Here is a 57,671-nt window from a genome sequence, read left to right on the forward strand (position 1 = left end):
CGGACCGCCGGCACGCGGCTGGTCTTCACGACCCGAGGCGCCGTAGCGGTCGCCCCGGGCGAGCGGATCACCGATCTGGGCCAGGCCGCTGTCTGGGGCCTGGTCCGCTCGGCTCAGTCGGAGCACCCTGGTCGGTTCGTGCTGCTCGACCTGGACGCCGACCCGGACAGCCAACAGCTCGACGTCGCGCTCGCCTCGGACGAGCCACAGGTCGCGATTCGTCGGCAACGGACGTACGTGCCGCGGCTGGCACCTGTTGCCCTGCCCGAGGACGAACCGAGGTTCGGGCCGTCGGGATCGGTCCTGATCACGGGAGCACACGGGGGTCTGGGGCCGCTCGTCGCGCGTCACCTGGTGACAACGCACGGGGTTCGAAGCCTCCTGTTGGTCAGTCGTCGTGGCCCCGAGGCGGACGGTGCGGGCGACCTCGCCGAGGAGCTGACGGCGCTCGGCGCGCGGGTGACGCTGGCCGCCTGTGACGTGGCGGACCGCGACGCGTTGGCGCGACTGTTGGCGGAGCACCCGGTGACAGCCGTCGTACATGCGGCCGGCGCCGTCGACGACGCCGTGGTCTCGTCACTGACGCCGGATCAGGTCGAGACGGTTTTCCGGCCCAAGGTCGCCGGCGCGGCGAACCTGCACGCCCTCACCCGCGACGTCGGGTTGTCGGCCTTCGTCCTGTTCTCCTCGGCTGCGACGACATTCGGCGGACCCGGCCAGGGCAGCTACGCGGCGGCGAACGCCTACCTGGACGCACTGGCACTTCAACGCCGCGCCGATGGCCTGCCCGCCACGTCACTGGCCTGGGGAGTCTGGGCCGAGCAGGGCGGCATGTTCGGTCGACTCGGGGACACCGACGTCAGGCGGATCGCCCGGACCGGGATCATCCCGTTCGCCGGTGACGAGGCGCTTGCCCTGTTCGACCGCGCCGTCCGTTCGGGCAGTGGCGCGCTCGTGCCCGTACGGCTGGACCTCACCACCCTGCGCGCAGAAGCGGTGTCCGGTGCCGTGCCACCACTGCTACGCGCCATGGTGAGAACGCCAAGCCGGCGGACGGTGGAAACCCGGACGTCGGGCGACATGCCGCTGCGACAGCGGCTGGCCCAGCTGCCGGAGACGGAGCGCCACGCCGCGCTGCTCGACCTGGTCCGTACGGAGGCCGCCGCCGTGCTTGGACACCGGTCCGTGGAGGCGATCGATCCAACCAGGCCCGTCCGGGACCTCGGTTTCGACTCCCTCACCGCCGTCGACCTCCGTAACCGCCTGGCGTTGGCCACCGGAATGCGGCTTCCGGCGACCCTGCTGTTCGACTACCCGACCGTAGCCGTCCTCACCGCCCACCTCTGGGAGAGGATGTGGGGTGGGACCGTCGTGGCCGCTCCGGTCGCGTTGTCCGACACGGCGGGTGAGGCCGTGGCGATCGTCGCCATGGCCTGCCGCCTGCCCGGCGGCGTGCACACGCCGGAGCAGTTCTGGGAGCTGCTGGTCTCCGAGCGGGACGCCTTGAGCACACTACCGACGGACCGCGGTTGGGACGTCACCGACGACGAGGAGATTCCCAGGGTCGGTGGCTTTCTCGACGACGCCGCCTACTTCGACCCCACCTTGTTCGGTATCTCGCCGCGTGAGGCGGTGGCGATGGATCCGCAGCAGCGGTTGCTGTTGGAGACGTCGTGGGAGGCGTTCGAGCGGGCCGGAATCGATCCGCTGTCCCTGGGGGGCAGCCGCACCGGCGTGTTCGCCGGGACGAGCGGACAGGACTACGCGGCCCTGCTGGCGAACGCGGGCGCGGATTCCGACGGCTTCCTCGTCACTGGAGTCGGCGGCAGCGTGCTGTCGGGTCGGGTGTCGTACGCGTTCGGTCTGGAGGGGCCGGCGGTGACGGTGGATACGGCGTGTTCGTCGTCGTTGGTGGCGTTGCATCTGGCGGCGCAGGCGTTGCGGCAGGGCGAATGCGACCTTGCTCTCGCCGGTGCCGTGACCGTCATGTCCACGCCAGGCGTGATCGCCGGATTCAGTGAGCAGCGTGGGTTGGCGGTGGATGGTCGGTGCAAGGCGTTCGCGGGTGCGGCGGACGGTACGGGTCTTTCCGAGGGTGTGGGTGTGCTTTTGCTGGAGCGTTTGTCGGATGCGGTGCGGGGTGGTCGTCGGGTGTTGGCGGTGGTGCGGGGTTCGGCGGTGAATCAGGATGGTGCGTCGAATGGTTTGACGGCGCCTAATGGTCCGTCGCAGCAGCGGGTGATTCGGCGGGCGTTGTTGTCGGCGGGTTTGTCGGTGTCGGATGTGGATGTGGTGGAGGCGCATGGTACGGGGACTCGGTTGGGGGATCCGATTGAGGCTCAGGCGTTGTTGGCGACGTATGGGCGGGGTCGTGTTGGTGGTCCGTTGTTGTTGGGTTCGGTGAAGTCGAATATTGGTCATACGCAGGCGGCTGCTGGTGTGGCTGGTGTGATGAAGATGGTGTTGGCGTTGGGGCGTGGGGTGGTGCCTTCGACGTTGCATGTGGATGTTCCGACGCCGGAGGTGGATTGGTCGTCGGGTGGGGTGGAGTTGGTGCGTGAGTTGTGTGATTGGCCGGTGGTGGATCGGCCGCGTCGGGCGGGTGTGTCGTCGTTCGGTATCAGCGGCACAAACGCCCATGTGATTCTCGAACAGGCACTCGAGACAGCACCCGAGACGGCGGAGGAGACGGACTCCGGGCCGGTCGCATGGACCCTGTCGGGCAAGAATCCGCAGGCGGTTCGTGACCAGGCCCGACGTCTGCGGGATTTTGTAGCGGACCGGACAGAACTGCGGCCGGCGGATGTGGCGATGTCGTTGGTAACCAGCCGACCGCTGTTCGCACACCGAGCGGTCGTCGTGGCGGAACACCGGCAGGAGTTCCTCGCCGGACTCGACGCGGTCACCGCAGGCGAACCGGGTCCGGCGGTGAGCCGGCAGCCCGCGCACGCCGACCGCAAACTCGCGCTGCTGTTCACCGGCCAGGGCGCGCAGCGGCCCGGAATGGGGCTCGGACTGTACGAGCGGCATCCGGTCTTCGCCGCGACGTTCGACGAAACCTGCGCGGAGCTCGATCGACACCTCGACGGCATCGCGTTCGGCCGCACCGTGCGAGAGGTGACGTTCGCGCGGCCGGGGACCGCCGACGCATCGCTGCTGGACGAAACCGTCTACACCCAGGCCGGGCTCTTCGCACTGGAGACGGCCACGTCCGCCCTGTTGCGATCGTGGGGTGTGGTGCCGGACTACCTGCTGGGCCACTCGATCGGTGAGATCACCGCCGCGTACGTCGGGGGTGTACTGACGCTCACCGACGCGTGCCAGTTGGTCGCCGCGCGCGGTCGACTGATGCAGGCGCTGCCCGCGGGCGGTGCGATGCTCGCGGTCCAGGCCACCGAGGACGAACTGCGCTCCCTGCTGGTCCCCGGCACCGACGTCGCGGCGGTCAACGGTCCGAGTTCGGTGGTGGTGTCCGGCGACGAGGACGCGGTACTGGGCATCGGCGCGCACTTCACCCGACTGGGCCGCAAGACCCGGCGGTTGACCGTGTCGCACGCCTTTCATTCGCCGCTGATGGAGCCCATGCTTGCCGATTTCGAGGCGGCACTCGACGGCATACGGTTCTCTGCCCCGCGCATCCCGGTCGTGTCGAACGTGACGGGCAGCGTGGGTGGAGACACCGAGTTCGGAACCGCCGACTACTGGGCCCGGCACATCCGCCGGCCGGTCCGCCTCGCGGACGGAATACGCCACCTTCGGGAAGCGGACGTGGAGACGTTCGTCGAGGTCGGGCCGGACGGCGTACTGGCCGTCATGGGGCCGGAGTGCCTCGCCGACACCGCCGGGGATTCAGTCTTCGTGCCCCTGATGCGGGCCGATCGGCCAGAGCAACAGCAGGCGCTGACCGCCGCGGCGGAGCTGCACGTACGCGGCCACCGGATCGACTGGCCGGCCCTCCTCTCGGATGCCGTCGGCGGCGCCCAGCGAGTGGACCTGCCGACCTACGCCTTTCAACGGCAACGATTCTGGCTCGACCGACGGTCCTGGATTCCCGGGGACGTGCAGTCCGTCGGCCTAGCCACCGTGCACCACCCGTTGCTCGGCGCGGCGCTCGATCGGCCCGACGACGACGGGATGCTGTTCACGACCCGGCTGTCGATCCGATCGCACCCCTGGCTCGCCGACCACGTCGTACAGGGGCGGGCCATCCTGCCGGGCACGGCATTCGTCGAAATGGCAGTACGCGCGGGCGACGAGGTCGGCTGCCCCCTGGTCGAAGAACTGACCCTGGAACTACCCGTGGTGATACCCGACCGGACCGGTGTCGACCTCCAGTTGGGAGTGGGCCCGGACGACGGGACGGGGCGACGTGCCGTCACGTTCCACTCCCGCCCGGGGGATGGCTCGGACCCGCAATGGACCCGGCACGCGACCGGCACGCTCAGCACCGACCGGCTCGACGGGGCCACACCCGTGGGATTCACGGTCTGGCCGCCCACGGACGCGGAACCGGTGGCCGTTGACGACGTGTACGAGCGCTGTCGCGATGCCGGCTTCGACTACGGGCCGACCTTCCGTGGGCTGGGCGCGGCGTGGCGGCGTGACGACGAGGTCTTCGCCGAGGTGACCCTGCCCGAGCCGGCGATCACCGACGCAGCACTGTTCGGACTCCACCCCGCGCTGCTCGACGCCGTGATGCACGCACTGGGCTACGGCATCTTCGATGCCGACTCCACCGCTGGCTGGCTGCCTTTCTGCTGGTCCGGCGTACGGCTGCACGCCACGGGAGCGACCAGTCTGCGGGCTCGCCTGGTCCCGGTCGGCGAGGACAGCGTGGCGCTACTCGTGACCGACCCGAGCGGAACCGTCGTGGCCTCCGTGGATTCTGTCGCGCTACGGCCAGCGGCCGTGAGTCCGAGAGACCAGCTCGTGCCCGACTCGCTCTTCGCGATGACCTGGGCGCCGGTCGAACCAGCGGAGGCCGGGCCACTCGGCGTACTCGTGGGTCCGGATTCGTACAGTCTGCGTTCGGCCGGTGTGGTGACGGCGGAAACGTACCCCGATCTGCCCTCGGTGGACCCGGCGGCGGGAACGGTGTGGGTGTGCCTTCCACCGGTGGGCGGAGACGAGCCGGCCATCGCGGCCACGGCGGCCCTGAAGTGGGTGCTGCCCCTGGCACAGGAGTTCCTGGCCGACGACCGACTGGCACCGTGCCGGATGGTGCTCGTCACGCAGAAGGCGGTCGCTGTCGGCGAGGAGTCGCCGGATCTGGCCACGGCGCCCGTTTGGGGCCTGCTCCGGTCCGCGCAGGCCGAACACCCCGGACGCTTCGTGCTGGTCGACCTGGACGACGTGGCGCCGGCCGGGTTGGCGGCCATCGTTGCCGGCGGCGAGCCGCAGCTCGCGGTGCGGGCCGGAAGGATGCTCAGCCCGAGGCTCGGGCGTGCCCCGGTGGCGGCCGGTGAAGCTCGTAGCCCGTTCGGGCACGACGGTCGGGTGCTCGTGACCGGCGCGACCGGCGGACTCGGGGCACTGGTGGCGCGGCATCTGGCGGGCGAGTGCGGGGTCACTGCCCTGGTTCTCGTCAGCCGGCGTGGGCCGGCGGCCGACGGCGCGGGCGAACTTGTCGAAGCGTTGACCGGACTCGGCGCCGAGGTGACCCTGATCGCCTGCGACGTGACCGACCGGTCGGCGCTGGCGCGGGTGCTCGACGCCCATCCGGTGACAGCGGTCGTGCATGCCGCCGGAGTGGTCGACGACGGGGTGTTCGAATCGTTGACGCCGGAACGCCTGGACACGGTGCTGGGGCCGAAGCTCGCGGCATGGCATCTGCACGAGTTGACCAGTGAGCGGGACATCTCGGCATTCGTCCTCTTCTCCTCGGCGGCGGGTGTCCTGGGCGGGGCGGGGCAGGCCAACTACGCCGCCGGCAACAGCTTCCTCGACGCCCTGGCGTCGTACCGACGGGCGCGGGATCTGCCAGCCCACTCGCTTGCCTGGGGCCTGTGGGGTGAGTCCCAGGGTATGGCGGGTCGGTTGGCCGAGGCCCAGGTCGAGCGAATCAGCAGGGGCGGTCTGGTGCCGATGTCCGCATCGGAGGGACTGGCGCTCTTCGACGCCGCCACGGGTAGGGCGCCCGGACTGCTGCTCCCGATGCGGGTGGACCTCGCCGCGCTGCGCGCACAGGCACAGGACGGAAAGGCCCCACCGGTACTGCGTGGTCTGATCCGGTCGGTGACATCCCGACCCCGCGCGGCCGTCGCTTCGGGTGGTGGCGGCGGGATCGCCGGGAGGCTGGCCGGGCTCACCGTACGTGAGCAGGACCAGGCCCTGCTGGAGCTGGTGCACACGCACGTGGCGGCCGTGCTCGGTTATACGGACGAAGACACCATCTCCCCGGACGGGGCGTTCGAGGATCTCGGCCTGAACTCCCTGACCGCGGTGGAGCTGCGCAACGCGCTGGCGACGGCGACCGGTCTCCGGTTGCCGGCGACGATGGTGTTCGACTATCCGACGCCGGTGGCGTTGGCCCGGCAGCTCCGGTCGGAACTGGTCGGTACCGACGCCGAGCCGGTCGTCGAGGCGGCGCCGGCGATCCGTCCGACGCTGGACGACCCGATCGTGATCGTCGGCATGACCGGTCGCTATCCAGGTGGCGTCAAGTCCCCTGAGGACCTGTGGGACCTGCTCGTACGCGGCGGTGACGGCGTCACCGACTTTCCGGCGGATCGGGGTTGGGATCTGGACGGGTTGTTCGACGAGGACCCGGACCGGCCGGGCAAGACCTACACGCGGTCGGGCGGCTTTGTCGAGGGTGTGGCGGATTTCGACGCGGAGTTCTTCGGTATCTCGCCGCGTGAGGCGGTGGCGATGGATCCGCAGCAGCGGTTGCTGTTGGAGACGTCGTGGGAAGCGTTGGAAAGCGCGGGAATCGACCCGTTGTCATTGCGAGGCAGTCAGACCGGGGTATATGCGGGCGTGATGTACCACGACTATTCCGGCCTGGTCGCGAACGCCAATGACGCCGAGGGTTATCTGGGTACGGGTAACGCGGGCAGCGTGGTGTCGGGTCGGGTGTCGTACGCGTTCGGTCTGGAGGGGCCGGCGGTGACGGTGGATACGGCGTGTTCGTCGTCGTTGGTGGCGTTGCATCTGGCGGCGCAGGCGTTGCGGCAGGGTGAGTGTGATCTGGCTTTGGTCGGTGGTGTGACGGTGATGGCTACGCCGATGACGTTCACGGGGTTCAGTCGGCAGCGTGGGTTGGCGGTGGATGGGCGGTGTAAGGCGTTCGCGGGTGCGGCGGATGGTACGGGGTGGGCTGAGGGTGTGGGTGTGTTGGTGGTGGAGCGTTTGTCGGATGCGGTGCGGGGTGGTCGTCGGGTGTTGGCGGTGGTGCGGGGTTCGGCGGTGAATCAGGATGGTGCGTCGAATGGTTTGACGGCGCCTAATGGTCCGTCGCAGCAGCGGGTGATTCGGCGGGCGTTGTTGTCGGCGGGTTTGTCGGTGTCGGATGTGGATGTGGTGGAGGCGCATGGTACGGGGACTCGGTTGGGGGATCCGATTGAGGCTCAGGCGTTGTTGGCGACGTATGGGCGGGGTCGTGTTGGTGGTCCGTTGTTGTTGGGTTCGGTGAAGTCGAATATTGGTCATACGCAGGCGGCTGCTGGTGTGGCTGGTGTGATGAAGATGGTGTTGGCGTTGGGGCGTGGGGTGGTGCCTTCGACGTTGCATGTGGATGTTCCGACGCCGGAGGTGGATTGGTCGTCGGGTGGGGTGGAGTTGGTTCGTGAGTTGTGTGATTGGCCGGTGGTGGATCGGCCGCGTCGGGCGGGGGTGTCGTCGTTTGGTGTGAGTGGGACGAATGCGCATGTGATTTTGGAGCAGGCTCCGGTGTTGGTTGGCGGGGTTGATTCGCCGGAGCCGGAGTCGAAGTCGGGTTCGGGTTTGGAGTCGGGTTCGGGTTCGGAGCTCGAGTCGGGTTCGGGTTTGGGTTGTGGGCCGGTGGGGTGGGTGGTGTCGGGGAAGTCGGTGGGGGCGTTGCGGGCGCAGGCGGGTCGGTTGCGGGATTTTGTGGTGGAGCGGCCGGGGTTGCGGCCGGTGGATGTGGCGGTGTCGTTGGTGTCGTCGCGGTCGGGTTTTGGTTGTCGGGCGGTGGTGGTGGGTTCGGGGCGGGATGAGTTGTTGGCGGGGTTGGATGCGGTGGTTTCGGGTGTGGGTGGTGTGGGTGTGGTGGGTGGTGGGGTGGCGGGTGTTGGGGGTTTGGTGGGGTTTGTTTTTTCTGGGCAGGGTGCGCAGCGGGTGGGTATGGGGCGGGTTTTGTATGAGCGTTTTCCGGTTTTTGCTGGTGTTTTTGATGAGGTGTGTGTGTTGTTGGATGGTTTTTTGGGTGGTGGTGGGTTTGGGTGTTCGGTGCGGGATGTTGTTTTTGGGTTGGGTGGTGGGGTGGGTGGTTTGTTGGATGAGACGGTTTTTTCGCAGGCGGGGTTGTTTGCGGTTGAGGTGGCGTTGTTTCGGTTGTTGGAGTCGTGGGGTGTGGTGCCGGACTTTTTGTTGGGGCATTCGGTGGGTGAGGTGGTGGCGGCTCATGTGGCGGGGGTTTTTTCGTTGTCGGATGCGTGTCGGTTGGTGGCGGCTCGTGGGTTGTTGATGCAGGGGTTGGTGGCGGGTGGGGCGATGGTGGCGGTGGGTTTGGGTGAGGGGGATGTGTTGTCGTTGGTGGCTGGGTGGGAGGGGCGGGTGGGGGTGGCGGCGGTTAATGGGCCGTTGTCGGTGGTGTTGTCGGGGGAGCGGGAGGCGTTGGGTGAGGTTGTGGATGTGTTGGTGGGGCGGGGTGTTCGGGTTCGGTGGTTGCGGGTTTCTCGGGCGTTTCATTCGCCTTTGATGGAGCCGATGTTGGCGGGTTTTGCTGAGGTGTTGGGTGGGTTGGAGTTTGGTGTTCCGGTGGTGCCGTTGGTGTCGAATGTGACGGGGCGGGTGGCGTCGGGGCAGGAGTTGGCGTCGGTGGATTATTGGGTGCGTCAGGTGCGGGGGACGGTGCGGTTTGCGGATGGTGTGGCGTGTTTGAGGGAGTGTGGTGTTGAGACGTTTTTGGAGTTGGGTCCGGATGCGGTGTTGTCGCCGATGGTGGAGGAGTGTGTTGGTGGTTCGGGTGTTCGGGTGGTGTCGGTGTTGCGGCGGGGTCGGGTTGATGATGTTCATGCGTTGATGGCGTTGGGTGAGTTGGATTTGGCGGGGCATCGTCCGGATTGGAAGGCGGTGTTCGCTGGTTCGGGTGGTCGTGTGGTCGATCTTCCGACGTATGCCTTCCAACGACGCCGATACTGGGCGGAACCGACAGTTGGCCGGACGGGCGGGATCTCGTCGAGCCATCCGCTGCTCGATACCGTGGTGGACCTGGCCGACGCGGACGAGGTGGTGCTGACCGGTCGGCTACCGCTCCCCACCCGCTCCTGGCTCGGCGATCACGTCATCCAGGGCTCCGTGTTGTTGCCGGGCACCGCGATGGTCGAGCTCGCGCTGCGTGCCGGTGCCGAGGTGGGGTGCGAAACGCTGGACGAGCTGACGCTGGAGACGCCGCTGGTGCTGGAGCGGCAGACACCGACCAGCGTCCAGATCCGGATCGGCCCCGCCGACGACTCTGGCCGGCGGCCGCTGCGGATCCACTCCCGGGCAGAGCGGGACGAGGGGAACGGAGCCTGGACGCCGCACGCCACGGGCACTGTCTCGCCCGGCGATCCCGAAGCCGTCCCGACGAACCTGGCGGACTGGCCGCCCGCGAATGCGGAACCGGTGGACGTCGAGGAACTCTACGAGCGGGCCGCGAACGCCGGATTCGACTACGGGCCGGCATTCCAGGGACTCCAGTCGGCCTGGCGACGAGGCGACGAGGTGTTCGTCGAGGTCTCCCTCCCCGATACGGCAACCGCTGGTGGAGGATTCGGTGTCCACCCCGCGCTGCTCGACGGCGTGGTGCAGGGTGTCGGACTCGGATCGTTCCTCGCCGACACGGCGCGCGGCTGGTTGCCGTTCGCCTGGTCCGGTGTGCGCCTCTGGGAGTCGGGGCCGTCGGCACTGAGGGCTCGCCTCGCCCCGGCCGGGCCGGACGCCGTGTCGCTGCTGGTCGCGGAGACAACCGGTACCCCGGTGATCTCGGTCGAGTCCCTGTTGCTCCGTCCCGCGCCGGCCGGACTGGTGCCCGCGCGTCAGGACGAGTCCCTGTTCGAGGTGACCTGGGTCGACACGCCGCCGCACACCGCCGCGCCGATCGACTCGTGGGCGGTGGTCGACACCGCCGCCGACCTCGAGTTGTTGCTGACCGCGCAGGTGCCAGAGGTGGTGACGCTGAACTGCGCCGGGGTGACGGTTCCGACCGTGGCCACGGCACATGAGACAACCGCGCGGGTCCTCGAGTCGATCCAACTCTGGCTTGCCGACGAGCGGTGCGTGGAGTCGCAACTGGTGGTCGTCACCAGGGGAGCCGTCCACACCGCCGCCGGCCAGAGCGGTGTGGACCTCGGGTCGGCCCCGGTCTGGGGACTGGTCCGGTCCGTCCAGTCGGAGCATCCCGACCGGGTGATCCTGCTCGATCTGGATCCGGCAGCGGGCGGGCTCACCGCGGAACTGCTCGGTGCCGTACTGGCCGCGCGAGAGCCGCAGGTCGCCGTACGCCAGGGCGCGATACGCGTACCCCGACTCACCCGATTCACCCGCGACGACGAGCTGGTTGTTCCCGACACCGGGGCCTGGCGAATGGGAATCACCGATCAGGGTGTCCTCGACGGGGTGTCGTTGGTGGCGTGCCCGGATGTCATGGAGCCGCTCGGTCGGGGCCAGGTGCGGGTGGCGGTGCGTGCGGCGGGCCTGAACTTCCGCGACGTCCTGAACGTGCTGGGCGAGTACCCGGGCGATGCGGGCCTGCCCGGCCTCGAGGGTGCCGGCGTCGTCACCGAGACCGGCCCCGGGGTCACCGGTGTCGTACCGGGCGATCGGGTCCTGGGGCTGATGCCCGGCGCGTTCGGCCCGTACGCCGTCACGGACCACCGGATGGTGCGGCCGATGCCGCCGGGCTGGTCCTTCTCGACCGCCGCTTCGACGCCGGTGGTGTTCCTCACGGCGTGGTACGGACTGCGGGACCTCGGTGCGCTGCGGGCGGGGGAGTCGGTGCTGATCCACGCGGGCGCCGGTGGGGTCGGGATGGCTGCGGTGCAGATAGCCCGCGGACTCGGCGCCGAGGTGTTCGCGACGGCGAGCCCCGCGAAGTGGGATGCCCTACGGGACCTGGGCCTGGACGACGCCCACATCGCCTCCTCCCGGGACACCGAGTTCGAGGCGCGGTTCCGCGCGGCGACCGGGGACCGTGGGATCGACGTGGTGTTGAACTCCCTCGTCGGTCCCTTCGTCGACGCCTCGTTGCGGCTGCTCGCGCCGGGTGGTCGATTCGTCGAGATGGGCAAAGCGGACCTCCGGAATCCAGCCGAAACGGCGGACCGGTACGGCGTGTCCTACCGTGCGTTCGACCTGATGGACGCGGGCGCCGACCGGATCGGGTCGATGCTCATGGAGGTGCTGGCAGGGTTCACCGAAGGCGCCCTGACGCCACTGCCACTGTCGGTTTGGGACATTCGCCAGGTCGGCGAGGCGCTCCGCTTCGTCAGTCAGGCGCGCCATGTGGGCAAGGTGGTACTGACCGTACCCAGGAGCCGGGACGTGACCGGCACGGTGTTGATCACAGGCGGTACCGGCGCCCTCGGAGCGGCGGTCGCCCGGGACCTGGTGACGAACCACGGTGCCCGTCGACTCGTACTGGCGAGCCGGCGTGGTCTTGCCGCGGCCGGGGCGGTCGAGCTGCGCGACGAGTTGGTCGCCCTGGGAGCTGCGGTCCGAGTCGTCGCGTGCGACGTGTCCGATCGTGACGCGTTGGCGGAGACCCTCGCCGACATCACCGCCGAGCATGCCCTGAGCGCAGTGGTGCACACCGCCGGCGTGATCCGCGACGCGACCATCGAGTCGCTCTCCGGCGACCAGATGGACGCGGTACTCGCGCCGAAGCTCGACGCGGCCTGGCACCTGCACGACCTGACCCGGGAAATGGACCTTTCGTCGTTCGTGCTCTTCTCCTCGGCGTCCGGCGTGCTTGGCGCCTCCGGACAGGGCAACTACTCGGCCGCGAACACGTTCCTGGACGCGCTGGCCGCGCACCGTCGGACACACGGTCTGCCGGCGCTCTCGCTGGCCTGGGGGCTGTGGGAAGAGACCAGCGGCATCACCGGTGGGCTCGACCGGAACAACCAGGGACGCATCGCGCGGTCCGGCATCCAAGGGCTGGTGACGGCCGAGGCACTGGCACTACTCGAAGCCGTCGGCGACGCGGTCACTCCGCTCGTCGTCCCAATGAGGCTGGCCACCCCCACACCGTCCGGCGAGCCGCCCGCGATCCTGCGGGAACTGGTCCGGCCGCTGACCCGCCGGGTGCCGTCGAACCGGTCGAAAGGCGTCTCCCTGGCGCAGCGTCTGGCCGGGCGCAATCCCGACACCCAGCACCAGATCCTGCTCGAACTGACCCGGACGCAGGTCGCGGCCGTACTCGGTCACGACGACCCGGACTCGATCGAGCGAACCCGGGGCTTCACGGAACTCGGATTCGACTCCCTGACCGCAGTGGAGTTGCGCAACAGACTCAACGGCGCCACCGGGCTCCAACTGTCGACCACCCTGGTCTTCGACCATCCGACCCCGGTGGCGCTGGCCGCGTACCTGCGTACCCGGCTGGCTACCGAACAGCCAGCGGGCGCCGCGGCCGTGCTGGCCGGGCTTGACGAACTCGCAGCCGATCTCACCTCGCTGGCGCCGGACGATCCCGCGCGGGCCGAGGTGAGCGTCCGGCTGAGGGCGATCTGGTCCGCGTGGTCCGTCACGGACAACGAGAACGGCGGCCAGGTCGCGGAAAAGGATCTCGCGACCGCCTCCGACGACGAGCTGTTCCAACTCGTCGACCAGGCATTCGACCCGTCCTGACCGAACGATGCAGATCTGGGAGAGCTGGTACACATGGCGGACGAGCAACAGCTCCGGGAGTACCTCAAGCGGGCGATCGTGGACGCGCGTCAAGCCCGTCAGATGCTCCAAGAAGCGCAGGAGCGGGCCCGCGAGCCGATTGCGGTCATCGGCATGGCCTGCCGGCTCCCCGGGGGTGTCACCTCGCCGGAGGATCTGTGGGACCTGGTGCTCGGCGGCGGCGACGGCATCACGGAGTTCCCCACCGACCGGGGGTGGGACCTGACGGACCTGTTCGACGACGACCCGGACGCGCCGGGGAAGAGTTACACGCGCTTCGGTGGATTCGTCGACTCGGTGACAGAGTTCGACGCCGAGTTCTTCGGTATCTCGCCACGCGAGGCGGTGGCAATGGATCCGCAGCAACGACTGCTGCTGGAGACGTCGTGGGAGACGTTCGAGCGGGCCGGCATCGACCCGCTGTCGTTGCGGGGAAGCCAGACCGGCGTGTTCGTCGGAGCTGGCGGGCAGGGGTACGCCGACGGTTCCCACGAGGTGCCACAGGGAGCTGAGGGCTACCTGCTGACCGGCAACGCCAGCAGCGTCGTGTCCGGTCGGGTGTCGTACGTCCTCGGGCTCGAGGGACCGGCGGTGACCGTCGACACAGCGTGCTCCTCGTCGCTGGTGGCCCTGCACCTGGCGGTTCAGGCTCTCCGTCAGGGCGAGTGCTCGCTCGCGCTGGCGGGTGGAGTCAGCCTGCTCTCGAATCCGGGCATGTTCGTCGGGTTCAGTCGCCAACGGGGATTGGCCGCCGACGGCCGGTGCAAGCCGTTCGCCGCGGCCGCCGACGGTACCGGTTGGTCCGAGGGCGTCGGGGTGCTCCTGGTGGAGCGGCTCTCCGACGCGTTGCGCAACAACCGGCGGGTGCTCGCGGTCGTCAGGGGTTCTGCCGTCAACCAGGACGGCGCCAGCAGCGGCCTCTCCACCCCGAACGGACCGTCGCAACAGCGGGTGATCCGGCAGGCGTTGACAAACGCCCAGCTGGCGTCCTCCGACGTCGACGTGGTGGAAGCGCACGGCACCGGGACGACGCTCGGCGACCCGATCGAGGCGCAAGCCCTGCTGGCTACCTACGGCCTGCACCGGCCCGCCGACCGTCCGCTGCTGCTCGGCTCGGTGAAGTCCAACATCGGGCACACCCAGGCCGCGGCGGGGGTGGCCGGCATCATCAAGATGGTGCTGGCCCTGCGCGCCGCCGTGGTGCCGAAGACCCTGCACGTGGACCTGCCCACCCCGCAGGTCGACTGGACCGCAGGCGCGGTACGGCTGGCCACCGAGACGGTCGACTGGCCGGGTACCGAGCGGCGACGGCGTGCCGCTGTCTCGTCCTTCGGAATCAGTGGAACCAACGCGCACGTCATCCTCGAACAAGCGCCACCGGGGGAGCCGACCGAGCGGTCGGAGCGCTCCGGGCCCATGGTGTGGGTGCTGTCCGGCAGGACGGACGCGGACATGCGGGCTCAGGCGGCGCGCCTGACGTCGTACGTCAGACATCGCTCCGACCTGCGTCCGGAGGACGTCGCTCGGTCACTGGCCACGGAACGATCGGCATTCGCGCACCGGGCGGCGGTTGTCGCGGACGGGATGGACGGGCTCCTGCATGGCGTGACGGCGGTGTCGGCCGGGGACACCGGGGCAGGGGTGATCGAGGGCGTGACCGTGGAGGCGGCCGCGCGGCCGGTGTTCGTCTTTCCCGGGCAGGGAGCGCAGTGGATCGGTATGGCCGCGGAACTCGTCGACTCGTCCCCGGCCTTCCTCGACCGGTTGACCGAGTGCGACGAGGCCCTGGCGGAGTTCGTCGACTGGTCCGTCCTCGACGTCGTGCGGAATGTGCCCGGCGCCCCCTCGCTGGACCGGGTCGACGTGGTCCAGCCGACCCTGTTCGCGGTGATGGTGTCACTGGCCGCGCTCTGGTCGTCGTACGGGCTCGAACCGGCGGCCGTCGTCGGGCACTCCCAGGGCGAGGTCGCCGCTGCCTGCGTGGCGGGCGCGTTGTCGCTGCGCGACGGCGCACGGGTGGCGGCACTACGCAGCCGTATGATCGCCGACTCGCTCTCCGGAGCGGGGGGCATGGTTTCGGTGTCGCTGTCGGCCCGACAGGTCGATCAGCTTCTGGAGCGCTGGCCGGAGCGCCTCTGCGTCGCCGCGGTCAACGGCCCCTCCTCGGTTGTCGTCTCGGGCGACATCGAGCCGATCGAGGAACTGCTGGCCGATTGTGAGGCCAACGGAGTACGCGCCCGCCGGGTCCCGGTGGACTACGCGTCACATTCCGCGCAGGTCGAGGCGATCCGGGAGCAGCTGATCGCGGCGCTCTCCCCGGTCGAGCCCCGGTCACCGAAGGTGCCGTTCCTCTCGACGGTGGACGGCGACTGGATCAGCACCGACGAGCTCGACGCCGGGTACTGGTACCGCAACCTGCGCCAACAGGTTCGCTTCGCGGAGGCGACCGCGATGCTGCTTGCCGATGGGCACGGCGCGTTCATCGAGGTGAGCCCGCATCCGGTCCTGACCGGCGCCGTACAGGACACCGTCGAGCGGGAGAACGGTCAGGCCGTCGTCATCGGGACGCTGCGCCGCGACGAGGGCGGCATGGAACGGTTCCTCACGTCGCTGGCCGAGGCGCACGTGGGCGGCGTCGGGCTGAACTGGGCGACGGTGTTCGCCGACGCCCGCGGTGTCGACCTGCCGACATACCCGTTCCGGCGGCGACGCTACTGGCTGGACGGAGTGGTCACACCCGCCGCGGCCGACCTCGGACTGGAACCGGTGGGCCATCCACTCCTCGGAGCGGTGATCGGTCTGGCGGACGCGGACGGGACGGTGTTCACCGGCCGGCTGTCGCTGCGGACCCAGCCATGGCTGGCCGAGCACGCCGTGCTGGGCGCGGTGCTCGTACCCGGCTCGGCTTTCGTGGAATGGGCCGTGCGAGCCGGCGACCAGGTGGGCTGCGACGAACTCGTCGAGCTCACTGTGGAGGCGCCGCTGGTCGTGCCCGACCGGGGGGAGGTGCATGTCCAGGTCCGCCTCGGTGAGGCGAGCGACGGCGACCATACGGGGCGCCGCCGGCTGACGGTACATTCCCGGCCGCAGGATGCCCCGGTGGGCACCCCGTGGACCATGCACGCGTCCGGCGTGCTCGGATCGGGCCGGTCGGCACCCGTCGAGGTACGGACCGAACCGTGGCCGCCGCCCGGAGCCGCCGCCGTGGACCTGGAGGGCTTCTACGAGGCCCTCGCCGCAGCCGGTCTGGAGTACGGACCGACCTTCCAGGGGTTGACGAGGGCCTGGTCGAGCGAGGGAGAGGTCTTCGCCGAGGTCGCCCTGCCCGAGGGTGAACGGGAGCGGGCCGATCGATTCGGCCTGCACCCCGCGCTGCTCGACGCGGCGCTACACGCGGCGGCCCTACTCGTCCCGGACGATTCCGTTGGTACGCGTAACCGGTTGGCATTCTCATGGGAAGAAGTGCGACTGTTCGCCACCGGCGCCTCGGCAGTGCGGGTGCGTGTTGCCGCTGTCGGGCGAGACCGGGTGTCGGTCGACCTCACGAGCCCCGACGGCCGGGCGGTGGCGACGATCGGGTCGCTGGCCCTGCGACCGGTGACGGCGAATCAGTTGGACGCCGTCCGTAGCGGCCATTCACTGTTTCAACTTGGGTGGAAGGAACTGGCCCCGGCGCCTGGCGATGTCGGACGCCGGGTCGCACTGGGGGCCGATCCGTACGGTCTGCTGGGGCCGAAACCGCTGGACACCTATCCCGACCTGGAGAGTCTGCTCGACTCCGGTGACCAGGTCCCGGAGACTGTCCTCGTCGCGTGCGCCTCACCGCCGCAGGCCGGAGCCGACCCGGAGGGTGCTCTGGAGGCAACCCGACAGGTGCTTGAAATCGTCCGGTCGTGGGTAGCCGACGAGCGGTCCGCCCATTCCCGTCTGGTGATCGTGACGCGGGGGGCAGTGACGGCGACCGGCGATGAACCGGTGGACCTGGGGTACGCGGCGGTGTGGGGGCTGGTGCGGTCGGCGCAGGCCGAGCATCCCGGCCGGTTCGTGTTGGTCGACGTTGACGCCGGCGGCCTGCCCGAGGCCATCGAGCTGAGCGAGCCGCAGTTGGCGATCCGTGCCGGGCGGGTATTCGGAGCGAGGTTGACCCGGGTAGCCACAGCCGCGCCGGTCGCTGCGCGCTGGGAGGTTGACGGCACCGTCCTGGTGACCGGTGCGACCGGAGGGCTCGGTCCGCTGCTCGCCCGCCATCTCGTCACGCGTCGCCGGGTCAGGCACCTGCTGCTCGTCAGCCGGCGAGGCGCGGCGGCCGATGGCATGGCCGAGCTGGCCACCGCTCTGACCGAGCTGGGCGCCCGGGTGACCGTCGCCGCTTGTGACGTCGCCGACCGCGCGGCGCTCGGCCGGCTGATCGCCGGTATCCCCAAGGAACACCCGCTACGGGCGGTGGTGCACGCAGCGGCCGTGGTCGACGACGCCATCGTCTCGTCGCTCACGGAGGAACAGCTCGCGAGGGTCTTCCGGCCAAAGGTGGAGGGCGCGGTCAACCTGCACGACTTGACCCGGGACCTGGAACTCTCCGCATTCGTGCTGTTCTCCTCGGCCGCTGCCACGTTCGGTGGAGCCGGCCAGGCAAGTTACGCCGCGGCGAACGCCTACCTGGACGGGCTCGCCCGTTACCGACACGCGGCCGGCCTGCCGGCGCTCTCGCTCGGTTGGGGAGCCTGGGAGCAGCGCGAGGGCATGTACGGCCGGCTGGGCGCGACGGAGGCGGCCCGGGTGTCACGAGGGGTGGTGGCCGCCTTTCCCCCAGAGGAGGCGCTCGCCCTCCTGGACGCCGCGCTCGATGATCCGGCGCCCGCGCTGGTGCCGATCCGGCTCGACATCGCGAAGTGCAGGGCACAGGCCCGTGCCGGGGTTCTGCCGGCGCTACTGCATGACCTCGTACCGGTGCCGGCCCGGCGCACGGCCGGCACCGGGCACGCCGATGACGGCCGTTTGTCGCTGGAGCGCCGGCTTGCCGGACTCCCCGTCGAGCAGCGGCGACGGGTGATGGTCGACCTGGTACGGGAACGGGCGGCTGCGGTGCTGGGCCACCCGACGACGGCGACGATCCCTGCCGACCGTCGGTTCAAGGACCTGGGGTTCGACTCGCTGACCGCGGTGGAGCTGCGAAATCGCCTGAACACCCTCACCGGGCTGAGGCTGCCGGCGACGTTGGTCTTCGACCATCCGACTCCCGAGGCGCTCGCCGGGCGGATCCTCGACGAGTTCGGAGGTTCCGACGCGCCCGGCCCCGAGGATCCTGCCCCGGCAACGCATCGGGACGAGCCGATCGCGATTGTCGGAATGGCCTGTCGCTTCCCGGGCGGGATCGGCTCTCCGGAGCAGTTGTGGCGTTTGCTCGCCGACGGCGGTGACGCGATTTCGGAGTTGCCGAGCGATCGCGGTTGGGACCTGGCAGCGCTCTTCGACGAGGATCCCGATGCACCGGGGAAGAGCTATTCCCGCTTCGGTGGCTTCCTCGACGACGTGGGTGACTTCGATGCCGAATTTTTCGGTATCTCGCCGCGTGAGGCGGTGGCGATGGATCCGCAGCAGCGGTTGCTGTTGGAGACGTCGTGGGAGGCGTTCGAGCGGGCTGGGATCGACCCACTCTCCTTGAATGGCAGTCGTACGGCGGTGTTCGCCGGCACGAACGGACAGGATTACTCCGCCCGGTCGGATGGTCGATCCGAGGGGTTGGAGGCGTTCCTCGCCACCAGTAGCACCGCCAGTGTGCTGTCGGGTCGGGTGTCGTACGCGTTCGGTCTGGAGGGGCCGGCGGTGACGGTGGATACGGCGTGTTCGTCGTCGTTGGTGGCGTTGCATCTGGCGGCGCAGGCGTTGCGGCAGGGTGAATGCGACCTTGCCCTGGCCGGTGGTGTGACCGTGATGTCGGCACCGGGAGTGCTGGTCGGGGTTAGTCGGCAGCGTGGGTTGGCGGTGGATGGTCGGTGCAAGGCGTTCGCGGGTGCGGCGGACGGTACGGGTCTTTCCGAGGGTGTGGGTGTGCTTTTGCTGGAGCGTTTGTCGGATGCGGTGCGGGGTGGTCGTCGGATTCTGGCGGTGGTGCGGGGTTCGGCGGTGAATCAGGATGGTGCGTCGAATGGTTTGACGGCGCCTAATGGTCCGTCGCAGCAGCGGGTGATTCGGCGGGCGTTGTTGTCGGCGGGTTTGTCGGTGTCGGATGTGGATGTGGTGGAGGCGCATGGTACGGGGACTCGGTTGGGGGATCCGATTGAGGCTCAGGCGTTGTTGGCGACGTATGGGCGGGGTCGTGTTGGTGGTCCGTTGTTGTTGGGTTCGGTGAAGTCGAATATTGGTCATACGCAGGCGGCTGCTGGTGTGGCTGGTGTGATGAAGATGGTGTTGGCGTTGGGGCGTGGGGTGGTGCCTTCGACGTTGCATGTGGATGTTCCGACGCCGGAGGTGGATTGGTCGTCGGGTGGGGTGGAGTTGGTGCGTGAGTTGTGTGATTGGCCGGTGGTGGGTCGGCCGCGTCGGGCGGGTGTGTCGTCGTTCGGTGTGAGTGGGACGAATGCGCATGTGATTTTGGAGCAGGCTCCGGTGTTGGTTGGCGGGGTTGATTCGCCGGAGCCGGAGCCGGAGCCGGAGCCGGAGCCGGAGCCGGGATCGGGTTCGGAGTCGGGATCGGAGCCGGGATCAGGATCGGGCCTACCGGTCGTGTGGGCGTTGTCGGGCAAGTCGGGGGCGGCACTGCGCGCCCAGGCGAGCAGGCTGCGGTCGTACCTCGACACGGCTCCCGAACTCGATCACAGAGATGTCGGGCTGTCGTTGCTCCAGACCCGGTCGGCGCTCGCACATCGCGCCGCCGTGGTCGCCGGGAGCCGGGACGAGTTGTTACGAGGGCTGGCGGCGGTCGCCACAGGCGAGCCGAGGCCCGGTGTCGTGCGGGCCACCACCAATGCGGGCGCTGGCCGGGTGGTCTTCGTATTCCCTGGGCAGGGTGCCCAGTGGGCGGGAATGGGACGCGAGCTGCTCCATTCCGCTCCGGTTTTCGCCGCGTCGATCAAAGCCTGCGACGAGGCGCTGTCGGAGTTCGTCGACTGGTCACTGATCGACGTGCTGTGCGAAGTTCCCGGTGCGCCCTCGATGCAGCGGATCGACGTGGTGCAGCCGGTGTCGTTCGCCATGATGGTGTCGCTGGCCGCCCTGTGGCAGTCGTACGACGTACGGCCCGACGCGGTGATCGGGCACTCCCAGGGCGAGATCGCCGCCGGGTACGTCGCTGGTGCACTGTCGCTGTCGGATGCGATGCGGGTGGTGGTCTTCCGCAGCCGCCTTGCGGCGGAGTCGCTGTCGGGGCTGGGCGCGTTGGCGTCGGTGGCCATGCCCGAGGACCGGGCCCGGGAACTTCTGGAGCGATGGCACGGGCAGTTGTCGCTCGGGGCGATCAACGGCCCCCGCTCCGTGATCGTGTCCGGCGCCGCCGAGGCACTCGACGAAATGCTCGCCCACTGCGCGGAGCAGGGCGTTCGCACCCGCCGGATCGCAGCGAGCTACGCCTCCCACTCACCCCAGGTCGAGTCGATCCGCGAGTCCGTGTTGGCCGCCCTCGCCCCGATCCGGCCGGAAAGCTCGTCAATCGCGGTCTACTCGACGATCGACCAGCAGTGGATCGACACCGCGTCGTTGGACGCCGCGTACTGGTACCGCAACCTGCGCCAGACCGTGCACTTCGGCGATTCGGTCCGTGCCCTCGCTGAGGACGGACGTGCCGTGTTCATCGAGGTCAGCCCGCACCCGGTCCTGGCCGCCGACGTCCAGGGCTCTCTCGACAATGGCGAGCTCGACGGGGCGGTGGTCGGCACGCTGCGCCGGAACGAGGGAGGCATGCAGCGGTTCGTCACCTCTCTGGCGGAGGCACACGCGCATGGTGTACCCGTCGACCTGGCCGCGCTGTTCCCCACCGGGAGACGCGTGGAGCTGCCCACGTACGCCTTCCAGCGGCGCCGGTACTGGCTGGATCAGAGGCCGCCGGTAACGGAGTCGGAGCGCCGCTCAGACGAGATCGACAAGCAATTCTGGACCGCCGTCGAGCAGGAGGACCTGGCCGCCCTGACCCGGACGCTCGACGTCGACAGTGCGGATGGGGCGGCGCCGTTGGGCACGGTCCTCCCGCTCCTGTCCGCCTGGCGGCGCCGCAAGTTGAATCAGGCCGCCATCGATTCCTGGCGTTACGAGACGACCTGGGCCCGGATCGCGGATCGGCGGGCGCCGGAACTGACCGGTACCTGGCTGGTCGTCGCCCGGGCCGACGACCCGTGGATCAACGCGGTCGTGGACGCAATGGCCGAGCGGGGCATCGGGGTCACCCGGCTCGACATCACGGATTCCGAGTTGGACCGGTCGGCACTGGCGGCACGGGTCGGCACCGAGCCGGCGGTGGCCGGAGTGCTGTCGTTCCTGGCTCTCGCCGAGGAACCCCACCCCGCCGCACCGGCTGTACCGGTGGGATTGGCGGCCACGCTGACGCTGGTGCAGGCACTCGAGGATGCGGGGGTCGGTGCACCGGTGTGGCTGATGACCCGTGGCGCGGTCGGAGCATGCCCCACCGACCGGCTTCCGGGCGTGGGCCAGGCGCAGCTCTGGGGATTCGGCCAGACGTTCGGCCTGGAAAATCCATCAAGGTGGGGCGGTCTGGTCGATCTGCCGGAACAGCCGGGTCAGGACATGGTGGCGTCGCTGATCGGCGTGCTCGGCGACCGGTCGGAGGACCAGGTGGCGATCCGTCCCGACGGCCTGTTCGCCCGGCGCCTGGTCCGGACCACCCTCCCCTCGGCCGGAGCGGACGGTGACTGGCGGCCCCACGGAACGGTGCTGGTGACAGGTGGCACCGGCGCGTTGGGCGGACACGTCGCACGGTGGCTCGCGAGCCACGGTGCCGAGCACCTGGTGCTGGTCAGTCGTGGTGGTCAAGCCCCCGAACTTGAGGCGCAGCTCGCCGCGACCGGCGTACGGGTGACCGTCGTGAGTTGCGACGTCGCCGACCGGAACGCGCTGGCAGCACTGCTGGCCGAGCATCCACCGACCGCGGTCGTGCACACGGCTGGGGTGATCGACGACGCCGCCATCGATTCGCTGACGATCGAGCGGCTCGCGGGTGTCGCCCCGCCGAAGGTCGGCGCGGTCATGCACCTGGACGAGCTGACCCGGTCCATGGACCTGTCCGCGTTCATCCTGTTCTCCTCAGCGGCTTCGACCTTCGGTAGCCCAGGGCAGGCGAACTACGCGGCGGCCAACGCGTTCATGGACGCGCTGGCCGACCGTCGCCGACGTGAGGGTCTCCCGGCGACCTCCATCGCGTGGGGCGCCTGGGGCGGGGAGAACCAGGCCACCCGGGGTAAGGGCGGTGCCCGGCTGCGCCGTTCCGGGCTCGTGCCGATGGATCCCGAGGTGGCGGTCACCGCGCTCGCGAGGGCCGTTTCGGGGCCTGCGGTTGTGACGGTCGCCGACATCGCGTGGGAGTCGTTCGCAGCCGGTCTCGTATCCGCGCGACAGCGTCCGATGATCGCGGACCTACCCGAAGTACGGCGGCTGATGGCGGGAGGCGAGACCGAGGTCGACGACTCGTGGCGGCGGAGGATCGAACTCCTTCCCACCGCGGAGCGCTCCCGCGCGGTGCTCGACCTGGTGCGTGAACACGCCGCTGCCCTGCTCGGGCACGAAGGCCCCGAGGACATCGATCCGGGTCGGGCGTTTCGCGAGATCGGGTTCGACTCGCTGACCGCGGTCGAATTGCGCAACCATCTTGGGGCGACGACGGCGCTGCGGCTTCCGGCCACCCTGATCTTCGACTATCCGACTCCGACGGCGCTCGCCCGACACCTGGGCGCTCACCTGTTCGGCCAGCCCGAAGACGACGGGGATGCGGATCCGTCCGAGGAGCAGACTCGGCGGCTGCTCGAATCGATACCCCTGCACAAGTTGCGCGACGCCGGCTTGCTGGACACGTTGCTGCGGCTCGCCGAGCCCAGTGGCACGACGACCACCGAGCCCTCCCGGACCGCGGCGATCGACGCGATGGACGTCGGTGACCTGCTGCAGATGGCCCGCGAAAACCTTCGTCCCTGACCGCGATGTCTCGTACGACTGGAGAACCCATGGACGCGTCCACCGAAGAAATCGTCGAGGCTCTGCGCGGCTCGTTGAAGGAGGTCACCCGGCTCAGGGAGAGCAACAAGCAGCTTCTCGACGCGGCCAGCGAGCCGATTGCGATCGTCGGTATGAGCTGCCGGTTCCCGGGTGGGGTGAACACCCCCGAGAAGTTGTGGCAGCAGTTGGTCGAGGGCCGGGACAGTATCTCCGACTTTCCGACGGACCGGGGTTGGGATCTGGACGGGTTGTTCGACGAGGACCCGGACCGGCCGGGCAAGACCTACACGCGGTCGGGCGGCTTTGTCGAGGGTGTGGCGGATTTCGACGCGGAGTTCTTCGGTATCTCACCGCGCGAGGCGTTGGGCATGGACCCGAGGCAGCGGCTGTTCCTGGAGACGTCGTGGGAGGCGTTCGAGCGGGCGGGGATCGACCCGTTGACACTGCGGGGAAGCCGTACCGCCGTATTCGCCGGCACCAGTGGCCAGGACTACGCCACGCGGCCCGGCCAGGCGCTCGAAGGGCTCGCGGGATATCTGCTCACCGGTAACGCGGCGAGCGTGGTGTCGGGTCGGGTGTCGTACGCGTTCGGTCTGGAGGGGCCGGCGGTGACGGTGGATACGGCGTGTTCGTCGTCGTTGGTGGCGTTGCATCTGGCCGCGCAGGCGTTGCGGCAGGACGAGTGTTCGCTCGCACTTGTCGGTGGCATCGGTCTGTTGTCGACGCCAGGTGTCTTCATGGAATTCAGTCGGCAGCGTGGGTTGGCGGTGGATGGGCGGTGTAAGGCGTTTGCGGGTGCGGCGGATGGTACGGGGTGGGCTGAGGGTGTGGGTGTGTTGGTGGTGGAGCGTTTGTCGGATGCGGTGCGGGGTGGTCGTCGGGTGTTGGCGGTGGTGCGGGGTTCGGCGGTGAATCAGGATGGTGCGTCGAATGGTTTGACGGCGCCTAATGGTCCGTCGCAGCAGCGGGTGATTCGGCGGGCGTTGTTGTCGGCGGGTTTGTCGGTGTCGGATGTGGATGTGGTGGAGGCGCATGGTACGGGGACTCGGTTGGGGGATCCGATTGAGGCTCAGGCGTTGTTGGCGACGTATGGGCGGGGTCGTGTTGGTGGTCCGTTGTTGTTGGGTTCGGTGAAGTCGAATATTGGTCATACGCAGGCGGCTGCTGGTGTGGCTGGTGTGATGAAGATGGTGTTGGCGTTGGGGCGTGGGGTGGTGCCTTCGACGTTGCATGTGGATGTTCCGACGCCGGAGGTGGATTGGTCGTCGGGTGGGGTGGAGTTGGTTCGTGAGTTGTGTGATTGGCCGGTGGTGGGTCGGCCGCGTCGGGCGGGGGTGTCGTCGTTTGGTGTGAGTGGGACGAATGCGCATGTGATTTTGGAGCAGGCTCCGGTGTTGGTTGGCGGGGTTGATTCGCCGGAGCCGGAGCCGGAGCCGGAGCCGGGTTTGGAGTCGGGTTCGGGTTCGGAGCTCGAGTCGGGTTCGGGTTTGGGTTGTGGGCCGGTGGGGTGGGTGGTGTCGGGGAAGTCGGTGGGGGCGTTGCGGGCGCAGGCGGGTCGGTTGCGGGATTTTGTGGTGGAGCGGCCGGGGTTGCGGCCGGTGGATGTGGCGGTGTCGTTGGTGTCGTCGCGGTCGGGTTTTGGTTGTCGGGCGGTGGTGGTGGGTTCGGGGCGGGATGAGTTGTTGGCGGGGTTGGATGCGGTGGTTTCGGGTGTGGGTGGTGTGGGTGTGGTGGGTGGTGGGGTGGCGGGTGTTGGGGGTTTGGTGGGGTTTGTTTTTTCTGGGCAGGGTGCGCAGCGGGTGGGTATGGGGCGGGTTTTGTATGAGCGTTTTCCGGTTTTTGCTGGTGTTTTTGATGAGGTGTGTGTGTTGTTGGATGGTTTTTTGGGTGGTGGTGGGTTTGGGTGTTCGGTGCGGGATGTTGTTTTTGGGTTGGGTGGTGGGGTGGGTGGTTTGTTGGATGAGACGGTTTTTTCGCAGGCGGGGTTGTTTGCGGTTGAGGTGGCGTTGTTTCGGTTGTTGGAGTCGTGGGGTGTGGTGCCGGACTTTTTGTTGGGGCATTCGGTGGGTGAGGTGGTGGCGGCTCATGTGGCGGGGGTTTTTTCGTTGTCGGATGCGTGTCGGTTGGTGGCGGCTCGTGGGTTGTTGATGCAGGGGTTGGTGGCGGGTGGGGCGATGGTGGCGGTGGGTTTGGGTGAGGGGGATGTGTTGTCGTTGGTGGCTGGGTGGGAGGGGCGGGTGGGGGTGGCGGCGGTTAATGGGCCGTTGTCGGTGGTGTTGTCGGGGGAGCGGGAGGCGTTGGGTGAGGTTGTGGATGTGTTGGTGGGGCGGGGTGTTCGGGTTCGGTGGTTGCGGGTTTCTCGGGCGTTTCATTCGCCTTTGATGGAGCCGATGTTGGCGGGTTTTGCTGAGGTGTTGGGTGGGTTGGAGTTTGGTGTTCCGGTGGTGCCGTTGGTGTCGAATGTGACGGGGCGGGTGGCGTCGGGGCAGGAGTTGGCGTCGGTGGATTATTGGGTGCGTCAGGTGCGGGGGACGGTGCGGTTTGCGGATGGTGTGGCGTGTTTGAGGGAGTGTGGTGTTGAGACGTTTTTGGAGTTGGGTCCGGATGCGGTGTTGTCGCCGATGGTGGAGGAGTGTGTTGGTGGTTCGGGTGTTCGGGTGGTGTCGGTGTTGCGGCGGGGTCGGGTTGATGATGTTCATGCGTTGATGGCGTTGGGTGAGTTGGATTTGGCGGGGCATCGTCCGGATTGGAAGGCGGTGTTCGCTGGTTCGGGTGGTCGTGTGGTCGAGCTTCCGACGTATGCCTTCCAACGACGCCGATACTGGGTGGACGCGGTCGGATCGGCACCCGGTGACGTTTCAGCGGCTGGACTGGGAGCGGCCGACCATCCGCTTCTGGGTGCGGCGCTCGCCGTCGCCGAAGCCAAGGGCATGTTGTTCACCAGTCGCGTCTCCATCCGGTCACACCCCTGGCTGGCCGAGCACCGGGTCATGGGATCGATCTACTTTCCCGGCACCGGTTTCCTCGAATTGGCCATGTGGGCGGGGGACCAGGTTGGCTGCTCTCTGGTGGAGGAGTTGACTCTGCAAGCGCCGCTGGTCCTGCCCGAGCACGGCGCCGTCCAACTACAGGTCCATCTCGCCGCCCCCGACGACTCCGGACGCCGATCACTGACCCTCTTCTCCCGCCCCGACCAGGCTGATCCGGATGAGCCATGGACTCGGCACGCCGTCGGCGTACTTGTTGATGGTGGCGACCCGCGGCCGTCGTCGGATCTGGCCACCTGGCCGCCGCCCGGCGCCACCTCTGTCGACGTCAGCGAACTTTACGAGCGGGCCGGTGCGGCCGGCTTTGACTACGGCCCCCTGTTCCAAGGGCTGCAAGCGGCCTGGCGGCGCGACGGTGACCTGTTCGTGGAGGCCCGGTTGCCGGAATCCGCAGCCGACGAGGCCACCAGGTTCGGGCTGCATCCGGCGCTTCTCGACGCCGTCCTGCAGGGGGTCGGCTACGGCGGGTTCGTCGACCCCACCGTGCCTGGTTGGTTGCCCTTCACCTGGTCGAACGTGCAGTTGTGGGCGTCCGGGGCCTCGTTCGTACGCGCCCGGCTGGCGCCTGCCCCGGCGGGTGGTGTGTCGGCGGTGGTGGCAGACGTCGCGGGAAACGCCATCGCTGCCGTGGGTTCCCTGGTGCTGCGCCCGGTGACCGAGGCACCCGTCGACGGCGCCCAGAGGGAACGTGACAATTCGCTGTACGGCGTCGACTGGACCCCCGTTGACGGTCACCCGGTTGAGCTGGCCGCCGCGTTCGTCGGCCCTGTCGCTGCGGTACTGCCCGCCGCTGGGACGGCCGACGGGTGCTACCCGGACCTGCAGACGCTGGCAGCGGCCGTCGCAGCTGGCAGAGCGCCTGTCCGGACGGTGATCGCCACGGTCGACGCGCCCAGCGACGGGGTGGTACCGGCCGCACACGAGACCACCCAACGGGCCCTCGCCCTGTTGCGGGAGTTCCTGGCCGATGAGCGTCTCTCCGGTACGCGACTGGTGCTGGTCACCCGCGGCGCGGTGTCCGTCGGTGCCGAGGCGCCTGAGGTCACGCTGGCACCGGTGTGGGGCCTGGTGCGCTCGGCGCAGTCGGAGCACCCCGGTCGGCTGGTCCTGCTCGATCTCGATCCCGACGAGGAAGCGGTCGGGATCGCCGAGCTGCTCGTGCCCGACGAGCCACAACTCGCGCGGCGCGGCGGCCGGATGCACGCGCCCCGACTCGTGCGCCTGCCGGCGTCGCCCGGCACGGTGCGATGGGACGCCGACGGTACGGTCCTGGTCAGCGGTGGCACCGGTACGTTGGGTGCGGCGCTTGCCCGGCACCTGGTCGCGCAGCACGGTGTTCGGCACCTGATGCTGGTGAGCCGCCGAGGTCCGGCCGCGCCGGGAGCTGCGGAACTCGAGGCCGAACTGGTTGGCCTGGGTGCCACCGTCACGGTGGTCGCGTGCGACCTGGCCGATCGACCGTCCGCTGCCGCGATCCTGGCCGGTATCCCGGCTGACCGCCCGCTGAAGGCGGTCGTACACACCGCCGGGGTCACCGACGACGGCCTGGTCGAGTCACTGACCACGTCACGGCTCACCGCGGTGCTCGGCCCGAAGGTCGACGCGGCGTGGCATCTGCACGAGCTGACTCGTGATCTTGATCTGTCGGCGTTCGTACTGTTCTCTTCGACCTCTGGGGTGTTCGGCGGCGCCGGTCAGGCGAACTACGCGGCGGGCAACGTCTTCCTGGACGCGCTGGCCGCCCAGCGACGGGCGCAGGGTCTGCCGGCCCACTCGCTGGCCTGGGGCTGGTGGGCCGAAACCAGTGGCATGACGGAGAAACTGACCGACTCGCACCTGCGCCGGATCAACAGCGGCGGCCTCCTGCCGATGTCGACGGACCAGGGTCTCGCCCTCTTCGACGCGGCGCTTGCGTATGACCGCCCGCTGATGGTGCCGATGCATCTGGACCTGGCGCCGCTGCGACGAACACGCGGCGAGGTCCCGGCCTTGCTGCGGGGCCTGGTGCCGGCGCGGCGGGCCGTTGTGGCGGCAGCGGCGGCACCCGTGAACGCCGAAACGGACCTGATGCGACGACTGGCCGGGGCGGACGTCGGGGAGCAACGGCTGATCGTCGCCGATCTGGTAGCGGCGCAGGTCGCTGCCGTACTGGGGTACGCCGGTGCGGACGCGGTCGATCGGGACAGGGCGTTCAGGGAACTGGGCTTCGACTCACTGACCGCCATCGACCTTCGTAATCGGCTCGGTCAGGTGACCGGGCTGCGCCTGCCGGCCACGCTCATCTTCGACCATCCCACGCCAGCGTCGCTCGCCGAGTACGTCCGCGCGGAACTGATCGGCGCAATCGACATGGAGGCGCCGACGTCGTCGGATGTGCAGGCCGGTGACCCGATCGCGATCGTGGGAATGGCCTGCCGTTTCCCGGGCGGGGTCAGTTCCCCGGAAGATCTGTGGGACCTGCTGGCCCGTGGTGCGGACGGTGTGTCGGAGTTCCCCGAGGATCGGGGTTGGGATCTCGGGGCATTGCTCGACGAGGATGCGGAAGCGGCGGGTACCAGCTACACGAGGTTCGGTGGCTTCCTCGACAACGTGGGTGACTTCGACGCGGAGTTCTTCGGTATCTCGCCGCGTGAGGCGGTGGCGATGGATCCGCAGCAGCGGTTGCTGTTGGAGACGTCGTGGGAGGCGTTCGAGCGGGCCGGCATCGACCCGTCGACGCTCAAGGGCAGCCAGACCGGTGTGTTCACCGGCACGAGTAACCAGGACTATGCCACTCGCCCGCACAGAGCATCCAAAGAGATCGAAGGATATCTGCTCACCGGTAACGCGGCGAGTATCGCTTCGGGTCGGGTGTCGTACGCGTTCGGTCTGGAGGGGCCGGCGGTGACGGTGGATACGGCGTGTTCGTCGTCGTTGGTGGCGTTGCATCTGGCGGCGCAGGCGTTGCGGCAGGGTGAGTGTGATCTGGCTTTGGTCGGTGGTGTGACGGTGATGGCTACGCCGATGACGTTCACGGGGTTCAGTCGGCAGCGTGGGTTGGCGGTGGATGGGCGGTGTAAGGCGTTCGCGGGTGCGGCGGATGGTACGGGGTGGGCTGAGGGTGTGGGTGTGTTGGTGGTGGAGCGTTTGTCGGATGCGGTGCGGGGTGGTCGTCGGGTGTTGGCGGTGGTGCGGGGTTCGGCGGTGAATCAGGATGGTGCGTCGAATGGTTTGACGGCGCCTAATGGTCCGTCGCAGCAGCGGGTGATTCGGCGGGCGTTGTTGTCGGCGGGTTTGTCGGTGTCGGATGTGGATGTGGTGGAGGCGCATGGTACGGGGACTCGGTTGGGGGATCCGATTGAGGCTCAGGCGTTGTTGGCGACGTATGGGCGGGGTCGTGTTGGTGGTCCGTTGTTGTTGGGTTCGGTGAAGTCGAATATTGGTCATACGCAGGCGGCTGCTGGTGTGGCTGGTGTGATGAAGATGGTGTTGGCGTTGGGGCGTGGGGTGGTGCCTTCGACGTTGCATGTGGATGTTCCGACGCCGGAGGTGGATTGGTCGTCGGGTGGGGTGGAGTTGGTTCGTGAGTTGTGTGATTGGCCGGTGGTGGATCGGCCACGTCGGGCGGGTGTGTCGTCGTTCGGTATCAGCGGCACAAACGCGCACGTGATTCTCGAGCAGGCACCCGAGCAGGCACCCGAGACGGCGGAGGAGACGGACTCCGGGCCGGTCGCATGGACCCTGTCGGGCAAGAATCCGCAGGCGGTTCGTGACCAGGCCCGGCGTCTGGGGGCGTACCTCGACCGACAGCCGGTGCCGGGTGCGGCAGACGTCGGGCTCGCGCTCGCGACGACACGGACCGCGTTCCGGTACCGGGCGGTGGTGTTGGGCGACGGTGTGGACGAGCTGACCGGCGGTCTGGCGTCGCTGGCGGAGGGCCACCGGGACGCCGGGGTGATCGAGGGAGTCGTCCCGACCACCCCCGGGAAGGTGGCGTTCGTCTTCTCCGGGCAAGGTGCCCAGCGTTCGGCTATGGGCCGCGAGCTGCACCAGCGCTTCCCAGCGTTCGCGACCGCGCTCGACGCCGTGTGCGACGAGCTGGACCCGCGTCTCGCCACGGCCGGCGCCGAGCGACCCCTACGGGAGGTCATGTTCGGTACGGACCCGGCGCACCGGGCGCTGCTGGACGACACCCTGTTCACCCAGGCGGCGCTCTTTGCCTTCGAGGTGGCGATGTTCCGCCTGCTCGAGTCCTGGGCGGTCCGACCCGATTTGCTGCTCGGGCACTCGATCGGCGAGATCGCCGCCGCACATCTCGCCGGTGTGCTGTCACTGCCGGACGCGTGCGCGCTCGTCGCCGCCAGGGGCGGACTCATGCGGGCGCTGCCCCCTGGGGGCGCGATGCTCGCGGTGCAGGCGTCGGAGGCGGACATCACGCCACTGCTGAGCGATGGCGTGACAATCGCGGCGGTCAACGCCCCGTCGTCCGTGGTGCTCTCCGGGGACGAGGAGGCGATCACCCTCGTCGCGGAGGCGCTGCGGGAGCGCGGCAGCCGGAGCAAGCGACTCGCCGTCAGCCACGCCTTCCACTCGTACCGGATGGAGCCGATGCTTGCCGAGTTCCGGCGTACGGTCGAGCGGTTGATGTTCCAACCGGCCGAGCTGACGATCGTCTCCACCACCACCGGTCAGCAGCTCGGCGCGGACGAGATGCGCTCGGTGGACTACTGGGTGCGGCAGGTACGCGAGCCGGTGCGCTTCGCCGACGGAATCTCGACCCTGCTCGCCGCCGGCGTCGACGTGGTCGTGGAACTCGGGCCGGACGCCGTGCTGGCGCCGATGGTCGCCGAGTGCCTGACCGAGTCCGGCTCCGACCCGAAGGTTGGGGTGGTGCCGATGGTCCGCAAGGGGCAGACGGAGGACCGGTGGGCGTTGACAGCCGTGGCGGAGCTGCACGTACGTGGACACGGTCCCGACTGGCGGGCGCTGGTCCCGGACCGGGCGCGGGTCGTGGAACTGCCGACGTACGCCTTCCAGCACCGGCGCTACTGGTTGGAATCCGTGCCACCGGTCGACGCTGGCCGGGGAGCCCTCGGTCATCCGCTGCTGAACGAAGTCGTCACGCTCGCGGGATCCGACAGGCTGCTGCTGACCGGGCGACTGTCGAGGCGGGCGCAGCCATGGCTCGCCGAGCACGTGGTCTCGGGCAGGCGTCTGTTGCCCGGCACCGCGTTCGTCGACCTGGCGATGCGTGCCGGCGACGAGGTGGGCTGCGATGTGGTGCGGGAACTGACCCTGCACGCCCCGCTGCTGCTTCCGCATGATGCGGACGTGGCTGTCCAGGTTCAGGTCGGGCTCCCCGACGAGTCCGGGAGCCGGTCACTGGAGATCTACTCCCGCATCGAGAACCGAGGTACGGACGAGCCGTGGACGCGGCACGCGGACGGGGTGCTTGAGCGCGGCGACGGTGAGGCGAGCCGGTTCGATCTGGGGCAGTGGCCGCCAGCGGGGGCGCGGCGGCTCGACGTTGACGGTCTGTACGAGGACTGCGCCCGTGCGGGCTTTGACTACGGTCCGACCTTCCGGGGTCTACGAGCGGTCTGGCGGCGCGACGACGAGGTGTTCGCCGAGGTGGCACTCCCGGAATCCGCCACCGACGACGCCGAGGAGTTCGGCATCCATCCCGCGCTGTTCGACGCGGTGTTGCACGCGACCGGCTACCGGCATCTTGGTGACGACCCGGAGGCCGCCCGGGTCCCCTTCGCGTGGTCGGGCGTACGGCTGTGGGCGTCGGGGCCGACCGCGGTCCGGGCGCGGATCACGTCGGCAACAGCCGGGGCGGTGTCGCTGGAGGTCGCCGACCCGCTCGGGAAGCCGGTACTGGCGGTGGCCGAACTGGTCCTGCGGCCCGCTCCGGCCGTCGCGCCGGAAGTCCGACCAGTGCGGTCCGACGCGCTGTTCGAGCTCGAGTGGACCGAACTTCCGGCGTCGCCGCCGCAGGCCACGACCGCCGTCGGGCTGGGCGACGGTCCGTTTGACCCGGAGGTACGTTCGTACCCCGATCTCGCCACGCTCGGCGCGACGGTCGATTCGGGTATGCCGGTACCCGACGCCGTCCTGGTGCGATGGGTCAGCGAATTCACCGGGGAATTCCTCGACGTCGCGGGCGCGCACGAAACCGCCGGACACTGTCTCGCACTGATCCGCGCATGGGTGGCGGATGAGCGATTCGCGGCGTCCCGGCTGGTCGTGCTCACCCAGGGCGCCGTCGACGCGGGCGCCGGCTCGAGGGTCACCGACCCGGTGGCGGCACCCGTCTGGGGCCTGGTGCGGTCGGTGCAGTCGGAACACCCGGGACGAATTGTCATCGTGGACGGCGACCCGCGCGGAACCGTACTCCCGACCAACCTCGTCGGGACGGTCCTGGCGGCCGACGAACCCCAGCTCGCGATCCGGCTGGGCCGACTGTTCGCTCCTCGGCTGTCGCGCGGCACCGGCGCGGGCGTCCTCGCCCCACCAGCAGGCACGGCGTGGCGGATGGACGTCGGTGCCGTGGGAACCCTCGACGGCCTCGCCGTGGTGCCGTGTCCGCAGGTCCTGGAGCCGTTGGGGCCGGGACAGGTACGGGTGGCGGTGCGCGCGGCCGGCCTGAACTTCCGCGATGTCCTGAACGTGCTCGGGCAGTACCCGGGCGACGCCGGCCTGATGGGGCTGGAGGGGGCGGGGTACGTCGTCGCGACGGGCCCCGACGTGACGAGCTGCGTGCCCGGCGACCGGGTGATGGGACTGCTGCCGGGCGCCTTCGGTCCCCTGGCGGTGACCGACCACCGGCTGCTGGTGCGGATCCCCGACGGCTGGTCGTTCGTTCGCGCCGCGTCGGTGCCGGTGGCCTTTCTGACCGCCTACTTCGGGTTGTGCGACCTCGCCGGCCTGAAGCCCGGCGAGTCGGTGCTGGTGCATGCCGGTGCCGGTGGCGTCGGTATGGCCGCGGTGCAGTTGGCCGCGCATCTCGGCGCGGAGGTGTTCGCGACGGCGAGCCCGCGGAAGTGGGACGCGTTGCGGGCGCTCGGCCTCGACGACGAACATATCGCCTCTTCCCGTGACACCGGGTTCGAGGAACGGTTCGCCACGGCGGCCGGTGGCCGTGGTCTCGACGTGGTGCTGGACTCCCTCGCTGGCGAAATGGTCGACGCGTCGTTGCGACTGATGGGACCGGCGGGGCGGTTCGTGGAAATGGGCAAGTCCGACGTTCGTGATCCGGACGAGGTCGTCGCCCGTCACCCCGGGGTGTCCTACCGAACGTTCGAGCTGACCGAGGCGGGCCCCGAGCGGCTCGGCCAGATCCTGGCCGAGGTGGTGACGCTGATCGACACCGGGGTGCTCCGGCCACCGCCGACCTCGAGCTGGGACGTGCGGCGGGCCGGGGAGGCGTTCCGGTTCATGGGCCAGGCGAACCACATCGGCAAGATCGTGCTGACCCTGCCGGCGACCTGGGACGTCTCGGGTACGGTGTTGATCACCGGTGGTACGGGCACCCTCGGTGGTCTGCTCGCGCGGCACCTGGTCACCGTCCACGGTGCCCGGCACCTGTTACTGGTCAGCCGCCGCGGCTCGGACGGCGATGGCGCCGCGGAGTTGGTGGCCGAGTTGACCGACCTCGGCGCCGACGTACAGGTCGTGTCCTGCGACGTGGCAGACCGGGACGACCTCGCCAGGCTGCTCGCGCGAATTCCACGGACGCGTCCGCTGGTGGCGGTGATGCACGCGGCAGGGGTGGTGGACGACGGTGTGATCGAGTCGCTGACCCCGGAACGGCTGCACGCCGTCCTACGGCCGAAGCTCGACGCGGCAGTCAACCTGCACGAGCTGACCCGCGCGATGGACCTCTCCGCCTTCGTGCTGTTCTCCTCCGCGGCCGGGATTCTCGGCAGCCCGGGACAGGCGAACTACGCGGCGGCCAATGTGTTCCTCGACGCGCTGGCCGCGTACCGCCGTGGGCAGGGACTGCCCGCACAGTCGCTCGCCTGGGGACTGTGGGCGCAGGAGAGCGGAATCACCGCCCGGCTCAGCGAGGGCGACCGGAGCAGGATCGCGCGTGGTGGCGTGGAGCCGCTCTCGTCCGCCGAGGCGTTGTCGTTGTTCGACGCCCAGTGGGACGCGGCGGACCCGGTCGTGTTGCCGATGCGGTTGGACGTCGCAGGGTTGGGTGGGACCGGGGCCGAGGTGCCACCGTTGCTTCGGGAACTGGTGCGGCCGGCGCGGCGTCGAGCGGCGACCGGGCCGGCGGCCGAGGGCGAACACGACCGCCTCACCGGCCAACTCGCCGCCGCGGCCACCGAGACGGAGCGGGAGGCGATCGTCGCCGAGGTCGTGGCCGGTCACCTCGCGACCGTGCTGGGACATGCCGCGCCCGACCGGATCGAGGTCGAGCGGCCCTTCCTCGAACTGGGACTCGACTCACTCACGGCGGTGGAGCTGCGCAACAGACTGAGCCGGGCCACCGGACTACGGCTGCCGACAGGGGTCGTCTTCGACCGTCCCACGGTCGGCGCGCTGGCCGGATATCTCCGCTCGCGGCTCGGACCGGTCGACACCCAAGGGCAACAGGTGCCGGCCGAGCCGGACTCGCTCGGCCCTGTCGCGTCGCTTTACTGGCGCGCGTGTGAACTCGGCAAATATGACGAGGGTTCGGAAATGTTGCGGGTCGCGGCGCAACTGTCGCCGATGTTCGACGAATCGGCGGGACTGGACGCCGCTCCCGAGCCGGTCCGCCTCTCGACCGGCGCGACCGTGCCGCGGCTGCTGTGTCTCCCCTCGGCGACACCGGTGGCCGGGCCGCACGAGTACGCCAAGTTCGCCGGGTACTACCGGGGCATCCGCGACGTCGCGGTGCTTCCGCAACCCGGGTTCATCGAGGGCGAGCGGCTGCCGGCCAGCATGGCAGCGCTCGCGAGCACGCACGCGGCCGCCGCACTGCGCTATGCCGGTGACGAGCCGTTCGTGCTGGTCGGCCGTTCCGCCGGTGGCTGGATCGCGCACGCCGTAGCCACCCGACTCGAGCAGATGGGCCGGCCGCCGGCCGCGGTCGTTCTCATCGACAGCTACTCCCCGACGTTGGGATACGGGTGGCTCAACGGATCGATCACCAGGGAAATGCTGGACCGGGAGAGCAAGTTCACCCTGCTCAACGACGTCCGGCTCACGGCGATGGGTGCGTACCACCGGTTGATGGCCGACTGGAAACCGTCACCGACCAGCGTGCCGACACTTTTCCTCAGGGCCAGCGAGCCCTGGTCGGACGAGGTGCTCGAGATGGCCGGCGAACACGACGGTTGGCAGGCCCGATGGGATCTGCCACATGTCGGCCTCGACGTACCCGGCAATCATTTCACTCTGCTGGAGGAGCACGCTGAAGCGGCCGCCGAGGTCGTGCACAACTGGTTGCCCAGCCTGACGGAGGAGCTAACAGCATGAGGATTGTCATCATCGGTGCCGGCCTCGGTGGCCTCGCCTCTGCCTACGCCCTGACCAGGGCGGGGCACGACGTCACGGTGTTCGAGAAGGCCGAGCGAATGCCGAGCAGCGGGTACGGTCTGATCCTTTGGCCGAGTGGTACGGGCATCCTGCGCGACATGGGATTCGACACCACGGGTATGGGCTACCGGCTGGACAAACTCGCGATCCACGCATCGGACGACTCGCAGTTGATCCGGTTGGACCTGGACCGCATCGCGCGTCGGTACGGGGCACCCAATCTCGTGTTCCTGCGGGCCCAGCTACTCGGCCGGTTGAGTGAGAGTCTGCCCGACGGGTGTCTGCGCTTCGGGCGGCAGCTGGTCGCGATCCGGGAGTCGGCCGACCGGGGGTCCGCTCCGGTGACGCTGTCGTTCGCCGATGGCAGTACTGCCGAGGCTGACATCCTGATCGGGGCGGACGGACTCGGGTCCAGGGTGCGGCGGCACCTGCTGGGCGACGACGACCGGGCAACGTACACGGGTTGGGCCACGTGGCACGGTGTGACCAGGGTGCGGACCGAACTCACCGGTTCCCGACGGGTCAAGACGCTCACCGCGAAGGGCGCGATGTGTGTGATGCACTCGCTCGGCGACGACCTGGTCTACTGGGCCTTCGAGACGCCGTGGAAAGTAGGGGAGTCCAGCCCGCCCGGCGCGCTGGCGGACGGGGTGGCGGCCCGTCTGGTCGGTCAGGCCGAGATGTCGCCTGCGGCGAATCTCAAGGCCAGATTCGCGGATTTCGCCGATCCCATGCCGCAGCTCCTGGACGTGATCACCGACGATGACATCACGATTTTTCCGCACGTGCTGCACCGTATCCCGGAGAGCTGGAGCCGTGGCCGGATCACCCTGCTGGGCGATGCGCTGCATGCGGTCCCACCCCGGGCCGGCATGGGGGCGAACCAGGCGCTCGAGGACGCGTGGGTACTGACTCGGGCGATAAACGGCGGGAGCGACCCGGTTGCCGCCCTGAAGGAGTACGAGCGGGCTCGCCGGCGGCGGGTCCGCCGGCTGTATCGGTACGCGGCGCGGGGGGTTCGGGAGACCGGCACCCCGCCACCGCTGCTGAGACTTTCCCGCCGGGGCGTCTCCATCACCGCGATCCAGAGCGCGATTATCAAGGGGCTGAGTAATTATCTCAATGAGCGGTGAATGACCCTTCGGGTCCGGATACCGGTAGGGGTCCGCAGTGGTAGGGGTTGTCTGCCGCCATGGCTGACGGGAAAGTGGAAACGACACCTCGGAGATTCAGCGCGTAAGGGGAAGCACCCAATGACCGACACGCAATCCGAACAGCCGAAACTGGAAGACATTTTCCCTCTCTTCTTCGGACACGCCTATTCCCAGGTGGTCACGACCGCGGTACGACTCGGCGTACTGGACCAGCTGACGGACGGTGCGAAATCGGCGCACGACATCGCGGTCGCCACGGAGACACATCCGCCGTCACTGCACCGTCTGCTCCGGGCGCTGGCCGCGCTCGGCGTACTTACCGATTCCGGCGATGACCTCTTCGAGTTGACCGGGCTGGGCGTGCTTTTCTGCAAGGACACTCCGACCCCCGTCCACGGTGCCGCGCTGATGTGTGGCGATCCCACCCTCTGGCAGGCGTGGGGGGCGCTGGAGGAGGCCGTTCGGCACGGCGACACCGGATTCCACCACGCGTTCGGCGAGGTGATCTGGGATCATCTCCGACACAACCAGAGGCTGGCGTCCCGGATCTACGGCACCATGAAGGTGACGACCTCCATGCTCGCACCGGCGGTGCTGGTCCACTATGACTTCTCGCCGTTCAAGACGATCGTGGACATCGGTGGTGGCGACGGATCACTGCTGGCGACCGTACTGGCCGGTACGGAGCACGCGCGCGGCACTGTCTACGACATCGAACCGGCTCTGCGGCAGACGCGGGACGTGCTCACCAACGCCGGCGTTGCCGACCGGTGCGACGTGCGGGTCGGCGACTTCTTCGAGTCGGTTCCCGGTGGGGCGGACGCGTACCTGCTCAAGCACATCCTGCACGACTGGGATGACGAGGCGTCGGTGCGAATCCTGCGCAACTGCGCGGAAGCGGTCGACCCCGGGGGGAAGGTGCTCGTTCTCACCTCGGTCGTACCGGATCGGGGAAGCGTCACCGATCCGATGGAGCTGAAGGTGCTCGCCATGAGCGACATGGAGATGATGGCGTTCCACTCCGGCCGTGAACGGACGGTCGACGAGTTCCGGAAGCTGTTCACCGATGCGGGGCTACGGCTGGGAGAGGTGGTGTCGATTCCCGAGCACCCGAACTTCCACGTGATCGAGGCGCTTCCCGCCTGAGGTCCGGCCGGCCCGCCCGAAGGAGGAGCCGATGGCCTACCTCGGCGTCGACGTCGGAGGCAGCAAGGTTGCGCTACGCATGCTGACCGAACACCACGGCGAATACGAGGCGTTCCTTCGTTGGCCGTCCGCCGACGGCGTCGGCCAGGATCTCGAGGCGCTTGGCCGTTGCGTACGGGATTTGTTGCGTCGTTGCGACGAGCCGGTCATTTCGGTCGGTGTCGCCATGCCCGCAACCGTCGGCCGATCCGGCCAGGTACTCGCCTGGCCGAATCGGCCGCACTGGCAGGGACTGTGGCTCGGTGAGGCCCTGGCACCACTCTTTCCCGGTGCGGACGTGTGCTGGGCCGACGACGGTGATCTTGCCGCTCTGGCCGAGGCGCGAACGATGAATCAGGCCGACCTGCTCTATGTCGGTGTCGGCACCGGGATCGGTGGTGGGATGGTGCTTGGCGACCGGTTGTGTCCCGGGTCCGAGCGGGGCTCGTTCGAGATCGGGCACATGACCATCGACCGGCTTGGCCCCCGTTGTGCCTGCGGGCGTAGGGGCTGCGTGCAGGCCGTGGCGTCGGGCCCTGCCACCCTGGCCCGCGCGCAGCGTATGAGGGGCAGCGGCGTGAGCTTCGCCGACCTGGTCCGTGGCATCGGTCGCGGTGAGTCGTGGGCGTCGGCGGCGGTGGACGAGAGCTGTGCGGCCTTGGCGATCGCCGTCGCCAACGTCTGTGAGCTGCTGCACCCGTCCATGGTCGTGATTGGTGGAGGCTTCGCGGCGCCGATCTCCGGGTTCGCCGCCACGGTGGCGGCCCGAATGGCCGGTGGGTTGCGTCCCGAGCGGAGCGAGACGCCGGTCAAGCCGGCCGCGCTCGAGGGACTCTCCTCGCTGTACGGTGCCGTGTTGCTCGCCAAGGGGGACGCCTGACGGGGCCAGTCGTTCGACTGGCCCCGCGCTCGCGGTCGGGTGGGGTCGCCTAGCTGCCGGCGACCCGATCCAGCAGCGCGCGGGCCGCGAGACGGTACCCCAGGGAACCGAGCCCGGCGATCACCCCGCACGCGAGGGGGGCGAGCACCGACTCGTGCCGGAACTTCTCGCGTGCCCAGACGTTCGACAGGTGCACCTCGATCCAGGGAGCGGGGTAGTTGGCCAGTGCGTCCCGCAGACTCCACCCGGCGATCATCAGCGCACCGGGATTCACGATCGCGCCGACCGTGTCGTACGCGCCCTGGACGGCCCTGACCAACTCGCCCTCACCGTCCTGCTGGACCGCGACGACCTTCCAGCCTCGGTGGGACACCTCCTCCGCGACGGCGGCCTCGATGTCCGCCAGTGTGTCGGTGCCGTAGATCTCGGTCTCACGTCGCCCCAGAATGCCGAGATTGGGTCCGTTCAGTAGCAGCAATTCGGCCATTACTCACCTCGCGGATCGATGTGACATCTGTTGTTGCAGTATTGTCAATGCAGGGCAACAAGACGAGGCCCTTGCGGCGGGAAATCGCGATCTCGAGGTGAATTAGGGGTAATCGGCGGTGGCACGGCGAAATCCTGGGAACGCTGTTGTCCCCATGGAATCTCGGAGGTCCGCGCGGCCCACTCGTCGCGGTCGTCGCGGGCCGCACGCGGGGCACGGGTGTCCGAACGCGGCCCCGCGCCGCTGCCGTGCAAGGAGGTCACTCCGCGCGATCGTCTTCCAGCAGGGGCCTCGCCAGCGGCTGCGTCCGTGAAGTTGCCATTCTGTTACGGGCCCGGCCCGACCAGATGATCGACCGTGGGCGGGCTGGCCCTCGCCGCAGCCACGCCCCGGTCAGGGCGGCTTACGGGGGTAGCCGGACGAGTAGGGGTTGGATTGCGGGCCGGCCGGCTAGGGGTTGATCCAGCAGACGCTCGAAGCTAGCGTCAATTCACGTCCACCTAAGCGATGTTCATTTTGCCATGGCGCCTGTCGGTGCTGGCTTCGATCATTCGGCCAGGTTGTTCGACGTATTCCAATTAGGGGAAGTGAGAACGGGGAACATGGATTCTCGTCCTGAAGCGGAGTTTGAATTCCCGGCGTGGCCCCAATTTGACGACGCGGAGCGTATCGGGCTGATCCGCGCTCTCGAACAGGGTCAGTGGTGGCGGATGGGCGGCAGTGAGGTGGACTCCTTCGAGCGCGAGTTCGCCGAGTACCACGGTGCGCCGCACGCGCTCGCGGTGACGAACGGTACCCACGCCCTGGAACTCGGCCTCGAGGTCCTCGGTGTCGGGCCCGGCACCGAGGTGATCGTGCCGGCCTTCACGTTCATCTCCTCCTCGTTGGCGGTGCAGCGGCTCGGGGCGGTCGCCGTTCCGGTGGACATCGACCCGGAAACCTACTGCGTCGACGTGGCCGCCTGCGCCGCCGCGATCAGCCCGCGCACCCGGGCGATCATGCCGGTGCACATGGCGGGACAGATCGCCGACATGGACGCGTTGACGAAGCTCGCCTCGGACGCTGGCGTCGAGGTGATCCAGGATGCGGCGCATGCCCATGGCGCCCGGTGGTCCGGCAGTCGGGTCGGGGAACTGGGCTCGATCGCGGCGTTCAGCTTCCAGAACGGCAAGTTGATGACCGCTGGGGAGGGCGGTGCGCTCCTCCTGCCCGACAACGACCTGTTCGAGGCGGCGTTCCTGCGCCATAGCTGTGGGCGCCCGCGCGAGGATCGTCGCTACTTCCACCGCACCAGCGGCTCCAACTACCGGCTGAACGAGTTTTCGGCGAGCATCCTGCGGGCTCAGCTGATGCGACTGGACGAGCAGGTCGAGCTGCGGGAGCGACGATGGCGTCTGCTCCGTGGGCTGCTCGCCGAGATTCCCGGCGTCCGCCCTCAGGGTCGCGACGAGCGTTGCGAAGTCAACCCCCACTACATGGCCATGTTCCGGCTGCCTGGCTGGGGCGAGGACCGGCGCAACGCTCTCGTCGACGAGCTGGTCGCGCGGGGCGTCCCCGCCTTCGCGGCGTTCCGAGCCATTTACCGCACCGACGGGTTCTGGCAGGGCCCCAGGCCGGACGAGACGGCCGAGGAAATCGCCGCCCGCTGCCCTGTTTCGGAGGCGGTGAGTCAGGACTGCGTCTGGCTGCACCATCGGGTTCTGCTCGCCAGCGAACGGACCATACACGCCGTCGCGACGCTCCTGGCCGACCTGCTCGGCTCGTCGCCGCGATGAGTGCCACCGGCTCCGCGCCTGTGCGAGGAGGAGGGCTGGACGCAGCCGGGCTGAACGCCGACCCGGTGCCGGTACGGGTGGCGGTCGTCGGCATGGGGTGGGCTACCCGGGAGATCTGGCTCCCGCTGCTGCGCGGGCGCGACGCGTTCCGGCTCACCGCGGTAGTGGACCCGGATCCGTCCGCCCGCGCGACGAAGGAGCTCGGGACGGAGGTGGCGGTGCTCGCCGACGTCGGTGAGCTGGACCCGGCGACGGTCGATCTCGCGGTCGTGGCGGTACCGAATCACCTGCACTGTGAGGTGGCCTGCCGGCTGCTGGTCAAGGGAATAGCAGTGTTCGTGGAGAAGCCGGTCTGTCTCACGTCGCAGGAAGCCTTCGAGTTGGCGCGGGCGGAACAGACCGGCGGGGCGATGTTGCTGGCCGGCAGCGCGGCCCTGTACCGCGCGGACCTGCGTGCCCTGCGGCAGGTGCAGAACTCGATCGGACGGCTGCAACATGTCGAGCTGGCCTGGGTACGCGCCCGCGGCGTGCCGGCCGCCGGCGGTTGGTTCACCCAGCGCCGGTATGCGGGCGGGGGAGCACTGGTGGACCTCGGCGCGCACCTGCTCGATGTCGGTGCCGAGCTGCTCGGCACCACCGGGATCAGACGGGCCATCGGCACGACCTCGTCACACTTCATCAACAACCAGTCCTGGCGGGCCGCGTGGCGCAAGGACAAGCCAGCCGATCTGGACGACGTCGGGCTCGACGTCGAGGACACGGCGCACGGCTTCCTGGTCACCGACGAGGGGGTCGGGATCTCCTTGCGTACGAGCTGGGCGTCGCACGAGGCGTGCGACGTCACCCGTATCGCGCTGGAGGGCAGCGCCGGCACGGCGGTGCTGCGAACCACCTTCGGTTTCAGCCCCAACCGGCTGCCGCGACCGACGCTGACCGTCACGCGGGGCGGTCGCTGTGCGCAAATACCGTTGCCCGAAGAACCGGTCGGCGCGGAGTACGGCCGGCAACTGGACGACCTGTCCGGAATGCTGCGGGACCCCGGGAACACCGGTCGCGCCATCATCAGGGCCGGCTGGGCGATCGATGCGCTGGAGAGGATCTACGGCCGGTCGGCGCCCGTCGTCGCCGAGGGATCGTCCGACGCCAGGGTGGCCCATGCGACCTGACCGGGCCGGTGCGCGCTTTCGTGACCCGCCTCGGCCTACCGCCCTGTTTCCGCCACCGAGCGAGGAAGTCTGCCGATGAGAGCCGAAGTGGAACCATCCGGGAAGCTGATCTCCGGCGCGTCGCCTGAGCGTGCGCGGGACGTGCGCGCGGTCGTATTCGATCTTGACGGCGTCCTGGTGGACAGTTTCCAGGTGATGCGTGAGGCGTTCAGCGTCGCCTACGCGGAGGTGGTCGGTGACGGGCCGGCGCCGTTCGAGGAGTACAGCCGTCACCTGGGCCGGTACTTCCCGGACATCATGCGGATGATGGGACTGCCGCTCGCGATGGAGCAGCCATTCGTGCGGGAGAGTTACCGGCTGGAACACCAGGTCACGGTCTACGACGGCATCCCGCAGATGCTGCGGACACTGCGGGAGCGTGATCTGGCACTGGCGGTTGCGACAGGCAAGAGCGGCCCCCGGGCCCGATCTCTGCTCGCGACCCTGGACCTGCTGCCGATGTTCGGGTGCGTCATCGGTTCGGACGAGGTCCCGCGGCCCAAGCCCGCACCGGACATCGTGCGGGCGGCGCTGACCCGGTTGGGGGTCGAACCGTCCGCCGCGATCATGGTTGGCGACGCGCCGACCGATCTGGCGAGCGCGCGGGCGGCCGGTGTCACCGCGGTCGCCGCGATCTGGGGCGAGGGTGACGAGGACGAACTGCGCGCGGCAGGTCCGGATGTCGTTCTCACAGGGCCTGCCGACCTGCTGACCCTCTGCCGGTCGGGAGTGGGGAGATGAGGAGATCCTCGGCCGTGCCGGGGTGGGAGCATCACGAGCTCGACCTGTCGGCGGACGCGGTTGGACGGCTGGGAATTGACGACGAATATGTACGCTCGACCTGGTGGAAATACGTTCGTCGTAATTGCCTGCCGGCTTTGCTGAAGATGTTTGTCGCGCTGAACGGGGCCTGGATTTATTACTGTGTGGGCTCCTCGGCAATGGTCATGGCCTGGCATTTTGCGGGTTCATGCAGTCTCTTGCATGTCGTAGAAGACAGTGATACCTTGAAATAGTCTGAATTGTGCGGGAATTGTGGGCCCATTGACGAACTTCGCGGGGGTTGTTCATGTCATTGGTCGAACGCGGGCAAGAGTTGGGTCATCTGAGGAGGCTGCTCGACGAATCCGGCGCAGGTCAGGGGCGGGTGGTGGTGGTCAAGGGTGCGGTCGCGAGCGGCAAGAGTGAGCTGCTCCTCTCGTTTGCCCAGTCTGCGGCGGAGCGTGGGGTGCTGGTGGTCAGCGCGGTTGCCGAGAGGGGCGAGCGGGGCGTACCGCTGAGCCTGCTCTCACAACTTCTGCAGGACGCGGCGCTCCCACTGGGAGCCGGTGCGCGACTCGCGTCCACGATGTCGCACATCAAACTGGTGCCACGGCCCGAAGGGAGCTCGTCCGCCGAGGTGGTGCAACAGGTCCAGCTGATGCACGAGGCGTGGGCCGCGCTTCTCAACCACTCCGAGGATCAGCCGTTGTTGCTGCTCGTGGACGACATCCAGTACGCAGACCCCGAGTCACTGGAGTGCCTGCTGTACTTCATCCGTCGTTCCCGGTCCGCGAGGATCATGATGGTTCTCAGCGAGAACGACCAGGCGCTCCAGACGCCACCCATCTTCCACACCGAGTTGTTGCGCCAGTCGTACTGCCACAGCATGCGGCTGGCCATGCTGTCGCAGCAAGGTGTGGCTCAGGTGCTGGCCGAGCGGTTGAACTGGTCGGACGGCCCGCTCGCGGTCGCGTTCTGGCAGGCGACCGGCGGCAACCCGTTGCTTCTTCGGGCGTTGGTGGAGGACCACCGGGCGGCCCAGGAGGGACAACCACGGCGGCAGTCCGTCGAACCGGCTGCCGGCCGCGCCTTCGGCCATGCCGTGCTGACCTGTCTGCACCGCAGCACTCCGCCCCTGCTCGAACTCGCCCGTGGGCTCGCCGTGCTCGGCGACCCGGCCAACCCTGGTCTGCTCAGTGGTCTGCTCGGATTCGAGGTCGCGACCACGCAACGGCTGCTCGACGAACTCGAGTCCGTCGGCCTGCTTGCCGACGGGTGTTTCCGCCATCCCCTCGTTCCCGGTGTCGTACTCGACGACATGAGCCCCGAGCAGTGCCGCGACCTGCGGCGCCGGGCGGCCGAGCGACTGCACCACGACGGCGCGTCGGCGATCACGGTGGTCCGGCAGTTGATCTCAGCGGACGTCGGTGAACCGTGGATGCTGCCGGTGCTGTGCGAGGCCGCCGAACACGCCCTGTCGGAGGGCGAGGTCGAACTGGCTGTACGTAGCCTCGAACTGGCCTACCGGTCGGGGGGTGGCGAGGAACAGCGTGCCAAGATCGCGTCAGCCCTCGCTCAGGCAGAGTGGCGGCTGAACCCGTCCTCCGCCGCCCGCTACTTTGCCGAACTCGCCGCCGCGTTGCGCGAGGATCGTCTCTCGCCCCGGTCCGCGCTCGCGCTCGCCCGGTACCAACTTTGGCACGGCCAGCACGACGAGGCCGTTGAGGTGCTCCAACGGATCGCCGGGACCGTCGACGACCTGGACCCGGTCACCAGGGGCATGTTCGCCGCCACCCGGGACTGGTTGCGTTGCTCGTATCCGGTGGCAGCCCAGCACCTCCCGCCGGTGCAGGTGGACCGGCGACTGATCCCACCGGCGGCCGGCAAGCAGATGCACCTGGCCGCGATGCTGGTGGGCGTGCTCACGCGCGCGCAGGACGACACAGCGCTGGGCGGGGCCGAGCGAATCCTGCGTGGCATCCAGCTCGGCGACCACACCGTGGACTTCATCCACTCCATTCTGCTCACGCTCGTCTGGGCCGGGCAGTCGGAAAGGGCGGCCCGCTGGTGCGAGGCGCTGTTCCGAGAGGCCGTGGCCCGGCGCGTACCGACCTGGCAGGCGCTGCTGGCGACGGTTCGCGCGGAACTCGCCCTGCGACGGGGCAACCTCCTCACCGCGCAACGACACGCGAGTACGGCCCTTTCCTACTTTCCGCTACGCAGCTGGGGCACCGCGCTCGGCCTGCCGCTCGCCACCCAGGTCTCCGCGTACACGGCGATGGGAAAGTACAAGGAGGCCGGTGAGCAGCTCAACCAACCGGTGCTGGAGGCGATGCTCCACACCACGGCTGGTTTGCACTACCTCTATGCCCGAGGGCGTTACCACCTGGCGACCGACAGCGCCGACGCCGCACTCGACGACTTCCTGACCTGCGGCGAACTGATGACAAGGTGGGGGATCGACCATCCGGGGCTCGTACCATGGCGGCTCGGCGCCGCTGAGGTCTATCTGCACTGGGCTGACCCCGCCCGGGCCCGGAAACTCGTCGAGGATCAACTCGTCCGCCCCAACGGCAACCAGGGACGTACGCGAGGCATGTCGTTGCGTCTGCTCGCCGCAGCTCAGATTCCACAGAAACGACTGGCTCTGCTCAAGAGAGCAGTCGATGTGCTGCACTCCTGCGGTGATCGGCTGGAGCTGGCCCGGGCTCTGGCCGACCTCGCCCAGGCACATCAGGAACTCGGCGAGTTCAAACACGCGCAGGTGATCGGCTCACAAGCGCTCCAGCAGGCCACGGAGTGCCGGGCCGAACCGCTGCGCAGGCAGTTGACGGACCCGGAGGGATGTACCGGACCGGTGGATGTCCGTCCCGTTCGTGCCGGTGGCAGCATCACCGCTCTCAGTGGAGCCGAGCGGCGGGTTGTCGCGTTCGCCTCGGTCGGGGACACGAACCGCGAGATCGCGAGCAAACTACACATCACGGTTAGCACCGTGGAGCAGCACCTCACCAGTGCCTACCGCAAACTGAAGGTGAGCCGCAGGACCGAGTTGCCACAGGAGCTGCGGTTCGACGTTGCGGCGTCGGCATGAACGGTGCTGATCCGGATCCGGTGGGGAACGCCTCCGGATCCCCGGTGCCCGCAGCGCAGCGGATCGTCGAGGTACCGCTGGGTGCCCGGACGTACCTTGTCCATATCGGACCGGCGGCGCGGCACGAACTCGCGGCGGTGATATCCAGGCTCGGCGCGAGCCGGGTGGCAGTCGTGTCGGCTCGGCCGCCGGAGTGGGTGCCCGACCCGGGGGTGCCCGCGCGATTCATCCAGATCCGGGATGGTGAGGCGGGCAAGACCCTGGCGGCGGTCGCGGCGCTCTGCGAACAGTTCGCCGAGGCGGGGCTGACCCGTGACGACGCTGTCGTTTCCTGCGGCGGCGGTACGACGACCGATGTGGTTGGCCTCGCCGCCGCGCTGTACCACCGCGGCGTGCCGGTCGTGCATCTGCCAACGTCGCTGCTGGCGCAGGTCGATGCCAGCGTTGGTGGGAAGACGGCGGTGAACCTGCCGGCGGGCAAGAACCTGGTCGGGACCTACTGGCAGCCGGCGGCCGTGCTGTGCGACACCGACTACCTCCGTACGCTGCCGGACCGGGAATTTGTCAATGGTTGCGGTGAGCTCGCCCGGGCCCACTTCATCGGGTGCCCCAACCTCGCCGCACTGCCGTTGATCGAGCAGATCGAGGCCAGCGTCAGGCTCAAGGCGGCCATTGTCGCCCGCGACGAACGTGACGACGGCCCACGGCACCTGTTGAACTACGGCCACACTCTCGGTCACGCTCTCGAGCGCGGGACGGACTACCGAATGCGGCACGGTGAGGCGGTGGCGATCGGGACGGTGTTCGCCGGGCGCCTGGCCGGGAGGCTCGGCCGGATCGACGACGCGCGGGTAGCCGAGCACCGGGAGGTGGTCGAGGGCTACGGACTCTCGCCCTGCCTGCCCGTGGACGTTCTACCCGAACAACTCCTCACCCTGATGCGGCGGGACAAGAAGACGCTAGGCGGTTTCACGTTCGTATTGGACGGCCCGGACGGGGCCGAGCTGGTGCGCGACGTATCCGAGGATCTCGTGCGAGAGACCCTCGCGGCGATGCCGCGATCGGACCAGAGCTCGCCTCGGGCGGCGGTACGAGACCGCCGCTGGTGACGCTCGGACGTCTCCCGGGAAGCCGTCCGAGCGTTGGGCCGAGGGTGAAACGCGGCAGAGGACATCGTGTCGGTGGTGGCCCACCGCCAGCGCTTGAGTCTCCAGTAGGTGGAAGGTGCAGGTTGGTTACATGGACGGCGGTACGGAGCTCTACACGATCGGGCAGCTCGCGCGTCGCACGGGGCTACAGGCGCGCACCATCCGGTTCTGGTCCGACAGCGGTGTAGTACCGCCGGCGGGGAGGTCGCCGGGTGGGTACCGGCTCTATGACGTGGAGGCGGTCGCCCGCCTGGACCTGGTTCGTACGCTCCGCGAACTGGGACTCGGGCTGGAGGCCGTACAGCAGGTCGTGTCGCGACAGACCACGCTGGTGGATGTCGCGAAGGTGCACATCGAGGCGCTCGACGCCGAGATCCGCACCCTGCGGCTACGCCGTGCCATCCTCCGCGCCGTCACCAGACGGGGGATCACCGAGGGAGAGATGACACTGATGCACAAGCTGGCCCGGCTGTCCGCGCGAGAGCGGCAGCAGATCATCGACGACTTCGTCGACCGGGCCTTCGCCGGCGTCGAGGACCAGGACGCGGCGGTCGTGGCCGGATGGATGCGCGAGCTACCTCCGACGTTGCCGGACGATCCGACCTCGGATCAGGTGGACGCCTGGATGGAGCTGGCCGAGCTGGTCGCGGACGAGGACTTTCAGCAGACCGTGCGCCGTCTGGTGTTGAGCGGCGAGGTTGACAATCGGCTCGAGTTCGGCCTCAACATCCGACCGGCTGTGCTCGAGCACGCGGGCCGGGCGGTCGACGAGGCAATCGTGCCCGAGTCACCCGAGGGAAAGAGGATTCTGGGGCAGATCGTCCCCGCGGACCTCGTCGAGGAGGAGGTCGCCGACCTCCTGAAATGGCTGGAAACAGTCGCGGAACCACGGGTGGAACGGTATTGGGAACTGTTGAGCCTGATCAATGGGCAGACGCCCCCACCGGCGGCGGTACCCGCCTTCACCTGGCTCATCGCCGCGATGCGTGCGCATCGCTGAGTACCACCCGGTCAGATCGAACACTCTGAGGGGAGAGTCATGGCGAACCTGCTACACATCGACTGCAGCATCAGGCAGGACGGCTCGGTGAGCCGCGAGGTCAGTGCCATCTTCGCCGAGCGGTGGCGAGCGGCGAACCCCGGCGGCGGTTACACCCACCGGGACCTGGGGAAGTCACCCGTTCCCCACCTGGACGAGGAGTCGCTGATGGCGACGTTCCTGCCGCCGGAGTCGTGGAGCGAGACGCAGCGGGCCGGCTGGGCGATCACCGAACCGCTCCTCGCCGAGCTGCGGGCCGCCGACACGGTGCTGCTGGCGGTACCCATGTACAACTACTCCATTCCGTCCTCGCTGAAGGCATGGATGGACCGGGTGACCGTCAAGGAACACATGGTCAATGAGGCCACCGGCGAGGGAACACTGCTCGTCGGGAAGCGGGCCGTGGTGGTGACCGCGCGCGGCGGGTCCTATGGCCCGGGCACTCCTCGTCAGGATTTCGACTTCCAGGAGCCGTACCTGCGGGCGCTGCTCAGCCAGATCGGGTTGGACAAGGATCTCACGTTCGTGCACTCCGAGATGACCCTGGCCCACTCGGTGCCCGCACTGGAGCAGTTCAAGGAGCTGGCCGACACCTCTCGTGAGCAGGCCGTGCGTACGGTTCGCGAGTTGGCCGCCCGCTAGCGGGTGTTTCGCGGATCTTCTGGTGGGCTGCGCGGGCCCGGCGCAGTTGTTGGTTCGCCCGGAAACCGGGGCGGTTTCCGGGCGAACCAACAACTGGCCGTGGCCGCCGGTGTACCGGTGACGTGCGCAGCGTGGCAATTTGAATGGTTCGTCGGCTGGCCGGAAGCAATACTCGCTCGAAGGTGACCGATGCTCAGCGACTTCACAGTGAACAAGCCATCCGATCGATCCACCCGCCTTACCGTTCCCGACGTCGTGGAGTGTCACTCCCTGCCGGTCGACTCGCGGGTCGACCTGGTCGACGCATTGGCGCGACCGGCGGCGCAGCAGCCAACCTGGGGGAACCAGGAGCGGGCACGCGAGATCTGCTCCGCGTTGCGGGACGCTCCACCGATCGTCACCGTGGCGGAGGTGGAGCGACTGCGGAGGAGACTGACCGCGGTCGCCCGTGGACGCGCATTCCTCCTGCAGGGCGGGGACTGCGCGGAGACGTTTGCCGACAGCACCGAGGATCACGTGCGTGGCAATCTCCGTGCCCTCTCACGGATGGCGGCGACGATCGCGGCGGCCGGTGGGCCGCCGGTGGTGCGGCTCGGGCGGATGGCCGGGCAGTATGCCAAGCCGCGATCGTCCGAGACCGATCCCTCGGGATTACCCGCCTACCGCGGTGACATGATCAATTCGTTGGTTCCGACTCGTGAGGCGCGGGAACACGAACCATTCGGGATGATCCGCGCCTATCTCAACGCTGCGGCCGCGATGGAGTACGTCAGGGAAGAGGTCGCGGTAGAGCCGATGCCCACGTACCCGCCCTTGCGGTACGACGGTGCCGGGCCGGCCGCATCATCCGGTGGACTGCACGATCGTCACGCCGACGACGCTGATCTGAATATGCCGGAGATCTGCGTCAGTCATGAGGCCCTGGTCCTCGACTACGAGAGCGCGATGCTGCGGTTGGCCGGCGCCGGTCGGCACGCGAAGCTGTACGACCTCTCGGCGCACTTCCTCTGGGTCGGGGAACGGACCCGGCAGCCGATGGGAGCCCATCTTGCCTTCGCGGAACTGATTGCCAACCCGATCGGCCTCAAGATCGGCCCGGGCGTGACGCCCGCAGCGGCGGCGGAGTACGTGGAGCGGCTCGACCCGAGCGGAACACCCGGACGACTCACCCTGATCAGCAGGATGGGACATGCCCGGATACGGGACGTGCTCCCACCGGTCGTCGAGCGGGTCGCCGCGACAGGGCACGAGATCGTCTGGCAGTGCGACCCGATGCACGGCAACACCGAGACCTCGTCCAATGGCTACAAGACCCGGTATTTCGAGCACATCGTCGACGAGGTGGAGGGCTTTTTCGAGGTGCACCGCGCCCTTGGCACCTACCCCGGCGGCCTCCACGTGGAGATCACCGGCGAGGACGTCACCGAGTGTCTGGGTGGCAGCCAGAACGTGGTGGAGGCCGACCTGCCCCGGCGGTACCGAACCGCCTGCGACCCACGGCTCAACTACCGTCAGGCGCAGGAGTTGGCGTCGGTGGTGGCGGGCCTGCTGGCGAGAGAGACCGTCTACCTCGCCGACCTGTCGAGCGGCGTCTGACGGGCCGGCCAACCCGGCTGGCGACCGGGGCGGCCGTCGCTCAAAGCGGGATGTTGCCGTGGTGACCCCGGCCGGCCGGCGCCTCGGCCAGCGCCTCGGCAATGCGTCGCCGGGTGTGCTCCGGCTCCACCACCTGGTCTACGACGCCAAGTTTCATGGCCCGCTGCACGCCTCCTGCGGTCAGCACGTGCTCCTCGACCAGGCGCGCCCGTAGCGCTGGTCGCGTCGCCTCGGTCTCGGCCGCGAGCCTGCGCCGGTGGAGTACGTTCACGGCGGCCTCCGGCCCCATCACCGCCACCTCCGCGTCGGGCCATGCGAACACGGCGGTGGCGCCGAGCGAGCGTGAGTTCATCGCGATGTAGGCGCCACCGTAGGACTTGCGAGTGATGAGGGTGACCCGAGGTACGACCGCCTCGGCGAACGCGTGGAGCAGTTTGGCACCACGACGCACCACGCCCTCCCACTCCTCGCGTACGCCGGGTAGGTAGCCGGGCACGTCGACGATGACGACGAGCGGGATGCCGAGTGCGTCGCACATGCGAACAAAGCGCGCCGACTTTTCCGCGCTGAGAGAGTCGAGGCAGCCGCCCTTGCGGAGCGGATTGTTGGCGATCACACCAACTGCCCGTCCGGTCAGCCGGCCCAGACCCGTCACCACGTTCGGTGCCCACTTCGGCTGTAGCTCCTCCAGGGAGGGTTCGACCTCGTCGTGGTCCAGGAGCCGATGAACCAGCGGACGCACGTCGTACGCCCGTCGGGTCCTCGCCGGCAGCAGTTGCCGCAGGTCGACAGGGGCGCCGACAGCCGACAGGTCGAACCGCCCCGGCTGGGCGAGCAGCCGGACCAGCCTTCTGGTCCTCCGGTACGCCTCCAGTTCGTCCTCGACGGTCACGTGGACCAGCCCGGACTTGCGGCCGTGCGCCTCGGTGCCGCCGAGCGACTCCATGTCGATGTGTTCGCCGGTCACGCTTCGTACCACCTCCGGCCCGGTGATGAACACCCGTCCGGCCCGGCACATCACGATGAGGTCGGTCAGCGACGGACCGTACGCGGCGGCTCCAGCGGACGGACCGACGACCACCGAGAGCTGCGGGACCTTACCGGAGGCCCTGGTCATCGCCGTGAACATGCGTCCGACACCGTCCATCGATTCGACACCGTCGGCGAGTTTGGCGCCGGCGGAGTGCCAGATCCCGATGACCGGTACGCGGTCGCGTACGGCGGCCTCGATGGCGGTGACGATGTGCGCCGCGCCCTCGGCGCCGATGGACCCGCCCATCCGGGTGCCGTCGGTGCAGTACGCGTAGACACGGGAGCCGCCGATCGCCCCACGGACCGCCTGTACACCGCTGGCGTCACCGGGATGCAGCAGCGTCACCGAGTCCGGGTCGAGCAGGTGGGACAGGCGTATCAGCGGCTCACGCTGGTCGGCCACCCCATCGCCCTCCCGCACCGCCCTATCTGCCGTCATGGTCATCGAGGTCCTCCACGGGCTCGTTGGGGCGGTCGGCGGGCCGAGCGTCATCGGGGGCGGGCGCCGAACTCGAAGGGGGCGGCCCGGCCGAGCGGGCGACCGTCGTCAGTGATCTGGGTTGCATTCACCGTGACCGGCGGGGTCGGTGGTGGCAACCCCTAATGAGGTGAACCCGGCGCCGTGGGGCGGCCCGGCGCTACCGCAGCCAGGGCAGGCTGACGGAGGAGGCGCGACCGTCGACGAGCAGGTCGGCTATGGCGGTCTGGACCGACGCCTGGTGCGCGCTCAGGAAGAAGTGACCACCGGAGTAGACGCGCAGATCGAAAGGGCCGGTGGTGTGCTCACCCCAGGCACGGGCCTCGTCCAGCGTCACCTTCGGATCGACGTCCCCGACGAGGGCGGTCACCGGACAGCGCAATGGAGGGCCGGGCTGGTACAGGTACGTCTCCGCGGCCGTGTAGTCGGCCCGTACTGCGGGCAGGATCATCCGGAGGATCTCGTCGTCGTGCAGCAGGTCGCGACCGGGGCCGTCGAGGCGGTGCATTTCGGCGACCAGGGTCTGGTCGTCTTCGAGATGTACCCGCTCGTGGCGATGGGCCGACGGAGCGCGACGCCCCGAGGCGAACAGGTGCCGGAGCGAGACGCCCTCCTCCTGCTCCAGGATGCGCGCCACCTCGAAAGCGATGGAGGCGCCCATGCTGTGCCCGAACAGGGCGGTGGGACGGTCGACCCGACCACGCAGCGCCTCGAACACCTGCCGGGCCAGCGCGTGAAGGTCTGTGATGGCCGGCTCGCCAAGTCGGTCCTGACGTCCCGGGTACTGGATCGCCAGCACGTCCACCTGGGGAGCGAGTGCCTGGGCGAGGGGGTAGTAGAAGCTCGCCGACCCACCGGCGTGCGGCAGGCAGACCAACTGGACACTGTCTTGTCTCGCCGGCTGATAGCTACGTAGCCACAGGTTGTCATGCTCGCTGGTGCGCACTGGCGGTCCTTTCGTTGATCCCCCGGAGGGTCCGGGCCGGACCACTTCGGGATGGGCTGATCCCCCAGCATCGTCGGTGCCTTTCGACAATTGCAAGAACGCCGCGGGTGTGAGTGTGACCGCCCGCAGGGATAGGGGGTGGTAAGGGTTACCCCCGCAGCGAAATGGCATCCATCATGAACCTGTGGCCCGTGACCGTTGGGCCGCCGGTAGGCATCGGTATGTCGATTCTGGTGGAAGCGGAGTGGTGCTTCATGCTGACGGGCAAGGTCGTGACCTTCGATGACACGCGCGGATACGGATTCATCGCACCTGACGAGGGGGGCGATGACGTCTTCGTGCACGCCAATGTGCTCGGCGACGACAAGTCCACCTTCACCTCGGGCCTTCCGGTCGAGTTCGAGGCGGTGGAGGGTGAGCGTGGGCTGAAGGCGCTCGCGGTACGTGTGCTGAAGGGTGGGAGCGCTGGCGCGGCGGGACCCGTTGCCGTGACGATCTCGGGCGCGAGTGCTGTCAAGGCCGCCGGCCCTGGCCGGGACATCGGGCAGCACGTGCCGGCGGCGGCCTTTCAGCGGGAGGTCACCGAGATGTTCCTGGAACGTGTGCCGTCGTTGACCGGTGCGCAGATCACCCAACTCCGGCAGATCCTGAGCGAAATCGCGCAGCGGCGCGGCTGGGTCGAGGGGTGAGGAGGGATAGGGGTTGACCCCTTCCTCGGCCACCACAAAGACTCAACTCATGTGCCGACGCGAAGAACATTCGTAAGGTGCTGTCGTTCTCCGTGGAATCTGAATTCAGGACAGGGGGGTTTTGTGCGCCGAACGATGCAGGCCGTTCTTGCTCCGGTCGCGGTATCGGTACTGCTGCTATCGACCGCGGTGGCCGGTGAGGCGGCAGCGGCATCCGGTGGAACGCCGAGCCGCTATCGCGATCAACAGTTGACCTGGAGCGCGTGCCCGGGTCAGGACCCGAGCGTCATCCAGTGCGCGTCCGTCACGGTTCCGCGTGACTGGGCCCGGCCTGGGACCGGTCCCGACATGCAGGTCGAGATCTCCCGCGTCAAGGCTCCTGACACGACCGCCCGACGCGGAGTCATGCTGCTGTCGTCGGGAGGCCCAGGTGGCACGCTGATGCCCCTGCGCTACACGGGTCTCGGCGAGGTCGCGGCCGCCTTCGACCTGGTCGGCTTCGAGCTCAGGCACGACCCGAACGTCCCACTCGACTGTCAGAACGCCAGCGAGTACGAGGCATCGCTTCGGATCGACGTCCTGGACCGTTCCCCGCAGAACATCCAGGCGATGATCGACTATTCGCGTGGTATCGCCCTTGCGTGTCTGGAGCGCAGTGGCGACCAGGTGCGGTACATCAGCACCGAGCAGACCGTACGGGACATGGATCTGATCCGTCTCCTCCTCGGCGAGTCGAAGATCAGTTACCTGGGGGTGGCGGGCGGGCCGTGGCTCGGCGCGCACTACGCGACCGCCTTTCCCCGCCGGGTGGACCGTTTCCTTTTCGACAGTAGCGTGGACTTCACCACGACCTGGTACCACGCCTTCAATCTGGCTCCGGCGGCATTCGAAAAGCGTTTCGTCGACTTTCTCGGCTGGATGGCTCGCTACGACGGGCACTACGGCTACGGCACCACGGTCAAGTCGGCCAGAGCGAGGTGGGAGGCGAGGCGAGCCCATCTCGTGACCCATCCGTTGAAGATCTCCGAGACCTTCACCCTCACTGCGGGGAACTTCGACAACGGTGCCATCGCCGGGCTGTACACCTCCGCACAGTTCCCCGACCTCGCCAGGGTGCTCAGTGTCATCGAGCATTTCGAGACGGCGACGACCGAGGACAAGGCGCTCATCGAACGTGTTCTCGGTCCGTCGCCGTACTTCGACCCGGCGCCGCTCGCCGCGTTCTACTCGCTGATGTGTAACGACACGCCGTGGCCCCGGGGTGGCGAGCACTACGTGAAGCTCTCCGACCGGCTCGGCGCCAAGTACCCCTTCCTCGGGTACGGCTGGTTGCTCCAGCCCTGTGGGTTCTGGCCCTACCGGTCGAACACTCAGCAGCCGATAACCGGTGAGGGGCTGCCGACCGTACTGATGATCAACGCGGTTGATGACCCGTCCACCCCCTATCCCGGAGCGCTCGCCGCCCACCGCAATTTCGAGAATTCGCGACTCGTCACGGTCACCGACAACGGTGACCACGGCCAGTTCGGCTTCGGAAACCAGTGTGTCGACCAGATCGGGACACGGTTCCTGGTGGGGGGTCAAGCGCCAGGTAGGGATGTCACCTGCAAGGGATCGCCGATGCCCGTCCCCACGGGGACACCGATCGTGAGGTGATGCCGACGGCGACGGCCGAGCGATCCTCGGCCGTCGCCGTTCATCCACATCCTTATGTGGCTTGCCGGCCTGCCCGTGACGGACAGGCCGGTTTCGGCGGGGAACATCGTCCTTCACTCTCGATCGGCCCCTGCGGCGGTCGACGTCGGACAGCGGGCGGGGTGCCAGCACAGCTGGCACCCCGCCCTGGTGCGAGTCAGTCGCCGTCCCGCGTCAGCGCAGGACGACCGGCAGACGTTTCGGACCGAACAGCCCAGGCGCCGCGTAGTACTCGGGGGTGCCGGACTCGTCGAGCCGAAGCTTCGGGTAACGCTTCAACAGGATACCCAGGGCGATCTTGCCCTCGAGTCGGGCGAGCGAGGCTCCGATGCAGTAGTGCGCCCCGTGTCCGAACGCGACGTGCGAATTGTTCCTGCCCGGGTCGAACAGTTCGGGATTTGGAAAGTGGTCCGGGTCGCGGTTCGCGGCGAGCAGCGAAGGGACCACCATGCTCCCGGCGGGAATCGTCTCCGGACCCAGGGTTACCTCGGTCTTGGTCAATCGCACGACGATCGAGAACGGCGGACGGTAACGCATCACCTCCTCGACCACTGCCGGGATGCCCTCGGGGTCCGCGCGTAGGCCGTCCGTGATCGCCGGATGTTCGTCCAGACAGCGCACGGCGTTACCGAGCAGCAGCGTGGTGGTGAGGTGACCGGCGAAGAGCAGCCCGCCCGCCGCGGTCACCGCCTCCTCATCACCCAGACTCTCGTCGTCGACCTTGGCCTGGACGACGTCGCTGATGAGGTCCTCGCGGGGTGACTTCCGGCGTTCGCGGACCAGCTCGAGCAGGTAGTCGTGCATCGGTTGGACCGCGGCGTCGACCAGTTTCGCCTTCTCCGGGTCGAATCGGTCGTCGAAGTTCAGGCGGAACAGGTCGTCGGCCCAACCCCGCAGCAGGCCGTGATCAGCGGCGGGTACCCCGAGCAGCTCCGCGAGGACCGTGACCGGCATCGGGTGAGCGAGGGTCTCCACAAGGTCCAACCGCTCGGGATCGCCGGCGGCGTCGAGCAAACTGTTGACGATGGAGGTGACGCGTGGAGTCAGGCGACGAATCGCACGTGGGGTGAACGCCTGATTCACCAGCCCCCGGTACCGTTGATGGAGCGGAGGATCCATCAACTGGTAGTTGCCCTCCCGAAAGGACTCGGACGACAGAAACACGCCGAGGTCAGAGGAGAATGCGGCGTAGTCCGACAGGACACGCTGTACGGCCGTATACCCGAGGACGTGCCACGCCCCGGTCTGCTCTTCCTGCCAGACCGGGCTGGTCTCGCGTAGACCGCGGGCCCAGTCCAGCAACTTCTGCCCACCATCCTCCTGACTCGGAGGCCCCTCGGTGAGTGTGTGTTTCGCCATGCGGATCCCTCCTCGGACCGCCAGGCCAGGCCCGAAGCAGCCGACGAACGGGCGCCAGCAGCAGCACCTGCCGGCGAAGTGAGCACGTCGGGTCGATTCCGGCCGGCTGGCGACTTATCGCGACGGGCTCATCCTCTGGGCCTCGAGCCCCGCCGGACAACCCCTATCCGAAGCACCATCTAGGGGTTCTGTCGTAGCTGGGGTGCAGCGTTATACCGGGTCAGGACGGTACGCGAGGGCCAGCCGCGCGAATCCCTCATCCAGACTCACCGTCGGCGACCAGCGCAGTGCCTCCCGGGTCCGCCGCTGGTCGAACCAGTGCGCGGTGGACAACTGTTCGGCCAGGAAGCGCGTCATCGGCGGTTCCTCGGTCCGCCGCAGTGCCGACCAGAGGCGCTCCACCGCGCCGCCGCCTGCCTTCGCTACGGCCACCGGCACCTGAAGCCTTGGTGAGGGCGCCCCCGAGGCGGCACAGATCCGGTCGACCAGCTCGGCCACCGTCCGGGGCTCGCCGTTGGTCACCACAAAAGCCTGCCCGTGTACGGCAGCGTCGGAGGCCCGGTCGAGCGCGGCGACAATGGCGTCGGCGGCGTTGCTCACGTACGTGGTGTCGATCAACGCCGTACCACTGCCGACCAGGGCCAGTCGTCCGGAGCGGGCTCGTTCGACGACCCGCGCGACCAACTGGGTGTCACCCGGTCCCCAGACGAGATGCGGGCGGACCGCCACGACGGCGAAGC

Annotated in this window: 21 protein-coding genes and 1 pseudogene (2 of these 22 running past the window's edge); 17 read left to right on the forward strand and 5 right to left on the reverse strand. The window is 68.7% G+C overall.

Annotated elements, in window-relative coordinates; translation table 11 throughout:
* From BDK92_RS40560 to BDK92_RS31455, 6 genes and pseudogenes are all read left to right on the forward strand, one after another.
* Nucleotides 1-13,014, forward strand: partial view of a type I polyketide synthase gene (locus BDK92_RS40560; protein WP_121162746.1) — the 3' portion only. Its footprint begins 3,810 nt before the window's first position; 13,014 of the gene's 16,824 nt are visible here — the last part of the coding sequence; its start codon lies beyond the left edge, outside the window; its stop codon occupies nt 13,012-13,014.
* A gap of 69 nt (nt 13,015-13,083) precedes the next feature.
* Nucleotides 13,084-23,187, forward strand: a pseudogene (locus tag BDK92_RS31435) (type I polyketide synthase); the annotation flags it as partial.
* Nucleotides 23,188-23,216: 29 nt separating this feature from the next.
* A complete protein-coding gene (locus tag BDK92_RS39890) occupies nt 23,217-35,708 on the forward strand; it encodes a type I polyketide synthase (RefSeq protein ID WP_147457182.1) in 12,492 nt (4,163 codons plus the stop codon).
* On the forward strand, nt 35,705-36,901 hold the full coding sequence (locus tag BDK92_RS31445; protein WP_121160005.1) for an FAD-dependent oxidoreductase: 1,197 nt from the start codon (nt 35,705-35,707) through the stop codon (nt 36,899-36,901). The genes BDK92_RS39890 and BDK92_RS31445 overlap by 4 nt, the downstream gene beginning before the upstream one ends.
* 120 nt (nt 36,902-37,021) lie before the next feature.
* Nucleotides 37,022-38,068: a methyltransferase gene (locus tag BDK92_RS31450; protein WP_170208752.1), complete on the forward strand. Its 1,047-nt coding sequence runs from the start codon at nt 37,022-37,024 to the stop codon at nt 38,066-38,068.
* 31 nt (nt 38,069-38,099) lie between these two features.
* A complete protein-coding gene (locus BDK92_RS31455; RefSeq protein WP_121160007.1) occupies nt 38,100-38,987 on the forward strand; it encodes an ROK family protein in 888 nt (295 codons plus the stop codon).
* A gap of 49 nt (nt 38,988-39,036) precedes the next feature.
* Here the strand turns inward: BDK92_RS31455 and BDK92_RS31460 are convergent, their stop codons facing one another.
* Nucleotides 39,037-39,474 (reverse strand): type II 3-dehydroquinate dehydratase, encoded by a 438-nt coding sequence (locus BDK92_RS31460; RefSeq protein WP_121160008.1) that lies wholly within the window; start codon nt 39,472-39,474, stop codon nt 39,037-39,039.
* 602 nt (nt 39,475-40,076) lie between these two features.
* Between BDK92_RS31460 and BDK92_RS31465 the strand changes: the two genes are divergently transcribed.
* The 9 genes from BDK92_RS31465 (at nt 40,077) to BDK92_RS31500 (ending at nt 50,732) form a co-directional block, all read left to right on the forward strand.
* Entirely contained in the window at nt 40,077-41,249 is a 1,173-nt protein-coding gene (locus BDK92_RS31465; RefSeq protein WP_121160009.1) for an aminotransferase class I/II-fold pyridoxal phosphate-dependent enzyme, read from the forward strand.
* On the forward strand, nt 41,246-42,415 hold the full coding sequence (locus BDK92_RS31470; protein ID WP_121160010.1) for a Gfo/Idh/MocA family protein: 1,170 nt from the start codon (nt 41,246-41,248) through the stop codon (nt 42,413-42,415). Before BDK92_RS31465 ends, BDK92_RS31470 begins: the two co-directional genes overlap by 4 nt.
* 75 nt (nt 42,416-42,490) lie before the next feature.
* Entirely contained in the window at nt 42,491-43,195 is a 705-nt protein-coding gene (locus BDK92_RS31475; RefSeq protein ID WP_121160011.1) for an HAD-IA family hydrolase, read from the forward strand.
* Nucleotides 43,196-43,209: 14 nt separating this feature from the next.
* Nucleotides 43,210-43,470 carry a hypothetical protein gene (locus BDK92_RS38645; RefSeq protein WP_147457183.1) on the forward strand — a complete coding sequence of 87 codons (261 nt, stop codon included), beginning with the start codon at nt 43,210-43,212 and terminating at the stop codon, nt 43,468-43,470.
* A 53-nt stretch (nt 43,471-43,523) separates the two neighbouring features.
* The gene (locus BDK92_RS31480) at nt 43,524-46,307 is read left to right on the forward strand and encodes a helix-turn-helix transcriptional regulator (RefSeq protein WP_121160012.1); all 2,784 of its coding nucleotides are present in this window, start codon (nt 43,524-43,526) and stop codon (nt 46,305-46,307) included.
* Nucleotides 46,304-47,416: a 3-dehydroquinate synthase family protein gene (locus tag BDK92_RS31485; RefSeq protein WP_121160013.1), complete on the forward strand. Its 1,113-nt coding sequence runs from the start codon at nt 46,304-46,306 to the stop codon at nt 47,414-47,416. The genes BDK92_RS31480 and BDK92_RS31485 overlap by 4 nt, the downstream gene beginning before the upstream one ends.
* Nucleotides 47,417-47,546: 130 nt before the next feature.
* On the forward strand, nt 47,547-48,455 hold the full coding sequence (locus BDK92_RS31490; RefSeq protein ID WP_121160014.1) for a helix-turn-helix domain-containing protein: 909 nt from the start codon (nt 47,547-47,549) through the stop codon (nt 48,453-48,455).
* Nucleotides 48,456-48,494: 39 nt separating this feature from the next.
* The gene (locus BDK92_RS31495) at nt 48,495-49,136 is read left to right on the forward strand and encodes an FMN-dependent NADH-azoreductase (protein WP_121160015.1); all 642 of its coding nucleotides are present in this window, start codon (nt 48,495-48,497) and stop codon (nt 49,134-49,136) included.
* A 189-nt stretch (nt 49,137-49,325) separates the two neighbouring features.
* Nucleotides 49,326-50,732, forward strand: coding sequence for a 3-deoxy-7-phosphoheptulonate synthase (locus BDK92_RS31500; protein ID WP_121160016.1), 1,407 nt, complete (start codon nt 49,326-49,328; stop codon nt 50,730-50,732).
* 40 nt (nt 50,733-50,772) lie between these two features.
* Here the strand turns inward: BDK92_RS31500 and BDK92_RS31505 are convergent, their stop codons facing one another.
* A complete protein-coding gene (locus tag BDK92_RS31505; protein WP_170208753.1) occupies nt 50,773-52,209 on the reverse strand; it encodes an acyl-CoA carboxylase subunit beta in 1,437 nt (478 codons plus the stop codon).
* 193 nt (nt 52,210-52,402) lie between these two features.
* Nucleotides 52,403-53,188 (reverse strand): thioesterase II family protein, encoded by a 786-nt coding sequence (locus BDK92_RS31510; protein ID WP_121160017.1) that lies wholly within the window; start codon nt 53,186-53,188, stop codon nt 52,403-52,405.
* A gap of 164 nt (nt 53,189-53,352) precedes the next feature.
* Between BDK92_RS31510 and BDK92_RS40910 the strand changes: the two genes are divergently transcribed.
* Nucleotides 53,353-53,877 (forward strand): cold-shock protein, encoded by a 525-nt coding sequence (locus BDK92_RS40910; protein ID WP_281278661.1) that lies wholly within the window; start codon nt 53,353-53,355, stop codon nt 53,875-53,877.
* 441 nt (nt 53,878-54,318) lie between these two features.
* Nucleotides 54,319-55,533: an alpha/beta hydrolase gene (locus BDK92_RS31520; protein WP_170208755.1), complete on the forward strand. Its 1,215-nt coding sequence runs from the start codon at nt 54,319-54,321 to the stop codon at nt 55,531-55,533.
* Between the two features lie 213 nt (nt 55,534-55,746).
* Here BDK92_RS31520 and BDK92_RS31525 read toward each other — a convergent pair whose 3' ends face one another.
* On the reverse strand, nt 55,747-56,931 hold the full coding sequence (locus BDK92_RS31525; RefSeq protein WP_121160019.1) for a cytochrome P450: 1,185 nt from the start codon (nt 56,929-56,931) through the stop codon (nt 55,747-55,749).
* 210 nt (nt 56,932-57,141) lie between these two features.
* On the reverse strand, nt 57,142-57,671 hold the 3' portion of the coding sequence (locus BDK92_RS31530) for an NAD-dependent epimerase/dehydratase family protein (RefSeq protein ID WP_211349435.1). It continues 457 nt past the right edge of the window; the window shows 530 of its 987 coding nt (coding positions 458-987); the start codon falls outside the window, past its right edge — the gene reads right to left on this strand; its stop codon occupies nt 57,142-57,144.

Source organism: Micromonospora pisi (genome assembly GCF_003633685.1).
GTDB classification, from domain to species: Bacteria; Actinomycetota; Actinomycetes; order Mycobacteriales; family Micromonosporaceae; genus Micromonospora_G; species Micromonospora_G pisi.

What these genes read in the sequence shown, in the direction of transcription:
- BDK92_RS39890 (WP_147457182.1), top strand. Translation starts at nt 23,217, where the DNA reads ATGGACGCGTCCACCGAAGAAATCGTCGAGGCTCTGCGCGGCTCGTTG.
- BDK92_RS31445 (WP_121160005.1), top strand. Translation starts at nt 35,705, where the DNA reads ATGAGGATTGTCATCATCGGTGCCGGCCTCGGTGGCCTCGCCTCTGCC.
- BDK92_RS31450 (WP_170208752.1), top strand. Translation starts at nt 37,022, where the DNA reads ATGACCGACACGCAATCCGAACAGCCGAAACTGGAAGACATTTTCCCT.
- BDK92_RS31455 (WP_121160007.1), top strand. Translation starts at nt 38,100, where the DNA reads ATGGCCTACCTCGGCGTCGACGTCGGAGGCAGCAAGGTTGCGCTACGC.
- BDK92_RS31460 (WP_121160008.1), bottom strand. Translation starts at nt 39,474, where the DNA reads ATGGCCGAATTGCTGCTACTGAACGGACCCAATCTCGGCATTCTGGGG.
- BDK92_RS31465 (WP_121160009.1), top strand. Translation starts at nt 40,077, where the DNA reads ATGGATTCTCGTCCTGAAGCGGAGTTTGAATTCCCGGCGTGGCCCCAA.
- BDK92_RS31470 (WP_121160010.1), top strand. Translation starts at nt 41,246, where the DNA reads ATGAGTGCCACCGGCTCCGCGCCTGTGCGAGGAGGAGGGCTGGACGCA.
- BDK92_RS31475 (WP_121160011.1), top strand. Translation starts at nt 42,491, where the DNA reads ATGAGAGCCGAAGTGGAACCATCCGGGAAGCTGATCTCCGGCGCGTCG.
- BDK92_RS31480 (WP_121160012.1), top strand. Translation starts at nt 43,524, where the DNA reads ATGTCATTGGTCGAACGCGGGCAAGAGTTGGGTCATCTGAGGAGGCTG.
- BDK92_RS31485 (WP_121160013.1), top strand. Translation starts at nt 46,304, where the DNA reads ATGAACGGTGCTGATCCGGATCCGGTGGGGAACGCCTCCGGATCCCCG.
- BDK92_RS31490 (WP_121160014.1), top strand. Translation starts at nt 47,547, where the DNA reads ATGGACGGCGGTACGGAGCTCTACACGATCGGGCAGCTCGCGCGTCGC.
- BDK92_RS31495 (WP_121160015.1), top strand. Translation starts at nt 48,495, where the DNA reads ATGGCGAACCTGCTACACATCGACTGCAGCATCAGGCAGGACGGCTCG.
- BDK92_RS31500 (WP_121160016.1), top strand. Translation starts at nt 49,326, where the DNA reads ATGCTCAGCGACTTCACAGTGAACAAGCCATCCGATCGATCCACCCGC.
- BDK92_RS31505 (WP_170208753.1), bottom strand. Translation starts at nt 52,209, where the DNA reads ATGACCATGACGGCAGATAGGGCGGTGCGGGAGGGCGATGGGGTGGCC.
- BDK92_RS40910 (WP_281278661.1), top strand. Translation starts at nt 53,353, where the DNA reads ATGGCATCCATCATGAACCTGTGGCCCGTGACCGTTGGGCCGCCGGTA.
- BDK92_RS31520 (WP_170208755.1), top strand. Translation starts at nt 54,319, where the DNA reads ATGCCCCTGCGCTACACGGGTCTCGGCGAGGTCGCGGCCGCCTTCGAC.
- BDK92_RS31525 (WP_121160019.1), bottom strand. Translation starts at nt 56,931, where the DNA reads ATGGCGAAACACACACTCACCGAGGGGCCTCCGAGTCAGGAGGATGGT.